The 56680-nt window shown below is 62.3% G+C and carries 50 protein-coding genes and 6 pseudogenes (2 of these 56 running past the window's edge); 26 read left to right on the plus strand and 30 right to left on the minus strand.

The genetic code is table 11. The features are described 5' to 3' along the window. From mmsB to ACQVLG_RS05380, 5 genes and pseudogenes are all read right to left on the minus strand, one after another. Nucleotides 1-175, minus strand: the start of a protein-coding gene (gene mmsB / locus ACQVLG_RS05360) for a 3-hydroxyisobutyrate dehydrogenase (protein ID WP_230539170.1). The gene continues 728 nt to the left of window position 1, outside the view; 175 of the gene's 903 nt are visible here — the first part of the coding sequence; it begins with the start codon at nt 173-175; the stop codon falls past the left edge of the window. A gap of 23 nt (nt 176-198) precedes the next feature. Next, a complete protein-coding gene (locus ACQVLG_RS05365; RefSeq protein WP_474293260.1) occupies nt 199-1332 on the minus strand; it encodes an enoyl-CoA hydratase/isomerase family protein in 1134 nt (377 codons plus the stop codon). Then, nucleotides 1325-2110: an enoyl-CoA hydratase gene (locus tag ACQVLG_RS05370; protein ID WP_230539172.1), complete on the minus strand. Its 786-nt coding sequence runs from the start codon at nt 2108-2110 to the stop codon at nt 1325-1327. Before ACQVLG_RS05370 ends, ACQVLG_RS05365 begins: the two co-directional genes overlap by 8 nt. Further along, nucleotides 2107-3268, minus strand: a pseudogene (locus tag ACQVLG_RS05375) (acyl-CoA dehydrogenase family protein). The gene ACQVLG_RS05370 and the pseudogene ACQVLG_RS05375 overlap by 4 nt, the downstream one beginning before the upstream one ends. Before the next feature lie 11 nt (nt 3269-3279). Beyond that, entirely contained in the window at nt 3280-4788 is a 1509-nt protein-coding gene (locus ACQVLG_RS05380; RefSeq protein ID WP_474293262.1) for a CoA-acylating methylmalonate-semialdehyde dehydrogenase, read from the minus strand. A 157-nt stretch (nt 4789-4945) separates the two neighbouring features. Between ACQVLG_RS05380 and ACQVLG_RS05385 the strand changes: the two genes are divergently transcribed. Both ACQVLG_RS05385 and ACQVLG_RS05390 read left to right on the plus strand, forming a co-directional pair. Then, nucleotides 4946-5611: a helix-turn-helix domain-containing protein gene (locus ACQVLG_RS05385; RefSeq protein ID WP_474293264.1), complete on the plus strand. Its 666-nt coding sequence runs from the start codon at nt 4946-4948 to the stop codon at nt 5609-5611. Further along, entirely contained in the window at nt 5524-6327 is an 804-nt protein-coding gene (locus ACQVLG_RS05390; RefSeq protein ID WP_474293266.1) for a helix-turn-helix domain-containing protein, read from the plus strand. Before ACQVLG_RS05385 ends, ACQVLG_RS05390 begins: the two co-directional genes overlap by 88 nt. A 1-nt stretch (nt 6328) precedes the next feature. Here ACQVLG_RS05390 and ACQVLG_RS05395 read toward each other — a convergent pair whose 3' ends face one another. The 8 genes and pseudogenes from ACQVLG_RS05395 to ACQVLG_RS05430 all read right to left on the minus strand — a co-directional run bounded on the left by ACQVLG_RS05395 (nt 6329) and on the right by ACQVLG_RS05430 (nt 13263). Next, nucleotides 6329-7399, minus strand: coding sequence for an adenosine deaminase family protein (locus tag ACQVLG_RS05395; RefSeq protein ID WP_474293268.1), 1071 nt, complete (start codon nt 7397-7399; stop codon nt 6329-6331). A 28-nt stretch (nt 7400-7427) separates the two neighbouring features. Continuing rightward, nucleotides 7428-7997: a nucleoside hydrolase gene (locus tag ACQVLG_RS05400; protein WP_474293270.1), complete on the minus strand. Its 570-nt coding sequence runs from the start codon at nt 7995-7997 to the stop codon at nt 7428-7430. Next, nucleotides 7979-8371: a nucleoside hydrolase gene (locus tag ACQVLG_RS05405; RefSeq protein WP_474293271.1), complete on the minus strand. Its 393-nt coding sequence runs from the start codon at nt 8369-8371 to the stop codon at nt 7979-7981. Before ACQVLG_RS05405 ends, ACQVLG_RS05400 begins: the two co-directional genes overlap by 19 nt. Nucleotides 8372-8389: 18 nt before the next feature. After that, nucleotides 8390-9421: an ABC transporter ATP-binding protein gene (locus ACQVLG_RS05410; protein ID WP_474293273.1), complete on the minus strand. Its 1032-nt coding sequence runs from the start codon at nt 9419-9421 to the stop codon at nt 8390-8392. A 13-nt stretch (nt 9422-9434) separates the two neighbouring features. Further along, entirely contained in the window at nt 9435-10214 is a 780-nt protein-coding gene (locus ACQVLG_RS05415) for an ABC transporter permease (protein ID WP_474293275.1), read from the minus strand. Further along, nucleotides 10211-11050, minus strand: a complete 840-nt coding sequence (locus ACQVLG_RS05420; protein WP_474293276.1) for an ABC transporter permease — start codon at nt 11048-11050, stop codon at nt 10211-10213. Before ACQVLG_RS05420 ends, ACQVLG_RS05415 begins: the two co-directional genes overlap by 4 nt. A 21-nt stretch (nt 11051-11071) precedes the next feature. Next, the gene (locus ACQVLG_RS05425; RefSeq protein ID WP_474293278.1) at nt 11072-12097 is read right to left on the minus strand and encodes an ABC transporter substrate-binding protein; all 1026 of its coding nucleotides are present in this window, start codon (nt 12095-12097) and stop codon (nt 11072-11074) included. A 57-nt stretch (nt 12098-12154) separates the two neighbouring features. Beyond that, a pseudogene (locus ACQVLG_RS05430) lies at nt 12155-13263 on the minus strand (porin). A 240-nt stretch (nt 13264-13503) separates the two neighbouring features. On the opposite strand from ACQVLG_RS05430, the gene ACQVLG_RS05435 reads away from it, so the two are divergent. Together ACQVLG_RS05435 and ACQVLG_RS05440 are read left to right on the plus strand one after the other, a co-directional pair. Beyond that, a complete protein-coding gene (locus ACQVLG_RS05435) occupies nt 13504-14031 on the plus strand; it encodes a LysR family transcriptional regulator (RefSeq protein ID WP_474293280.1) in 528 nt (175 codons plus the stop codon). Then, nucleotides 14022-14423 (plus strand): LysR family transcriptional regulator substrate-binding protein, encoded by a 402-nt coding sequence (locus ACQVLG_RS05440; protein WP_474293282.1) that lies wholly within the window; start codon nt 14022-14024, stop codon nt 14421-14423. Before ACQVLG_RS05435 ends, ACQVLG_RS05440 begins: the two co-directional genes overlap by 10 nt. 14 nt (nt 14424-14437) lie before the next feature. On the opposite strand, the gene rsmA is transcribed toward ACQVLG_RS05440, so the two are convergent. The 4 genes and pseudogenes from rsmA to ACQVLG_RS05460 form a co-directional block, all read right to left on the minus strand. Beyond that, nucleotides 14438-15217: a 16S rRNA (adenine(1518)-N(6)/adenine(1519)-N(6))-dimethyltransferase RsmA gene (rsmA, locus tag ACQVLG_RS05445; protein WP_152250684.1), complete on the minus strand. Its 780-nt coding sequence runs from the start codon at nt 15215-15217 to the stop codon at nt 14438-14440. A 51-nt stretch (nt 15218-15268) separates the two neighbouring features. Then, the gene (gene pdxA, locus ACQVLG_RS05450; protein WP_474293285.1) at nt 15269-16318 is read right to left on the minus strand and encodes a 4-hydroxythreonine-4-phosphate dehydrogenase PdxA; all 1050 of its coding nucleotides are present in this window, start codon (nt 16316-16318) and stop codon (nt 15269-15271) included. Nucleotides 16319-16337: 19 nt separating this feature from the next. Beyond that, nucleotides 16338-17753, minus strand: a pseudogene (locus ACQVLG_RS05455) (peptidylprolyl isomerase). An 88-nt stretch (nt 17754-17841) separates the two neighbouring features. Then, entirely contained in the window at nt 17842-20091 is a 2250-nt protein-coding gene (locus tag ACQVLG_RS05460) for an LPS-assembly protein LptD (protein ID WP_230539185.1), read from the minus strand. A 1144-nt stretch (nt 20092-21235) separates the two neighbouring features. On the opposite strand from ACQVLG_RS05460, the pseudogene ltrA reads away from it, so the two are divergent. The 6 genes and pseudogenes from ltrA (at nt 21236) to ACQVLG_RS05490 (ending at nt 28456) form a co-directional block, all read left to right on the plus strand. Further along, nucleotides 21236-22938, plus strand: a pseudogene (gene ltrA, locus ACQVLG_RS05465) (group II intron reverse transcriptase/maturase). A gap of 124 nt (nt 22939-23062) precedes the next feature. Beyond that, nucleotides 23063-24131: pseudogene (locus ACQVLG_RS05470) on the plus strand (aminoglycoside phosphotransferase family protein). Nucleotides 24132-24193: 62 nt separating this feature from the next. Then, a complete protein-coding gene (gene murU, locus ACQVLG_RS05475) occupies nt 24194-24913 on the plus strand; it encodes an N-acetylmuramate alpha-1-phosphate uridylyltransferase MurU (RefSeq protein ID WP_474293287.1) in 720 nt (239 codons plus the stop codon). Then, nucleotides 24913-26235 (plus strand): Xaa-Pro aminopeptidase, encoded by a 1323-nt coding sequence (gene pepP / locus ACQVLG_RS05480; RefSeq protein WP_474295547.1) that lies wholly within the window; start codon nt 24913-24915, stop codon nt 26233-26235. Before murU ends, pepP begins: the two co-directional genes overlap by 1 nt. 9 nt (nt 26236-26244) lie before the next feature. Beyond that, nucleotides 26245-27387 (plus strand): UbiH/UbiF/VisC/COQ6 family ubiquinone biosynthesis hydroxylase, encoded by a 1143-nt coding sequence (locus tag ACQVLG_RS05485; RefSeq protein WP_474293289.1) that lies wholly within the window; start codon nt 26245-26247, stop codon nt 27385-27387. Nucleotides 27388-27463: 76 nt separating this feature from the next. After that, nucleotides 27464-28456: a GGDEF domain-containing protein gene (locus tag ACQVLG_RS05490; protein WP_474293291.1), complete on the plus strand. Its 993-nt coding sequence runs from the start codon at nt 27464-27466 to the stop codon at nt 28454-28456. Between the two features lie 48 nt (nt 28457-28504). Here ACQVLG_RS05490 and ACQVLG_RS05495 read toward each other — a convergent pair whose 3' ends face one another. The 3 genes from ACQVLG_RS05495 to ACQVLG_RS05505 are packed head-to-tail and all read right to left on the minus strand — an operon-like array spanning nt 28505 to nt 31419. Then, on the minus strand, nt 28505-29959 hold the full coding sequence (locus tag ACQVLG_RS05495) for an NAD(P)(+) transhydrogenase (Re/Si-specific) subunit beta (RefSeq protein ID WP_474295548.1): 1455 nt from the start codon (nt 29957-29959) through the stop codon (nt 28505-28507). An 8-nt stretch (nt 29960-29967) separates the two neighbouring features. Beyond that, complete coding sequence (locus tag ACQVLG_RS05500) at nt 29968-30282, minus strand: NAD(P) transhydrogenase subunit alpha part 2 (RefSeq protein ID WP_034778841.1); 315 nt, start codon at nt 30280-30282, stop codon at nt 29968-29970. 24 nt (nt 30283-30306) lie between these two features. Beyond that, nucleotides 30307-31419: a Re/Si-specific NAD(P)(+) transhydrogenase subunit alpha gene (locus ACQVLG_RS05505; protein ID WP_474293292.1), complete on the minus strand. Its 1113-nt coding sequence runs from the start codon at nt 31417-31419 to the stop codon at nt 30307-30309. 412 nt (nt 31420-31831) lie between these two features. On the opposite strand from ACQVLG_RS05505, the gene ACQVLG_RS05510 reads away from it, so the two are divergent. Both ACQVLG_RS05510 and mnmA read left to right on the plus strand, forming a co-directional pair. Further along, nucleotides 31832-32311, plus strand: coding sequence for an NUDIX hydrolase (locus ACQVLG_RS05510; RefSeq protein WP_034745637.1), 480 nt, complete (start codon nt 31832-31834; stop codon nt 32309-32311). A gap of 32 nt (nt 32312-32343) precedes the next feature. After that, on the plus strand, nt 32344-33468 hold the full coding sequence (mnmA, locus tag ACQVLG_RS05515) for a tRNA 2-thiouridine(34) synthase MnmA (protein ID WP_474293295.1): 1125 nt from the start codon (nt 32344-32346) through the stop codon (nt 33466-33468). On the opposite strand, the gene ACQVLG_RS05520 is transcribed toward mnmA, so the two are convergent. The 3 genes from ACQVLG_RS05520 to ACQVLG_RS05530 form a co-directional block, all read right to left on the minus strand. Next, nucleotides 33465-33875 carry a response regulator gene (locus ACQVLG_RS05520; protein WP_230539274.1) on the minus strand — a complete coding sequence of 137 codons (411 nt, stop codon included), beginning with the start codon at nt 33873-33875 and terminating at the stop codon, nt 33465-33467. The genes mnmA and ACQVLG_RS05520 overlap by 4 nt on opposite strands. A 50-nt stretch (nt 33876-33925) precedes the next feature. Next, entirely contained in the window at nt 33926-34699 is a 774-nt protein-coding gene (locus ACQVLG_RS05525) for a 5'-3' exonuclease (protein ID WP_230539192.1), read from the minus strand. Between the two features lie 216 nt (nt 34700-34915). After that, entirely contained in the window at nt 34916-35587 is a 672-nt protein-coding gene (locus tag ACQVLG_RS05530; protein WP_474293297.1) for a glutathione S-transferase, read from the minus strand. A gap of 162 nt (nt 35588-35749) precedes the next feature. Here ACQVLG_RS05530 and ACQVLG_RS05535 point away from each other — a divergent pair, with 162 nt between their 5' ends. The 4 genes from ACQVLG_RS05535 to nagZ all read left to right on the plus strand — a co-directional run bounded on the left by ACQVLG_RS05535 (nt 35750) and on the right by nagZ (nt 41260). Next, nucleotides 35750-36802 (plus strand): YjgN family protein, encoded by a 1053-nt coding sequence (locus ACQVLG_RS05535; RefSeq protein WP_474293299.1) that lies wholly within the window; start codon nt 35750-35752, stop codon nt 36800-36802. A 3-nt stretch (nt 36803-36805) separates the two neighbouring features. Continuing rightward, nucleotides 36806-37822 carry a M48 family metallopeptidase gene (locus ACQVLG_RS05540; protein ID WP_474293301.1) on the plus strand — a complete coding sequence of 339 codons (1017 nt, stop codon included), beginning with the start codon at nt 36806-36808 and terminating at the stop codon, nt 37820-37822. A gap of 104 nt (nt 37823-37926) precedes the next feature. Further along, nucleotides 37927-39537, plus strand: a complete 1611-nt coding sequence (locus ACQVLG_RS05545) for an FMN-binding glutamate synthase family protein (RefSeq protein ID WP_474293303.1) — start codon at nt 37927-37929, stop codon at nt 39535-39537. A gap of 181 nt (nt 39538-39718) precedes the next feature. Further along, nucleotides 39719-41260 carry a beta-N-acetylhexosaminidase gene (gene nagZ / locus ACQVLG_RS05550; RefSeq protein WP_474293305.1) on the plus strand — a complete coding sequence of 514 codons (1542 nt, stop codon included), beginning with the start codon at nt 39719-39721 and terminating at the stop codon, nt 41258-41260. A gap of 47 nt (nt 41261-41307) precedes the next feature. Here nagZ and ACQVLG_RS05555 read toward each other — a convergent pair whose 3' ends face one another. The 4 genes from ACQVLG_RS05555 to ACQVLG_RS05570 form a co-directional block, all read right to left on the minus strand. Further along, nucleotides 41308-41478, minus strand: coding sequence for a hypothetical protein (locus ACQVLG_RS05555; protein WP_474293307.1), 171 nt, complete (start codon nt 41476-41478; stop codon nt 41308-41310). Nucleotides 41479-41542: 64 nt separating this feature from the next. Then, nucleotides 41543-41824 carry a hypothetical protein gene (locus ACQVLG_RS05560; protein ID WP_230539199.1) on the minus strand — a complete coding sequence of 94 codons (282 nt, stop codon included), beginning with the start codon at nt 41822-41824 and terminating at the stop codon, nt 41543-41545. A gap of 9 nt (nt 41825-41833) precedes the next feature. Then, a complete protein-coding gene (gene feoB, locus ACQVLG_RS05565; RefSeq protein ID WP_230539200.1) occupies nt 41834-43735 on the minus strand; it encodes a ferrous iron transporter B in 1902 nt (633 codons plus the stop codon). A gap of 2 nt (nt 43736-43737) precedes the next feature. Next, complete coding sequence (locus ACQVLG_RS05570; protein WP_230539201.1) at nt 43738-44022, minus strand: FeoA family protein; 285 nt, start codon at nt 44020-44022, stop codon at nt 43738-43740. A gap of 412 nt (nt 44023-44434) precedes the next feature. Here ACQVLG_RS05570 and ACQVLG_RS05575 point away from each other — a divergent pair, with 412 nt between their 5' ends. Next, a complete protein-coding gene (locus tag ACQVLG_RS05575; RefSeq protein ID WP_086144695.1) occupies nt 44435-44650 on the plus strand; it encodes a (2Fe-2S)-binding protein in 216 nt (71 codons plus the stop codon). A gap of 16 nt (nt 44651-44666) precedes the next feature. Beyond that, nucleotides 44667-45368 carry an energy transducer TonB gene (locus ACQVLG_RS05580; RefSeq protein ID WP_230539202.1) on the plus strand — a complete coding sequence of 234 codons (702 nt, stop codon included), beginning with the start codon at nt 44667-44669 and terminating at the stop codon, nt 45366-45368. A 236-nt stretch (nt 45369-45604) separates the two neighbouring features. Here the strand turns inward: ACQVLG_RS05580 and ACQVLG_RS05585 are convergent, their stop codons facing one another. Next, nucleotides 45605-46285, minus strand: a complete 681-nt coding sequence (locus ACQVLG_RS05585) for a Fe2+-dependent dioxygenase (RefSeq protein WP_474293309.1) — start codon at nt 46283-46285, stop codon at nt 45605-45607. Between the two features lie 420 nt (nt 46286-46705). Between ACQVLG_RS05585 and bfr the strand changes: the two genes are divergently transcribed. Beyond that, nucleotides 46706-47182 (plus strand): bacterioferritin, encoded by a 477-nt coding sequence (gene bfr, locus ACQVLG_RS05590; protein ID WP_034745609.1) that lies wholly within the window; start codon nt 46706-46708, stop codon nt 47180-47182. A gap of 57 nt (nt 47183-47239) precedes the next feature. On the opposite strand, the gene ACQVLG_RS05595 is transcribed toward bfr, so the two are convergent. Then, entirely contained in the window at nt 47240-47854 is a 615-nt protein-coding gene (locus ACQVLG_RS05595; protein ID WP_152254807.1) for a glutathione S-transferase N-terminal domain-containing protein, read from the minus strand. Nucleotides 47855-48131: 277 nt separating this feature from the next. Here ACQVLG_RS05595 and purB point away from each other — a divergent pair. The 6 genes and pseudogenes from purB to ACQVLG_RS05625 all read left to right on the plus strand — a co-directional run bounded on the left by purB (nt 48132) and on the right by ACQVLG_RS05625 (nt 54331). Beyond that, a pseudogene (purB, locus tag ACQVLG_RS05600) lies at nt 48132-49515 on the plus strand (adenylosuccinate lyase). 186 nt (nt 49516-49701) lie between these two features. Then, nucleotides 49702-50226 (plus strand): cytochrome b, encoded by a 525-nt coding sequence (locus tag ACQVLG_RS05605; protein WP_474293311.1) that lies wholly within the window; start codon nt 49702-49704, stop codon nt 50224-50226. Nucleotides 50227-50265: 39 nt separating this feature from the next. After that, nucleotides 50266-50820 carry a YceI family protein gene (locus ACQVLG_RS05610; RefSeq protein WP_230539203.1) on the plus strand — a complete coding sequence of 185 codons (555 nt, stop codon included), beginning with the start codon at nt 50266-50268 and terminating at the stop codon, nt 50818-50820. 33 nt (nt 50821-50853) lie between these two features. Continuing rightward, nucleotides 50854-51429 carry a YceI family protein gene (locus tag ACQVLG_RS05615; protein ID WP_474293313.1) on the plus strand — a complete coding sequence of 192 codons (576 nt, stop codon included), beginning with the start codon at nt 50854-50856 and terminating at the stop codon, nt 51427-51429. A gap of 173 nt (nt 51430-51602) precedes the next feature. Next, the gene (locus tag ACQVLG_RS05620) at nt 51603-51872 is read left to right on the plus strand and encodes a GlsB/YeaQ/YmgE family stress response membrane protein (protein WP_071075198.1); all 270 of its coding nucleotides are present in this window, start codon (nt 51603-51605) and stop codon (nt 51870-51872) included. 305 nt (nt 51873-52177) lie between these two features. Further along, nucleotides 52178-54331, plus strand: coding sequence for a S46 family peptidase (locus tag ACQVLG_RS05625; protein ID WP_474293315.1), 2154 nt, complete (start codon nt 52178-52180; stop codon nt 54329-54331). Nucleotides 54332-54482: 151 nt separating this feature from the next. Here ACQVLG_RS05625 and ACQVLG_RS05630 read toward each other — a convergent pair whose 3' ends face one another. Continuing rightward, complete coding sequence (locus ACQVLG_RS05630; protein ID WP_474293316.1) at nt 54483-54977, minus strand: hypothetical protein; 495 nt, start codon at nt 54975-54977, stop codon at nt 54483-54485. Between the two features lie 152 nt (nt 54978-55129). Here ACQVLG_RS05630 and ACQVLG_RS05635 point away from each other — a divergent pair, with 152 nt between their 5' ends. Then, nucleotides 55130-56680: the 5' portion of a M14 family zinc carboxypeptidase gene (locus tag ACQVLG_RS05635; protein ID WP_474293318.1), read on the plus strand. It continues 138 nt past the right edge of the window; 1551 of the gene's 1689 nt are visible here — the first part of the coding sequence; the start codon lies at nt 55130-55132; the stop codon falls past the right edge of the window.

A 56680-nucleotide genomic window follows, 5' to 3' on the forward strand; every position in this document is an offset into this window, starting at 1 on the left:
CCGCCGTCTGCACGGCCGCACTGGCGGACGCGGCCGCCGTGGCGCCCGCCTCGACCAGCGACGCCACAGCCGCCGGCGCCAGGTCGAACACGGACACGTGGAAGCCGGCGGCCACCAGGTTGCGGGCCATCGGCGCGCCCATGTTGCCCAAGCCGATAAATGCGATATGTTGCATGGTAAATATCTCCTGTTGTTCTTTTAATGCAGATCCGCCAAAGGATGCGTGCTCCACGGCGCATTGAAATATTCATCCAGATACGCTGCGCTGACCTCGGCCAGGCTGGCCGGCTGCCATTGCGGCGCGTTGTCCTTGTCGATCAGCAAGGCGCGCACGCCTTCGCTGAAGTCTGCATGGGCACAACATTGCACGGCGACAATAAGTTCCAGCTGGAACACTTGCGCCAGGCTCAGATGGCGCGTGCGTTCGCGCATGGCCCAGACCAGGGCGGCCGAAGTGGGCGCGCCCTTGTCCAGCGAGTGGGCTGCCTTTTGCAGCCAGGCCGAATCGCCGTCATACGCGGCGATGGCAACCACCACTTCGGCCAAGGTGGGCGCTTGCGTCAGCGCCGCGATGGCGTCGAAGTTGGCGCGCACTTCGGAGACGGGCAGCATGGATGCGGGAGCCGAGAAGCCGCGCAGCAAGCGGTTTAGCTGCTGGTGGTTCGCGGGCGCATCCACTTGCCATTGCGCCAGCGCCAGCGCGTCGAGCACCATGTTCCGCTCTTCCTGGCGCAGGAAATAGTCGCCCAGGCCCGCAAACAGCGCGTCGGCCGCGTTCATCGGTGCGCCCGTCAAGCCGAGGAACAGGCCGCTGCGGCCCGGCATGCGGCCCAGAAACCAGCTGCCGCCCACGTCGGGGAACAGGCCGATGGTGATTTCCGGCATGGCGATGCGCGTGCTTTCCGTCACGACACGGTGGCTGGCACCGGCCATCAGGCCCAGACCGCCGCCCATGACGATGCCGCCGCCCCACACCAGCAGCGGTTTCGCATACGTATGGATGCGGTGGTCGAGCCGGTATTCCTCGGCAAAGAAGGCCAGCGCCTGCGGGTTCGGCACGACACCGGGCTGCTCGACGATGGCCGTGCGCAGGCTGCGCACGTCGCCGCCCGCGCAAAAGGCCTTGTCCGTTGACGATTGCAGCACCACGCAGGCGATGGCAGAGTCACTGGCCCAGCGCACAAGGGCGCCATCGATGGCGCGTATCATGTCCAGGGTCAGCGCATGCAAGGACTTTGGCGCGTCGAGGGTGATGACGCCCAGCTTCATGCCGCCGGGACAGTCGCGTTCCTCGATTTTCACAGTTTCAACAATATTAACGGTCTCAGCCATTCTTCCACTCCGCCGGACGTTTCTCCAGGAACGCCTGCACGCCCTCTTTCTGGTCTTGCGTATCGAACAAGCCCAGGAACAGGGTACGTTCATCGGGCAGGGAATCGACGAGCGGATGGCTGCGCGCGCCCTGGATCAGGGTCTTGCACGCCGTCACGCTGCTGGGGCTCTGGCGCGCCACCTTGGCCGCCAGCGCCAGCGCCGTGGCGGCAGCCTTGCCGGTTGGCACGACTTCCTCGACGAGGCCGATGGCCAGGGCCTTGGCCGCATCGACCCGTTCGCCGCATAAAATCATGCGCTTGGCCCAGCCTTCGCCCACCAGCCACGGCAAATGCTGCGTGCCGCCCGCGCACGGCAGCAAGCCGACGGACGCTTCCGGCAAGGCCATCTGCGCATGTTCCTCGGCGATGCGGATGTCGCAAGCGAGCGCGCATTCGAGCCCGCCGCCCATGGCATAGCCATTGATGGCAGCGATGCTGACGCCGCGGAACGCGGACAGCGCCTCGAAGGCCTCGCCAAAGGCGGCGGCCATGGCGAACGCCGTGTCCTTGTTGCCGTCGGCAAACACGTTCAGGTCGGCGCCGGCCGAAAAGAACTTGGCACCGCCGCCCGTGATCACCAGCGCGTACACGTCGGCGTCCGCATTCAGGTCGGCCACCAGCTCTTTCAGCGCGTTCAGGCTGGCCAGGGTCCAGGTATGGGCGGGCGGGTTGTCGAGGGTCACCAGGGCCGTGTGGCCACGGCGTTCCAGCAATAAATTTGTATACACTTTAGTCATCGTAAGGTCTCCGTGGCGCCATCTTTCAGAATCGCTCGCGCGACGATCAGGCGCATGATTTCATTCGTCCCTTCCAGGATCTGGTGTACCCGCGTGTCGCGCACGTGGCGCTCGAGCGGGTACTCGCGGATGTAGCCATAGCCGCCATGCAATTGCAGCGCATCGTTGGCCACATTAAAACCCACATCCGTGGCGAAACGTTTTGCCATGGCGCAATACGCCGTCGCATCCGGGCTTTCCTGGTCGAGTTTCCAGGCCGCCAGGCGCACCATCTGGCGCGCCGCCACCAGTTCCGTCAGCATGTCGGCCAGCTTGAACTGCAAGGCCTGGAACTGGGCCAGCTCGCGGCCGAACTGCGTGCGCTCCTTCATGTACGCTTGCGCGCGCGTGAGGGCCGCCTGCGCCGTGCCCACCCGAGCACACGGCGATATTGATGCGCCCGCCATCGATGCCCTTCATGGCGATGGCAAAGCCTTCGCCTTCCGCTCCCAGCAAGTTACCGACAGGCACTTTTACCTGGTCGAAACTGATGATGCGCGTGGGCTGGCTGTTCCAGCCCATCTTTTCTTCTTTCTTGCCGTACACGATGCCGGGCAAGTTCGCCGGCACGGCAAAGGCGGAAATACCGGCCGCGCCCTCGCCGCCGGTTCTCGCCATGACGATCAGCATGTCCGTCTGGCCCGCGCCCGAGATGAACGCTTTCGTACCGTCCAGCACATAAAAGTCGCCATCCTTGACGGCTTTCGTGCGCAACGATGCCGCATCCGAACCGGACTGCGGTTCCGTCAGGCAATAGCTGGCCAGCTTCTGGCCGGCGGCCAGGGCTGGCACCCATTCGTCGCACAGGGCTTCCTGTCCCCAGCGCGACAGCATCCAGGTGGCCATGTTGTGGATCGTGATGTAGGCCGTGGTCGAGGTGCAGCCGCCTGCCAGCTCCTCGAAGACGATGGCCGCGTCCTGGCGCGACAGGCCCAGGCCGCCCCAGCGCTGCGGCGTGTACAGGCCGCAAAAGCCCATCTCGCCCGCCTTGGCAATCGTTTCTACTGGGAAAATCGATTCCGCATCCCAATGGGCCGCGTGCGGCGCCAGTTCGCCTTCGGCAAACGCGCGCGCCGCCTGCTGGAACTCGCGCTGTTCGTCGCTCAATTCAAAGTCCATGGTCCGGCTCCTTACTTGAGGCTGATGGTGGTGTTGACCTTGCCCACCGACGCCGCATCCGTAAACCAGCGCTGGGTAATCGTCTGCGTCTGCGTGTAGAACAGCACGACTTGCTTGCCGAACGGACCCAGGTCGCCCAGCTTGGAGCCACGCGAACCCGTAAAGCTGAACAGGGGAACAGGCACGGGAATCGGCACGTTGATGCCGACTTGCCCCACGTCGATTTCTTCCTGGAAATAGCGCGCGGCCGCGCCGCTCTGCGTGAACAGGGCCGTGCCGTTGCCGTTCGGATTCGCATTCACCAGGGCAATCGCTTCATCGAGCGTGTCGACTTCGACGACGATCAGGACGGGGCCAAAGATTTCCTGGTCATATACGACCATGCCGGGTTTCACGCCGGACAAGATCGTCGGGCCGACGAAGTTGCCGTTTGGATAGCCATCGACCTTCACGTCGCGGCCATCGAGGGTCAGCACGGCGCCCTGCTCGATGCCCTTGGCGACGAGGCTGAAGACGCGCTCTTTCGCCGCGCAGGAAATCACGGGACCCAGGTCAGGATTGTCCTTGCCCGCGCCCACCGTCAAGGTTTGCGCCTTGGCGGACAGTTCCGGCAGCCACTCGCGCGCCTCGCCCACCAGCACGGCCACCGATGCAGCCATGCAGCGCTGGCCGGCCGCGCCGAAACCCGCGCCCAGCAACTGGTTCAGGGTCTGTTCTTTATTAGCATCCGGCAAGACGACGGCGTGGTTCTTGGCGCCCATCATGCATTGCGCGCGCTTGCCGTTCAGGCTGGCGCGCTGGTACACATGCGTGCCCACCTTGCTGGAGCCGACAAACGAGATGGCCTTGATGTCCGGATGGTCGCACAGGGCATTGACGACGTCTTCGCCGCCATGAATGACGTTCAGCACGCCGGCCGGGATGCCCGCCTGCAAGGCCAGGCGCACGAGTTTTTCCGTCACGAGCGGGTCTTGCTCCGATGGTTTCAGCACGAAAGTATTGCCACAGGCAATCGCCATCGGGAACATCCACAGCGGAATCATGGCGGGGAAGTTGAACGGGGTAATACCGGCGCACACGCCCAGCGGCTGCATCACGCTGTAAGTGTCGACGCCGCCGGCCACGTTTTGCGCGTATTCGCCCATCTGCAGGGTGCCGATATTGGCGGCATGTTCCACCACTTCCAGGCCGCGGAACACGTCGCCTTCCGCGTCCAGCAGGGTCTTGCCCTGTTCCATCGTCAGAGTGGCGGCCAGGTCGGCCATGTTTTCGCGGATCAACTGCTGCAATTTCAGGAAGATGCGAGCACGGGCGCCGATCGGCGTCTTGCGCCAGGTTTTGAAGGCGCGCTGGGCCGAGGCGATGGCCGCGTTCACTTCCTCCGGCGTGGCGAACGGCACCTTGGCCAGTACTTCCTGCGTGGCGGGGTTGACGACGTCGCGCCAGACGGTGGTTTGGGATTCAACCCATTCGCCATTGATCAACAGTGGAACGGTCGGAATTGTGGTTTGCGTGGTCACTCGGTGTCTCCTCGTTGGGGGTATAGGTCTGTTTGCATTATTCGCACAATCCGCAGCGCAAACAAGGCGTGAAAATGCGAGATAATGCAAAGCTGAATCTGTTAATCTGCAAAGATTGTAAATTTGCAGATTCCACAAACGGGGAAGAGGAAACGCGATGGCAAAGGTTTTCATGGGCGTGCGCCTGCAGCGCCTGCGCGAGGAACGGCGCATGACGCAGGTGGCGCTGGCCAAGGCCCTGGGCATCTCGCCCAGCTACCTGAACCAGATGGAGCGCAACCAGCGCCCGCTGACGGTGCCGATCCTGCTGCGCATCGGCACGGTGCTGGGCGTCGATCCGCAAATCTTTTCCGAGCACGACAGCGCCAGCCTGGTGGCCGACGTGCGCGACGTATTCGGCGAATTGCCCGACGCGCCGCCCACCTCGATGGCCGAACTCAAAATGCTGGTGGAAAACATGCCGGAACTGGCGCGCTCGATCTTGCTCTTGCAGCGGCGCTACCGCGTGATGGCGGAGCGGGCCGATACGCTGGCCGCGCGCCTCGACGACGGCAGCCGCGGCGCCAGCTCGGCGGCGCCGTCCACGGACGAGGAAGTGCGCGAATACCTGAACCGGCGGCAAAACTACATCGATGAGCTGGACCGGGCGGCCGAACTGGTGGCGGGCGAACTCGATCCGTCCCTGCGCACGCTCGACGCGCTGCAAGGGCGCTTGCTGGAGCGCCACGGATCCAGGTGCGCTTGTCCGATGGCGACGCGGGCATGGTGCGCAAGCACCGCTTTGATGCGCAACAACATATCCTGTTTTTGCCCGACACCCTGACGGGCGGCCAGCGCGCCTTCCAGATGGCGGCGCAAATCAGCCTGCTCGAGCACAGCGAGCTGATCGACGCCCTGGTGCTGGCGGCGGGACTCTCGGGCGCGGCCGCGCAAACGGGCGCGCGCCTGGCCTTTTCCAATTATTTCGCCGGCGCCCTCTTGATGCCCTACCAGCGTTTTTTACAGGCGGCGGAAACGCGTGCCTACGATATCGAGCGCCTGGCGCACCAGTTCGGCGTGGGTTTTGAAGCCGTGTGCCACCGTTTGAGCACCATGCAGCGCCCCGAGGCGGCGGGACTGCCGTTTTTCTTCGTGCGCGTCGACCGCGCGGGCAATGTCTCGAAGCGCCAGTCGGCCACGGATTTTCACTTTTCAAGAGTGGGCGGCACGTGTCCGTTGTGGATCGTCTACGACGCCTTCAGCCATCCGGGCCAGGTGCTCACGCAAGTGGCCAGCATGCCCGACGGCTGCACCTACCTGTGGATCGCGCGCCAGGTCAGCACGGCGTCGCCGGGTTTCCGCGCGCCGGGCAAGACCTTTGCCGTGGCGCTGGGCTGCGACATCTCGCAGGCGCACCGGCTGATCTATTCGAAGGGACTCGATTTGCACGACCCATCCAGCGCCACGCCCATCGGCACGGGCTGCAAGGTGTGCGAGCGCCAAAGCTGCCCGCAGCGGGCGTTTCCCTCGCTGCTGGCCCCACCACCGGCGTCGGCCTGATCTACTCGGCGACTCTTGCGCGCAGCGCGTCGAATTCTCGCGCAAATTCCGCGCGCCAGTCGCGCCGCGTGGACTCGTCGATCCAGGCCGCGTCCAGGCCATTCAACATGAAACCGCGCATGTCATCGAGGCCGAAGCCGAATTCGCGCATCATCATCCAGGCGCCCGTCGGCGTCACGTGGTGCAGGGTCGGGTCGTCCGTGTTCGGATGCAGCTTCAGGCCCAGCTTGGCCATGGCGCGGATCGGGTGGTCGAGCGCCCAGCGCTCGGGCGCCAGGGTGCGCAGATAGTACGAATTGGTCGGCACCACGGTAAACACCAGGCCGCGCTCCACGCAGCGCTGCGCCAATTGAGGATTATCAACAATCGTGTAGCCATGGTCGACCCGGTCCACCTGCAATTCGTCTATCGCCGTCGCCACGTTCATCCACGGCATGCCGAACTCTCCCGCGTGCGCCGTGCATTTGAAGCCGGCGGCGCGCGCGGCGCGGTAGGCCTCGATGAAGAGCTCGGGCGGGCGGTCGTTTTCGCGGTAGTCGATGCCGATGCCGATCACTTCCGGCGCGCGGTAGGCCTTCATCCATTCCACCATCTGCACGGCTTCGGCAGGAGCCGCTTCGCGGTCGATGCTGGGGATCAGGCGGCCGATCACGCCGAAGTCGCGCTGCGCGTCGCGGATGGCGGCCACGATGGCGTCCTGCGCCGATTCGTAACGGATGCCCGAGACGCGCACGGTGCCGGTTGGGTTCCAGAAGAACTCCGCATAGCGCACACCGTGGCCATGCACGTCTTCCAGGTATTCGTAGGCGAGGCAATACAGGTCCGTCGGCGAGACGATCAGGTGCGCGTCGAGCGCGCGCAGCACGCGCAGCACGCCGACGGGCTTGTCGCCGCGCGTGTAAAACGCGTCGATTTCCTCGGGAGTGACGACATTGCCCGTCTTGGCGGCCAGCGCGCGGAAAGTAGCCTGGCGCACCGTGCCGAACAGGTGGCAATGCAGTTCCACCTTGGGCATGGCGCGTAAAAACTGTTCGATGCTCAGGGCAGGCAGGGTGTCGGCAGGGTTACTCATGAAGCTCGCTTCGTTAGTGGATAAAAGGTCAGACGAGAATGGCGGCCAGGCGGCGCATCAGGCGCTCGATGGCGGCCGGTCCATCGGCCAGCATCGCCACCTGCGTGTTGATGGCGGCGCGGCGCGGCACGCGGAATTCGCACACCGTCATGCCGCGCGTCAGTTCGCCCGTCAATTCGATGGCCACGTGGGCGCTCTGGAACTGGAACAGCTGCGGCGCTTCCAGGTACAGGGCCACCACCGGGTCGTACATGGGCATGGGCACGGAGCCGTCGCTGCTGCGGATGCGCACGTACGCTTCCAGGTAGCCGGCCAGACGCAGGGCGCGCGGCGTGGCGATGGCGCGCAGGCGTGCCACTTCCGCATTCGTCACCAGGAGCTGGCGGCACAGGTTCAGGCCGAACATGCGCAGCGGGATGCCGGCCTGGAAGACTTGGGCGGCCGCTTCCGGGTCCGCGTAGATATTGAATTCGGCCGCCGCCGTATGGTTGCCCTGGTCGGTGGAGCCGCCCATCAGGATGATTTCGACGATTTTTTCCGCGATATCGGGGGCGCGCGTCAAGGCCGTGGCCAGGTTCGTCATCGGCGCAATCGCCATGATGGTGATCTGGCCCGGGTTGCGCGCACGGCGGCGATCAGCGCGTCGACGGCGTGGCCGAAAGCGTCACTGGCGGCGCCAGGCGGCAGGATGTCGCCCGTCGTCGGCATGCCGCTGTCGCCGAGGATGCGCTGCGCCGTTTCGATGACGCCGGCCAGCGGTTCTTCGCAGCCGCGGTAGATGGGCACCGTCAAACCGTCATGGGCCTTGATGCGCAAGGCATTGTCGTAGGTGATGTCGACGGGCGCATTGCCCGCCACCACGCTCACGCCCAGCCACTCGATGTCGGGATTGCTGCCCAGCAGCAACATCGTCAGCCAGTCGTCGAAACCGGGATCGGTGTCGAGCCAGATCTTTTTCAAGGCTTGGGTCATGGTGGTTTCCAGTCGAGGTTAGGCGGCCAGGCACAGGGCGCTGTCGGACGGCAGCACGAACGACACGGCAGTGCCTTCGCGCCAGGCGGCGCCGCCGGCCGCGCAAATGCCCTTGACCTGGCCCAGCGGGGTTTGCAGCAGGTATTCGACGGTGTCGCCCAGGAAGCCGCGCGCCAGCACGGTGCCCGGGTAGTGAGCCGCCGCGTCATCGGGCGCGCAGACGCGCACCTTGTCCGGACGCCAGCCCAGCACCGTGGTGCCGGCAGCGACGGGAGACGTGTATGGCAAGCTGGCGCCCGCGTGGTGCAGCGCGCCGTCGCGGTAGTCGAACAGGTTTTCAAAACCCATGAAGTTGGCCACAAAACGCGTCGACGGCGTATTGAACACGGCTTCCGGCGCCGCCAGCTGCTCGATGCGCCCGCCGTTCATGACGACGATGCGGTCGGACAGGGCCAGCGCTTCTTCCTGGTCATGCGTCACGTACAGCATGGTGATGCCCAGTTCGCGCTGGATGCGGCGCAGCTCGGCGCGCATCTGCACGCGCAGCTTGGCGTCCAGGTTCGACAGCGGCTCGTCGAGCAGCAGCAGGGCCGGCTCGACGACGATGGCGCGCGCCAGCGCCACGCGCTGCTGCTGGCCACCGGACATCTGCGCCGGCAAGCGCGTTTCAAAACCGGTCAGGCCGACGGCGGCGATCACGGCTTCCACCTTGGTTTTCAGCAAAGCTGGTGCAACCTTGCGCAGGCGCAAGCCGAAAGCGATGTTGTCGTATACATTCAAGTGCGGGAACAGCGCATACGACTGGAACACCATGCCGATATTGCGTTTATTCGGCGCCAGCTTGCCGATTTCGCGGCCATCGAGCACGATGCGGCCCGACTGCAGCGGCATCAGGCCGGCGATGGCGCGCATGGTGGTGGTCTTGCCGCAGCCGCTGGGGCCCAGCAGGGAAATCAGTTCGCCCTGCTCGACGTGCAGGTCCAGGTCTTTCACGGACGTCGTGTTCTTGGCGTAGCCGAGGTTCAGCTTGTGCAGTTCCAGATAACTCATCGTGTATTGCCTCTTACATGTATTTAGAAATGCCCAGCACCTTCTCGGTCACCATCACGAAGGCCATGGTGAACAAGACCAGCAAGGTCGACAGGGCAGCGATCGACGGATCGAAGCTGTTTTCCATATGCCCCAGCATCTCGATGGGCAAGGTGCTGATGCCGGGGCCCGTCAGGAACAGCGAGACGGGCACCTGGTTGAACGAGGTGACGAAGGCGAGGAAGAAGGCGGCGATCACGGCGTTGCGGATATTCGGCAGCACGATCATGAAGAACGCGCGCAAGCGCGACGCGCCCAGGGTGATGGCCGCATCCTCGATATCCACGCGCAGATTCACCAGGCTGGCGTACACGACGCGCACCGAATACGGAATCAAGAGCGCGATGTGGCCGATCAGCAGGCCCACGTAGACGGGCGCATTGATGGTCAGCACGAGGTGGTGCAGCAAGCCCAGGCCGACGAGGATGGCGGGAATGATCAGCGGCGACGTCAGGATTTGCCGGATGGCGCCGATGCCGGGCGGCGGCATGCGCGAAAACGCATACGCGACGGGGATGCCCAGCAACAGCGCGATGACGGTGGCGATCAGGCCGATTTCCCTGGTGGTCTGGAAGGCGCGGCGGAATTCGGGCGCCGACCACACTTCGAGGATCCAGCGCAGCGAATACGACTCGGGCGGGAACGCCAGCGTTTCGCCGCCGCTAAAACCGGCCAGCACGACGATGGCGAAAGGCCCCAGCAGGAACAGGAACACGAGCCACAGGACGGCACGCGAGAAGACACTTTCTTTCATACGGAACTCCGGCTCGAGGAAATACGTTTAAGGCCGGCGTTGACCAGCAAAGTCATGCAGACGAGGATGACGGCGATGACGTTCGCCGCGCCGAAATCGCTTTCCACGCTGACCTTCTGGTACAGCAGCGTTTCCAGCATCAGCACCTTGGTGCCGCCCAAGAGGGCCGGCGTCACGTAGGCCGTCACGCAGCCCGTAAACACCAGCGTGCCACCGACCACCAGGCCTTCCTGCGTCAGCGGCAGGGTGACCTTGCAGAACACTTGCCATGGATTCGCGCCCAAAGTCGCCGCGGCCGGTTCCACGTCGCGCGGCAGGTTTTCCAGCGCGCCCGCCAGCGACATCAGCATCAGCGGCAGCAGCAATTGCAGCAGGCCGACAAATACGGCGAACTCGCTGAACAGCAAACGCAGCGGCTCGTCCGTGAAACCCATGTTGACGAGCGCCGCGTTGACGGCGCCGTTACGGCCCAGCAAGACGATCCAGGCGTAGGTCCGCGCGATCGGCGAGACCATCAGCGGCAGGATCATCATGCCGACCACCAGGCCGCGCCACTTCGGCGACACGCGTGCCACGGCTTGCGCGGCCGGGTAGCCGAGGATGACGGAGGCGAGCGTCACCAGCGCTGCGATGCGCAAGGTGCGCCAGAAGATGGTGCGGTTGAATTCCTGCGAAAAGAATTCAATGAAGCGGTCGACACCCCACTGCATGCCGTCGCCGACGCGGAAGGCGTCGACCAGCAAGGCCAGCACGGGCAGCAGGAAGCAGACGACGATAAAGATCAGCGCCGGCAGGACCAGCAGCAGTCCCAGGCGCTTTTTTGGATCAGCAAACATGGTGTTTTCTCCTCGTCACCACTATTTGCTCATGGCCTTGTTCCACTGCGTCATCCAGTTGCTGCGCTGCTTGATGATGGTTTCCGGTTTGACGAATTTCAGCGAGCTGATCTGGTCGGCGCCATAGGTGTTGAATTGCGCGGCCGCCACGGACAGGCGCACGTCCTTGTTGACGGGCGAGTCGACCAGGTTGGTCGCCAGCTGCGTCTGCACTTCCTTGGACAGCCAGAAATCCATCAGCTGATAGGCCAGATCCGCATTCTTCGAACCGGCAACGATGCCCATCACGTTCATGCCGGCCGCCTGGCCTTCGGCCGGGATGCTCCACTTCAGGGGCAGGCCCGTCTTGAGCATTTGCGACCAGGTAAAACGCGCCACGGGTGCGGCCCAGATTTCATCCTGTGCGAACAATGCCGCCAGCTGCGCGCTGTTTTTCGAGAACGTGACGACGTTGCCCTTCATGCCGACGATCTTGGCAAAACCCGTGGCGTAGTCGTCCGTCTTGCCGCCCCAGGCCGCATCGGCCATGCGCAGCATCAAGGGGCCCTGCGTGGTGCTCACATCGGGGAAGGCCACGCGGCCCTTCAGTTCGGGGCGCCACAGGTCCTTCCAGGACGTCAGCGGGGCGATCTTGTCGCTGCGGTACACCAGGCCGACCGAGTACAGCGTGTAGCCGACGGCGTAGTTGCCGCCGATGGGGTTTTTCGCCACGTCGTACAGGGCCTTGTAATTGCTCAATTTGGAGTAATCCATGGGCTGGATCACGCCCTTCTGCGCCGCTTCCAGCATGCCGGAATCGGACAGCAGCACCAGGTCGATCACCGGGTTCTTGGCGTGCACCACCAGCTTGGCGATGCGGTCCGCGTTATTCCCCGTTTCCACCTTGATATCGCAACCGCATTTGGCCTTGAACGGCTCGTACACATACTTCATGAACAAGGGCTGGGCAATCGGGTAGGCCGAAATGATGACCAGCTCGCGTTTTTCCGCGTGGGCGGCGTTAGCCAGCAAGCCTAGGCTCAACGCCAACATGAGGTGCTTTTTCAAGATGCTTCCTTTCAGGGGGCGGCGCTGCGGGACAGCGCCTGTAAAGATGAATCAGAATCAGAAATAATGTCGCATGCCGACGATCAGGACGCTTTGCGTCTTGCCGCCCGAGGCGCCGAAGCCGAACACGCGGGCGAACGTCGCATCGCCGGCCGCTTTCTGGTAGCTCCAGGTGACGGCGACGTCGGTGCGCTTGGACAGGAAGTAATCGGCCTGGAAGTTGACCTGATGCCATTTCGGCGTCTTGTTGATCACGTCATATTTTCCGGTGGTAAAGAAATACGACGCGCCCAGGTTCAGCGCTTCCGTCAGCTTGTGATTCACGTTCAAGTCCACGTTTTGCAGGGTCAGATTGCTTTGATCCAGGTAGTGGTAGCGCACATTGGTGTACAGCGCGCCAAACTTGGTCTTGCCCACATTATAAAAGCCTCCCGTGCCGGCGATGGCCTGGCTGTCCACGCCCGCGCCCTTGACGGCGCTCTTGTTGAAAATCAACAGGGAACTGGCATAGTCATTGCCGATGGCGCCATTCGGCGCATCGGGGCTGTTCGGACGGTCCATCTTGGTGTAGGCGACGGCCCAGCTGAAGGCATCGACCTTGTAGCCGGCGCCCATGCTGTAGACGCGGTTGCGGTTCGAGTCTTCCGGATTTTCGCTGAAACCATACAAGCCCGTGAACGACAGGTTGCTGATGTTCGGGCTGACGTACTTGACGGCATTTTGCACGCGCAGGTTGTTGTAGCCATTGTCGTTGTCGCCGATGTGCACGCCGTTACTGGCGATGACCACCGGGCCCAGCAAGTCCTTGACGGCTTCGTACTGGCGGCCCAGGGTGAGCGTACCCTTGTCGTTGCTGGACAGGCCCACATACGACTGGCGGCCAAACAGGCGGCCGCTTTGCGATGCCGTGCCCGTCATCACATCACATTAAAACCGTTTTCCAGCACGAAGATGGCCTTGGTGCCGTCGCCCAGGTCTTCCTGGCCGCGGAAACCGATGCGGGGATTCTGGTTCGTGCCGCTCAGCGCATGCGTGCGGCTGCCGTTACCCTCGTCCGACACATAGCCGATACCGGCCGACAGCAAGCCATACACTTGCACGCTGCTTTGCGCCTGCGCCGCGCCCTGCGCCGCCAGCAAGCCCCCCACTACCATCGTTCCCGTCATCCATTTGTTCATCGCCGCCACCCTAAAAAGAAGAAACCCTGAGTTTTTTTGGAATTATTTTATTGCTGCGTCCCTTGCCTGATGCACCGCCCGCCAGGGCCGGCGCCGCATTCCAGGCGCTTCCCCTGAAGATTGTTGCTTTCAAGACAAGTAAAGACCAGTCCAGAATATGGTAAATTGCGGGATAAGAAAATTTGTTTATTTTTATAAATCCATTACTTTTTCTAATAAGCAACGCCCATGCATGAACTGAGCAAGAAAATTTCCTTACGACATTTGCAAGCGTTTGCTACCCTAGCCCGGGTAAACAGCTTCAGCAAGGCTGCACAGGAATTGTGCGTGACCCAGCCGGCCCTCAGCGCATCGATCAAGCTGCTGGAAAATCAACTGGGAAAAAAGTTGTTTAACCGCACAACCCACCAGCTGGAATTGACGCGCGAAGGCAAGCTGGCGCTCGAATACGCCACGCATTTATTGAATACAGCCAGCAATACCTTTGCCGATATCCAGCGCGCCATCGGCAGCGGCCGGCATCGCATCCGCATCGGCGCCATCCCCTCGGCCATGGCGATGACGGCCGTCGTGGTGGCGCGCTACTGCGAGCAGCATGGCGATGAAGTGGAAATCGTCCTGTCGGACATGCCCAACGATGGCTTGCTGCACGCGCTGCATTCGGGCCAGCTGGACTTTTGCGTGGGCATCGAGGTGCCCGGTTCCGTCTCGCTGGAAAGCGTGGGCCTGTTCGAAGACGAGCTGGTGTGCTGGTGACGGCGGGACGCCATGCGCTGGCGCCGCTCAAGGAAGTGCGCTGGGAGCAATTGGCGGGCCAGGAAATCGTCGTGTTTACCAAGGGCAGCATCTGGGAGTTCGCCTCGAGCGCGCTGCGCCAGCATGGCCTGAGCCCCTCAAACCTGTACCAGATGATACACAGCGAGTCGCTGTATGGCGTGGTGCGCGCGGGCATCGCCGTGGGCATCATGCCCAGCCTGTACACGACCTTCCTCAATGACGAGGACTTGCACGTGGCACCGCTGCGCCAGCCCACGTGCAAGCGCAAGATCGCCTTGATGCGGCGCAATGAAATCAGCCGCAACCACCATGTGGACGACTGTTTTTCGGCCCTGCGGCAGGATCTGCAGCAGGTCGACCAGTGGTTTTAAGTTAAACCTGGGGCTTAGGCGGGCGCCTTCAACAGATTTGCCAGCGCCACATACTGCTCCAGCCCCACGGTTTCCGGACGCAGGGTCGGGTCGATGCCGGCCGCCTTGATCTGCTCTTCCGTAAACATCCCGGCCAGGCAGTTGCGGATTACCTTGCGGCGCTGCGAGAAAGCCTTCATGACCACCGCTTCCAGCGTGGCCTGGTCGCAGGCCAGGCGCTCGGCCACGGGAATCATGCGCACGATGGCCGATTCCACTTTCGGCGGCGGGTCGAAGGCCGTCGGCGGCACGATGAACAGCAGCGACATGTCATAGCGCCATTGCAGCATCACGGACAAGCGGCCATACGCCTTGCTGCCCGGTTCGGCCACCATGCGCTCGACCACTTCCTTTTGCAGCATGAAATGCTGGTCTTTCACCAGCGGCGCGAAGTCCGCCAGGTGGAACAGCAGGGGGCTGGATATGTTGTACGGCAAGTTGCCCACGATACGCAGCTTCTGGCCGGCCGGCACGGGGATTTGCGCGAAATCAAACTTCAGCGCATCGCCCGAGTGGATCGTCAGCTTGGCCGGATTGAAGGTCTTTTCCAGGCGCACGATCAGATCGCGGTCCAGCTCGACCACATGCATCTGTTTCAAATGGCGCAGCAGCTGCTCCGTCATGGCGCCCAGGCCGGGGCCGATCTCGACCATTGCATCGTCCGCCTGCGGCGCAATGGCGGCCGTGATGTCGTCGAGGACGAAGCGGTCATGCAGGAAGTTCTGGCCAAAGCGTTTGCGGGCAACGTGTTTCATATTCTGTTTTTCTATTCTAGAGGCGGTGTAGCGGGGTAAGACCGGTGGATATCAGGCGCGGGTGCTGGCGCGCAGCATGTCGAGCGCCGTTTGCAGGGCGTGCTCCATGCTGTGGCAATCGGCCAGCCCCAGCCCTTGCGCGGCCAGGTCCAGCGCCGTGCCGTGGTCGACCGAGGTGCGGATCAGCGGCAAGCCCAGGGTGACATTGATGCCGCGCCCGAAGGTGGCGTATTTCAGCACGGGCAAGCCCTGGTCGTGGTACATGGCCAGCACGCAATCGGCATCCGCCAGGTATTTGTGCTGGAACAAGGTGTCAGCCGGATACGGTCCGCGCGCATCAATGCCGCGCGCTTGCGCCGCGGCAATCGCCGGCGCGATGACATCGATTTCCTCGCGGCCCAGATACCCCCCTTCGCCCGCGTGCGGGTTCAGGCCGGTAACGAGGATGCGCGGCGCGGCGATGCCGAATTTCTGTTGTAGATCAAGCTGAATGATATCGAGCGTGACGGCCAGGCTGTCCATGTTAATGGCAGCGGACACGTCCTTCAAGGGCAGATGCGTGGTGGCCAGCGCCACGCGCAGGGTCGGTTCGCCATGGCCCGGTTCGCCGGCCAGCATCATGACCACCTGCGGCGTGCCGGTTTTTTCTGCCAGGTATTCCGTATGGCCGGAAAAAGCCACGCCCGCGTCGTTGATCGTGCTCTTTTGCAAGGGCGCCGTGACCATGGCGCCAAACCAGCCGGCGGCTATGCCTTCCACGGCCGCGTCCAGGGTGGCGAGCACGGAACGCCCGTTTTCCTTGTCCAGCACGCCAGGGATGACATTATTGACGGTGGGAATATCGATCACGGCCAAGCGGCCGGGGCCGAACTGGGGCAGGCCGCTGTTGCGCACGGCTTGCAGCGACAGCGCCGCCAGGCGGATGTCCGGGTCGATCAGGCTGGCCGTCAGCGCCAGGAAGGCGGCGTCGCCCAGCAGGATGCAGTTGACTTCATTGCGCATGGCCCAGGCCGCGCGTATGGAGATTTCCGGGCCGACACCGGCCGGTTCGCCGCACGTGATGGCGATGGCCGGGCGGCGTGCAAGGGGCAAGTTACTCATGCGCAATGAATCAGCAGCATTACTGGTCGTCCGCGCGGAATTCGACGTAGGCACGGTCGCGCACTTCGCGCGCCCAGTTTTCCGTCGCTTCTTCCAGCTTGCGTTCGCGCAAGGCATTGCGTGCGGCGGCGCGCTGTTTCTCTTTCGAAACGTCGTCGCTCTTGCGTTCCAGCACTTCGATCAGGTGGAAGCCAAAGCTCGATTCGATTCGATCGGCTGGCTCACTTCGCCCGGTTTCAGCGCATTCATCGCCGTTTCGAATTCCGGCACGGTGTCGCCTGGATACAGCCAGCCCAGGTCGCCGCCCTTGGCCGCCGAACCGTCGTTCGAGAACAAGCGGGCCAGGTCTTCGAACTTGGCGGCCTTGTTATCGAGACGCTCTTTCAATTCCAGCAACTTGCGCTTGGCTTCGGCCGCCGACAGGGTCGGCGTTATTTTCAGCAGGATGTGGCGGGCATGCGTCTGCTGCACGGCAGCGACGGCTTGCGCCTCGGCCGCGCTGCGGCGGTCCACCAGCTTCAGGATATGGAAGCCCGTATTGCTCTTGATGATAGGCGTGATCTGGCCCGGCTTCAATTTCAGCAACTGTTCCGTGAACAGGGGCGGCACGCGGTCGCTATGGCGCCAGCCGATATCGCCGCCGCTCAGCGCATCGCTGGCGTCGGAATACGTGGCGGCCATCTTGGCGAAATCGGCGCCCGTGCGCAGCTGGCGGGCTGACTTCTTCGGCGCGCGCGCGGCGCGCGGCGATCTGTTCAGGGCTGGAATTTTCCGGGATGCGCACGAGAATCTGCGCCAGGTTCAGTTCCACCTGTTCGCTGGCGGCCGCTTTTTCCGCTTCCAGAAAGTTATCCACTTCGGAATCGGAAATCTGGATCTTGGCGTCGACTTCATGCTCGCGCAGGCGCTGCATGATGATTTCGTCGCGGATTTCTTCGCGGAAGGTCGCAAACGGCGTGCCTTCTTTTTCCATCTGGTTGCGCAGCTCTTGCACCGTCATTTTTTGCTGTTCAGCAATACGGCCGATCGCGCGGTCCAGGGTCAGGTCATCCACGCGGACGCCCATTTCCTTGGCCAACTGCATTTGTGCGCGCTCAACAATCATGCGTTCCAGCAATTGACGACGCAGGTCGGCAGGATCGGGCAAGGGCACGTTCTGCGCCTTCATGCGCTGCTCCACGCTCTTGATGCGGGCCGCCACTTCATTGCGCGTAATCACATCGTCATTGACGACCACGGCGATGGAGTCGATGGTCTGGCCACTGCTCGAGGCCGGTGGCGTGAACCCCTTGACCGGCGCGGCGGCCGCGGCAGCGGGCTGGGCCGCAGGAGCTGGCGCAGCCTGTTGCGCCCAGACACTACTGGTCGTGGCGCCGGAAATGGCGCACAACAAAACCGTTGCAATTTTGAGTTGGTGCATACTGGCATTACGCATAATGTGTAGAGCGCTCATGAGTTCAGGTGAATAAAAAAACCGGTTTGTGCCAGCGCCGGGAACACCGGCGGCGGCAACGGTGCCTATCTTAACGGAGTGGCTGGCTCAATGTCTGGTAACCAGGGATGGTTTTTGTAAAAGTTTCCAGGCCATTCGCGCCCAGACCCAGGCCATTCGACAAGCCCGTCAATTCCAGCTGGAAGAAGATCGGCGTCGAAACAGTATTGGCCGTCGTCACGAAACGCTGTGCTCCCATGCGGAAGACCCAGCAATCGCCCTTGTATTCCAGGCCAACCAGGCTTTCCAGCATGCGTCGGTCCAGCAAGGAGTAACTGATGCGGCCCACGCCATACAGGCGGTCCGTCAACGGCCATTGCGTCGACACTTCCGCATTGCGCAAACTGCCACGCTGGAAACGATTGCTGAAATTCAATACTTTCTTGGCACCGGGCTGATATTGCAAGCTGTAGTTGTAGCTCATCAAACGGCGATCGCTGGGATTGTACTGCACCAGGCTGTCGACGGTCCAAGTCTCGGACACACGGCCCGTCGCGGCCAGCAGGATATCCGAGCGCGACTGGTTCACGGGCGTGGTCGAATTGAGCTGCACGCGCTGGTCGGCAAAATAGAAACGCTGGCCGAAGGTCAGGCGCATGCGTTCGGTGCCATCCGACTGCAGGAAGCGCGAGACAACAGCCGCCGTGACCTGGTTGGCATCGGCGATGCGGTCGCTGCCGACAAAACGGTTTTCCGTGAAGATCTGCGTCAGGTTGAACGTGCCGTCGGCCGTATCGAAATTCGGAAACTGCGACTGGTCGCGGTACGGCGTGTAGACATAGAACAGGCGCGGCTCCAGGGTCTGCGTACCCCCCTTGGCGCCAAACAGATTCGTGTCGCGTTCAAACACCAGGCCGCTGTCGACCGAGAAGGTCGGCACGGCGCGCGTAAACGAGGTCGATGGGAACAGCGCCTTGGTCCTGGCGTCATTATCGAGCTGATACGCGCTGGCATTGAGCATCAGCTTGGGCGTGACGAAATAGCCAGGGCGCATGATGGGAAAACTCACTTGCGGCACGGCCACCAGGCGCGAACCCTGCACCAGGGTCGGGTGCGAGAAGCGCGTCGCTTCCGCGTCGAAGGTCCAGTCGAAGCCGCCCCAGACATCGTATTTGCCAGCGTGGAAGTTCACCGCTGGCAAGCGGTCATACGGACGCGTGACAGTCAGGCTGGGATTGTTGACCGCGTCGGGATCCTGCAGCACCTGGTAATTCTGCACGCGCGCCGTCAGGCTCCAGTCCTCGGTGCGGTAATCGGTGCGCAATTCGCGCAGCAACTGGCGCTCGGTGGCGGTGGCGACGGTTTTCGAAAAATCGTTCGGATAATTATTGTCGGACGCCTCGCGCAGATCCCAGCTGTAAGTCCAGCCCTTGGCCAGTGCCTGCTCGTGCTTGGACTTGATCATGTAGCGGTTGGTCTTGGTTTGCTTGTCGTTAGGCAAGAACTCAAACGATGTCTCACCGCCGTACAAACCGGCATCCGTTTCGCCCATGTAGCGGCCCGTCGCACCGAGCTGGATGCCGCGCCGCTGAATGTAGCGCGGGTACAGGGTCAGGTCGCGGTTCGGCGCGATGTTCAGGTAATACGGCATCAGCAGCTCGAAACCATTCTTCGAGGCAAAGCCCGGCGTAGGCGCCAGCCAGCCCGAGCGGCGCGCCCCCGACAGCGAAAACGAGATGCCCGGCGTACCCAGGATCGGCACGTCCTTGAAATAGATGATGGTCTTGCTGCCGGTGCCCACGTCGCGGCCCGCATCGAGGTTCAAGGTGCTCGATTTCAGGTACCAGTCCGGATTCGGCCCTTCGCAGGTACTGTACGTGCCATCGATGACGTTGGCTTCGTCAGGGTTGATGAAGTCGATGCGCTCGGCCTTGCCCTGGCCGCCGCCCAATTCGAAGCGGTACGTGGGATTGAGCAGGAAACCCTTGCCGGTCTCCATGTTCAGCTTCAGGACGTCACCCGTGTAGTAATCGCCGAAACGCCACATCTTGATATGGCCTTCGGCATCGAACTGATCTTCAACTTGTTTGTAACAAGCTGTATCGGCCGTCATTTTTGTGGTTTTTCCGCGCTCGATCACGACATTTTTATCGAGATTGAGCTCCCTTTCCGGCCGCCCGCTCATGCTGTTCGCCGTCATGACGGTAGGCGCGTCGGGATCTTCCACATGAACCGGGCGCGGCGCTTTCTGGGCGTGGACAGGCACCGTCGTGGCGGCGACGAGCGCGCTGATGGCGAAAGCCCAGCGCTGCGAAGGGGGGGAGGCCGAAAACCAGCTCATGAATTGGAAGGGGCAAGCACCATTGACAGGCGATTTTTTGATTTGAATCCCTTATTATATGGGAATCTGTGCGACACGCCTTAAAGCTCGGGTAGCTGGCCCCGGTCGCAACGTAGCAGTAACGGCTAGCAGCGCAGGAACTGCGCAGGCAAATCCCTGGTTTACCAGTGATAAAACAGTGAGGGGCTCCCCGGAGTACCCATTCTTAGCAAGACAAGACACGCTACGAGAAGGTGCCTTGTCAGTCTTATACGCCCGCCGAATCACCGGCGAGTCGCTATTCCTTTGCCTGTTTTGTTTACATAAAACATTGAAACTGTAGTTTATTTGCAAAGCTTGTGGATATTTTACATTTGCTTACAATTTTCTATATTTCAACAGTTCTCTGCAAGACTCGGTTTTCTCTCAGCTGAGTCATACCCGAGTGAAACTCTTCGATATCTTGTCATGCTTCAGTGTTGCAACTGCTGCCATGACCGGATGTACGACCATCTGTCACCTACTTGAGTGTGCGTCGCCGGTAACGGCGGGGTGCAAAGCCTCAGGGACAACGTACCCCCATTCTTTTCCGGCAGCCCGGCGTGCGAACGCCTGGCTGGAGACTGCGAGCAGCGATGCGGTCCAGGGGCTAGGTGAGTGCTGCAAGGGCAATGTTATGTGAACCATCGTTTGAACCCTCGTAAATATTAATAGGCCAAAGCTGCTGGCAGGCCTAAACCAAACGGTATGTGGCCGGTTATCTCCGTGGATTCTGGGGATACGTCGTCATTCAGCCACCGGGGGAAAGATGGGCCCTAAACAGCCAGTCGCGATGTAGTTGTCGCGTCGATATCGTTGGGAACGTGGTAAGCCCGATTCCCTGCCGCTCGATCAAAGAACCGAGATAGCGGCAAGCAAACCGCAAGGCACGCCCTTGGGGGAGCGGGTAGAGGAGGATGGAGAAAGCTAATGCCGGGCTGTAATGGTCCGGATAGGGATTCAAGATTTGTCCCGGCCTGAAAGGGTGCCCACTTCCATCTGGTGTAATAGTCGTCATACGACTGTACTGGCTCCAGGCAGTCATCATTTTCAACCACCCCGAAGGGATGCAGCTCACCCTTCGGGGTGCGCTGTGTCTCGTCGGAACAACTACACGAGGCTCAGCATGAAAGTAACCGCTAGCAGTCTTGCCGGTTCTGCGTCCTCGCACGTGCCTACTGAATGGGTCGCCATCAACTGGCGGCTCGTACAACGCAACGTGAGAGCCATGCAGCATCGATTAACGAAGGCTACACAGGAAGGCGACTGGCGCAGGGCGAAAGCGCTGCAAAGGTGGCTAACCCACTCGTTCAGCGCGAAAGCGCTGGCAGTCAAACGAGTGACAGAGAATCAAGGCAAACGAACCGCAGGCGTGGACCAGCAGTTGTGGGATTCAGCAACGCAGAAGTTCGCTGCCATTGCGCAGTTGAAGAAACAAGGCTATCGGCCCCTGCCATTACGGAGGGTCTTTATTCCCAAGTCAAATGGAAAGATGCGCCCACTGGGCATCCCTACCATGCGGGACCGGGCGATGCAGGCACTTCACCTGTTGGCCTTGGATCCGATCTTGGAAACGCTGAGTGATCCCAACTCATACGGGTTTCGCAAAAATCGCTCAACGGCCGACGCGATGTCGCAAATTTTTCTCCAGACCTGCCGGAAAGTCTCGGCAACCTGGGTGTTGGATGCGGATATCGAAGGTTTTTTCGACAATATCAACCATCAATGGCTGGTCGACAATGTCTTCATGGATAAGTTGATCCTGTCTAAATGGCTGAAATCCGGGGTAGTTGACCGGAAGCAATTGATGGCAACCACAGCTGGAACGCCACAGGGCGGCATCATCAGCCCTGCCCTTGCGAATTGGACGTTGAACGGCCTGGAGACTGAACTGATTGCGCACCTCGGTGCGAAATTCGCAAGTCAAAGGCAGGCAAGCTCAAAGTCGGTGTCGTGCGATATGCGGACGATTTTGTCGTTACCAGTGGATCGAAGGAATTGCTGGAGACGGAAATCAAACCTTGGATCGAAGCATTTCTTGCAGTCAGAGGATTGCGACTGTCCAGTGCCAAAACCAAGATCGTGCACATCGATGAGGGCTTCGACTTCCTGGGGTGGAACTTCCGAAAATATTCCGGGACACTGCTCATCAAGCCAAGTAAGAAGAACATGAAAGCGTTCTATGAAAAGCTGAGGAAGACGATCAGCGAAAACATCGGGGCGAAACAGGAGAATCTCATTCGATTGCTGAACCCCATGCTGCGGGGCTGGGCGCAATATCACAGCCCTGTAGTCGCCAAAGAGGCGTTTTCGACGATGGAGTCGCTGCTGTACTGGCGGCTTCGTCGCTGGGCCATGCGCAGGCATCCGAAGAAAACCGACAGTTGGATACGCGACCGATACTGGCGCCCAACCGAGAGTGGAAATCGGATGTTTGCAGCGAACGTTGTCACAAAGAATGGCAATAAGGCCATGAAGGAACTGTACTCGTTACCAGGTACAGCGATTCTGCGTCACACGAAGATCAAGGGCGGCTATCACCCCTACGATCCGCAATGGGAACTGTACGGCGAAACCCTTCGGCAGGAACGCATGTTGAAAAACATGTCTTACCGGCGCGAGTGGGCCAAGCTCTACCTCGACCAACGTGGCTTGTGCGCTTTGTGTGGATACGAGATGAACATGGAAACCGGATGGCATGATCACCACATAGAACACCGTGTGGCAGGTGGTTCCGACGCCCTTGGAAATCGCGTATTATTGCACCCAAATTGCCATATAAATGTGCACGCAAACGATTTACACGTTGCGAAGCCGGTCCCTGCATAGGGACTTTTATTATGCTTGAGCCGTGTGCGGTGAAAGTCGCACGCACGGTTCTTAGGGGGGAGAGCTTCCAGCAATGGGGTTCTCCTACCCTCCGCACCATCAACCCGATTCCACAGGCCGCTTAATGTCATTCTCCCCCAATTCCCCTGCCGCGCCGGCCTCCGCCGACGCTCGCCTGACCCTGTTGAAAGCCTGGTTGGCCCCGCTGAACCTCGTTGCGCCCGATTCCGCCCGCCCCGCCTCCAGCGATGCCAGCTTCCGCCGCTACTATCGTCTCGATGTGCTGCCAGGCAATACAACATTGCCAGGAAGTACACTGATCGCCATGGATGCGCCGCCCGAGCGCGAAAACGCGCCCGCCTTTGTCAAGGTGGCCGGCTTGCTGAAAGGCGCCGGCGTGTCCGCGCCCGAGATCATCGCGCAAGACCTGGAAAATGGCTTCCTGCTGCTCTCCGACCTGGGCACGACCACGTATCTGGACGCCCTGAACCACGACAATGCCAGCGTGCTGTACGCCGAAGCGCTGGAATCCTTGATGAAAATCCAGCTGGCCAGCCAACCCGACGTGCTGCCAGAATTCGACCGCGCCTTCATCCTGCGCGAAATGAATCTGTTCCCGGAATGGTTCATCGGCAAGCACCTGGGCGCCACCTTGACGGATGTGCAACAAGCCCAGCTGGACAAGGTATTCGAAGCCATCACGGCGAATATCTTGTCGCAGCAGCAAGTATTCATGCACCGCGACTACCATTCGCGCAATTTGATGCACATCAACGATGGTTCGATCCCCAATCCCGGCATCCTCGACTTCCAGGACGCCGTCTTCGGCCCCGTCACCTACGACATCGCCTCGCTGCTGCGCGACGCGTACATCCAGTGGGATGAAGAACTGGTGCTGGACTGGGTGATCCGCTACTGGCAGCGCGCCAAGCAGCTGGGCTTGCCGGTGAACCCCGACATCGACGCCTTCTACCGCGATTTCGAATTCACGGCCCTGCAGCGCCACCTGAAAATCCTCGGCCTGTTCTCGCGCCTGAATTACCGCGATGGCAAGGATCTGTACATGGGCGACCTGCCAACCGTGCTCGACTAACGTGCGCAAGACGGCCAACCGCTACACGGAACTCAAGCCGCTGGTGCGCTTGCTCGATGCACTGGAGAATAAAACGCCGCAAGTCGGCTATACGTTCTAGGCACTTTCCTGCTGCGCGGCCTGTCCGCGCAGCCGACTTACCGATACTGAAAACGACTACCCATGAAAGCCATGATCTTTGCCGCAGGCCGCGGTGAACGGATGCGTCCGCTTACCGATACCTGTCCCAAACCGCTGCTGAAAGTGCGCGGCCGCCCGCTGATCGTCTGGCATGTGCTGAACCTGGTGCGCGCCGGCATCACGGACATCGTCATCAACCATTCGCACCTGGGCCATTTGATCGAAGAAACCCTGGGCGACGGCAGCGCGTACGGCGCGCGCATCGCGTACTCGCCAGAAAGCACACCGCTGGAAACGGCAGGCGGCATCGCCCAGGCGCGCCACTTGCTGGGTAATGAACCATTTCTCGCCATTTCCGGCGACATCTATTGCCCCTACTTTGATTTCAAACAAGTACTCGACGTGCTGGCCGACAAAGATGTGCTGGGCACGCCATATCCGGCCGACCAGCGCGACATCGCCTGGACCTACCTGGTGCCCAATCCCGACTTCCATCCCAAGGGCGACTTCGGCCTGACCTTGTTCGCGATCAACAATACGGACGAGACCAAGTGGACTTTCGCCAACATCGGCGTGTACCGTCCCGAGATGTTCGACGGCATCGCGCCCGGCAGCCATGCCAGACTGGGCGATCTGCTGCGCCAGTACGCGGACCAGGGCCGCGTGGGCGGCGAAGTCTATACTGGCGAGTGGACGAATGTGGGCACGCCGCAGCAGCTCGACACGCTCAATGGCGTGACGGCCAAGGCCAGCGCAACATGATGGCCAACTACGCGGCCCGGCGCGCGGCGCTGCTGGCGCAGATGCTGCCGGGCAGCGTGGCCATTCTTGCCACGGCGCCCGCAGTGGCGCGCAACAGCGATTGCGATTATCCGTACCGGCACGACAGCTATTTCTATTACCTCAGCGGTTTCACGGAACCCGACAGCGCCGTGGCCCTGGTGGCCGCCAGCGCCACGGCGCCCGCGCGCGCCATCCTGTTTTGCCGCGCCAAGAATACGGAGCGCGAAATCTGGGACGGTTTCCGCCACGGCCCCGAAGCGGCGCGCGCCAGCTTCGGTTTTGACAGCGCCTTCCCCATCGAGGAACTCGACGCGGAAATGAGCCGCCTGCTGGCCGACGCCCCCGCCATCTACTATGCGCTGGGCGGCAGCCTCGATGCGCAAGTGAAGGTTTGGCTGCACAATGTGCGGCAAAAGGCCCGCAGCGGCGTCACGGCGCCCGCCATGGCGCATGACATCCATGGCATGCTCGACGCCATGCGCCTGCTGAAAGACCCGGAAGAACAGCAGCTGATGCGCCGCGCGGCCGCCATTTCCAGCGCCGCGCACGCGCGCGCCATGCGCGCCACGCGGCCCGGCCTGCACGAATACGCGCTGGAAGCGGAGCTGCTGTACGAATTTCGCCGCAGCGGCGCGCAGTTTCCCGCGTATTCCTCCATCGTGGCCGGCGGCGGCAACGCCTGCATCCTGCATTACAGCGCCAACAACGCGGTATTAAAAGACGGTGAGCTGGTCCTGGTCGACGCCGGCTGCGAACTCGACGGCTACGCCTCCGACATCACGCGCACTTTTCCCGTCAACGGCCGCTTCAGCGGCCCGCAAAAGGCGCTGTATGAACTGGTGCTGGCGGCGCAGCAGGCGGCGCTGGACGTGGTGCGCCCCGGCTTGCCGCACAGCGCCATCCACGAGGCGGCCGTGCAGGTGCTGGCGCAGGGCATGCTGGACCTGGGCTTGCTTGACCGCCAAAAAAGCGGCAGCGTGCAGGACGTGATCGCCAACAAGGCCTATATGCCCTTCTACATGCACGGCACCAGCCACTGGCTGGGCATGGACGTGCACGACGTGGGCGCCTACCGCGACACGGGCGCGCCCGGCAAGCCATGGCGCGCTTTGGCACCGGGCATGGTGCTGACGGTGGAGCCGGGCATCTACGTGCGCCCCGGCGCGGGCGTGCCGGAGCAGTTCTGGCATACCGGCATCCGCATCGAAGACGATGTGCTGGTCACGCCGCAAGGCCATGAAGTCTTCAGCACGGCGCCCAGGAGCGTCGCTGAAATCGAACAACTGATGACACAGGATTAACACCGCCGCATGCATACACCGTCCACTTTCGATCTCGCCATCTGCGGCGCCGGTCCCGTCGGCATGGCGCTGGCCGCCCTGCTGGTGCAGCGCGGCAGCCGCGCCGCCGGCATCGCCCTGCTCGACGCCAAATCCATCGAGCAAGCCCGGCGCGACCCGCGCACCATCGCCCTGTCGCACGGCAGCCGCCAGATACTCGAGGAAGCGGGCGCCTGGCCCGTCGAGGCGACGCCCATCCACCAGATTCACGTCTCGCGCCGCGGCCGGTTCGGGCGCAGCCTGATGGATCGCGGCGAGCATGGCGTCGAGGCGCTCGGCTACGTGGCCCGCTACGGCGCCGTCGTCAGCGCGCTGGCCGACGTGTGCGAGCGCCTGGGCGTGGCCAGCTTGCGCCCGGCCCTGGTCACGGGCAGCGCGGAGGATGGCGACGGCGTGTCCGTGCAGATCGACCAGGCTGGCGCCGCGTCGAGCTTGCGCGCCAGCCTGCTGGTGCAGGCCGAGGGCGGCCTGTTCGGCCAGCAGCAGGAGCGCGCCGTCAGCCGCGATTATGGCCAAAGCGCCATCATTGCCCATGTGCGCGTAAGCAGCCCCATCGCCCACCGCGCGTTTGAACGCTTCACCGATGAAGGCCCGCTGGCCTTGCTGCCGCAGGACGACGGCTACGCGCTGGTGTGGTGCGTGCCGCCCACGCGCGCCGAACAATTGCTGGCGCTGGACGACGCAGCCTTCCTGGCCCGCCTGGGCGCCGCCTTCGGCAGCCGCCTGGGACGCTTTACCCATGCGACGGCGCGCCTGGCCTATCCGCTGGGCCTGAACGCGCAGGCGGGCGGCACGGCGCGCACGGTCGCCATCGGCAATGCGGCGCAAACCCTGCACCCGGTGGCGGGACAGGGCCTGAACCTGGGCTTGCGCGACGCCGCCGTGCTGGCCCGCGTGCTGGCGCAGGACAGCAGCCCCGCAGCGCTGGAACGCTACGCCAGCCTGCGCCAGGCCGACCGGGGCCTGACCGTGCGCGTAACCGACACCATGGCGCGCATCTTCACGGGCAGCGCCCCCACGCAAGGCTTGCTGGGCCTGTCGCTGGGCTTGCTGGATGCGTTCCCGCCCGCGCGCAAGGGGTTGGCGGAACTGATGATGTACGGCCGCCGCTGAAATATTATTAATAAGGAAAGGGCACGGGCGAAAAAGAAACAGGCGGGCGATCCGGCATGGAGTAAACGGCCCGCGGATGCGACAATGGCTGTCACCTGGCTTTTGGCGACCGTTCCATGACAGATGCATTGCCCGCAGCACCGCTGCCGCTCTTCCCGAAGTACTTTTTTCCCGCCTGCTGGAAGACGCCCTCGACGCCGTCATCATCATCGACGAGCAGTGCCGCATCCGCTATATCAATGGCGCCATGCAGGCACTGTCGGGCTATGCCAGCGGAGAATTGCTGGGCCAGACCCTGAACGGCCTGTTGCCCGACACCGTCGCCTCGCAGCACGACAACCTCGTCATCAACTACATCCGCAGCTCGCGCCAGTCCAGCGTCCTGGGGAAAATCCGCGAATTCGCCATCCGCCACCGCAACGCACAGATGATCCCCATCGAAATGAAGGCGCTGGATCTGGGCGTGGTCGACGGCATGCGCTATTTCGGCGCCTTCTTGCTCGACGTGCGCGAACGGCGCGAACTGGCGGCCAAGAACGCCAGCCTGCTGGCGCAGCTGGAACAGCAGGCGCTGCACGATGCGCTGACGTCGCTGCCCAACCGGCGCGCCTATGAAGCGCAAGCCGAGCAGGCGATGGCGCGCGCGGCGCGCAGCGGCGCCGCCCTGACCGTGGGCGTGGCCGACCTCGACCACTTCAAGAAGATCAACGACCGCTATGGCCATGCCGTGGGCGACGCCGTGCTGCGCACGGTGGCGCAGGCGCTGCGCGACACGGGACGCATCACCGACGTGGCGGCCCGTCTCGGCGGCGAGGAATTCGGCCTGCTCTTCCCCGACGCGACCTTGCAGCAGGCACACCAGGTGGCCGAACGCATCCGCGCGGCCGTGGCGGCGGCGGTCACCGTGCTGCCCGACGGCGGCGCGCTGCAGGTGACCATCAGCATCGGCGTGGCCTCCCTGACGGCCGGCGCCAGCCTGGACGCGGCCATGTCGGAAGCGGACAAGGCCCTGTATGCGGCCAAGCACCAGGGACGCAACAAAGTCGTCGCGGCAGCGGCCGCCCAATAAAAACGGCCCGCGCAAGGCGGGCCATCTTCAGTTGCCTAAGGCATTGCCTTACTCAACTGCCTTGAGCATATCCTCGATCACCTTCTTGGCGTCGCCAAACACCATCATCGTGTTCGGCTGGTAGAACAGGTCGTTGTCCAGGCCCGCATAGCCGGAAGCCATCGAGCGCTTGTTGACGATGATGCTCTTGGCCTTATAGGCTTCCAGGATCGGCATGCCGGCGATCGGCGATTTCGGGTCTTTCGCCGCCGGGTTGACCACGTCGTTCGCGCCCAGCACCAGCACCACGTCCGTCTGGCCGAATTCGCCGTTGATGTCTTCCATCTCGAACACCTGGTCGTATGGCACCTCGGCTTCGGCCAGCAGCACGTTCATGTGGCCCGGCATGCGCCCCGCCACGGGGTGGATCGCATATTTGACGGTGACGCCCTTGTGCGTGAGCTTTTCCACCAGTTCTTTCAGCGAGTGCTGCGCGCGCGCCACGGCCAGGCCGTAGCCGGGCACGATGATGACGGTTTCCGCATTGCCCATGATGAAGGCGGCATCGTCGGCCGAGCCCGACTTGACGGGGCGCTGCTCCTGCGCGCCGGCCACGCCGGCCGCCGGCGCATCGCCGCCGAAGCCGCCCAGGATGACGTTGAAGAAGGAGCGGTTCATGGCCTTGCACATGATGTACGACAGGATCGCGCCGGAAGACCCCACGAGCGAACCGGCGATGATCAGCATCGAGTTATTCAGCGAAAAACCGATGCCCGCCGCGGCCCAGCCCGAGTAACTGTTGAGCATCGACACCACCACCGGCATGTCGGCGCCGCCGATGGGGATGATGATCAGCACGCCCAGGGCAAAGGCGATGACGGCCATGACGATGAACGGCGTCCAGGCCGGCTCCACCCCGTCGGCAAAACAGAACACCAGGCCCAGCGCGATCATCACCAGCGCCAGCACCAGGTTGAGCATGTGCTGGCCCTTGAAGCTGACGGGCGCGCCCTGGAACAGGCGGAACTTGTATTTGCCCGACAGCTTGCCGAAGGCGATCACCGAGCCGGAAAACGTGATGGCGCCGACAAAGGTGCCGATGAACAGCTCGAAGCGGTTACCGATCGGCAGCGCCTCGCCGTTTTTGGCGATATTGAAGGCCCACGGTTCCGACACGGCCGCCACGGCGATACAGACGGCCGCCAGGCCGATCAGCGAGTGCATGGCCGCCACCAGTTCCGGCATCTTCGTCATTTCCACGGTTTTTGCCAGGTAGGCGCCGATGGCGCCGCCCGTGACGATGCCGATGATGACCAGGGTCAGGCCCATGCCGCCCGTCTGCTGCTCCTTCAGCTTCAGGATCAGCGCCACGGTGGTGACGGCGGCAATGGCCATGCCGCTCATGCCGAAGGCATTGCCGCGGCGCGCCGTCGAGGGTGACGACAGGCCTTTCAGGGCCTGGATGAAGCACACCGAGGCGATCAGGTACATCATCGTCACCAGGTTCATGGTGACGAAGCTCATGGCGTGACTCATTCTTTTGCTCCTTGCTTGGCCTTCGGTTCTTTTTTACGGAACATCTCGAGCATGCGCTGCGTGACGAGGAAGCCGCCAAACACGTTGACGGCGGCCAGAGCCACGGCCAGGGTGCCGGCCGCCTGCGCCAGCGGGCCTTGCGTCAGGCCGGCCGCCAGCATGGCGCCGACGATGATGATGGCGGAAATGGCATTGGTAACGGCCATCAGCGGCGTATGCAGCGCCGGCGTGACGGTCCAGACGACGTGATAGCCGACATAAATGGCCAGCACGAAGATGATCAGGTTAATGATGGTGTGACTGATTTCCATGATGTTGTTTTCTCCGGCGCCGCGTTATTTTCTGAGGATGTCATTGCCCGCGCAAACCAGGCTGGCCTTGATGATTTCATCCTCGCGGTCGATCAGCAATTGATCGTCCTTGTCGATGATGAGCTTTAAAAAGTCCAGCACGTTGCGCGCATACAGGGCCGAGGCGTCGGCCGCCACCAGGGTCGCCAGATTCGGCTCGCCGACGATATACACGCCGTGCTTGAGCACCGTCTTGCCCAGCTCGGACAGGGGGCAGTTGCCGCCCTGCTCGACGGCCAGGTCGACGATGACGGAGCCCGGTTTCATGGCTTTCACCGTTTCTTCTGAAATCAGCACGGGCGCGGCGCGGCCGGGAATCAGGGCCGTGGTGATGATGATGTCGGCCAGTTTCGCCCGTTCGTGCACCAGTTCGGCCTGGCGCCGCATCCAGTCGGCCGGCATGGCGCGCGCATAGCCGCCCGAACCCTTGGCGATTTCCTTTTCTTCGTCGGTGAGGAAAGGCACGTCGAGGAACTTGGCGCCCAGGGACTCCACTTGTTCCTTGACGGGCGGGCGCACGTCGGACGCTTCGATGACGGCGCCCAGGCGCTTGGCCGTGGCGATCGCCTGCAAACCGGCCACGCCCACGCCCATGATCAGCACGCGGGCCGCCTTGACGGTGCCGGCCGCCGTCATCAGCATGGGCATGAAGCGCTGATAGGTATTTGCGGCCACCAGCACGGCCTTGTAGCCGGCGATGTTCGCCTGCGACGACAGCACGTCCATCGATTGCGCGCGCGTGATGCGCGGCACGGCTTCCAGCGCGAAGGCGGACAGCCCGGCCGTGGCCATGGCGGCGATATTGTCCGCGTCAAACGGGTTCAACATGCCGATCAGCACCGTGCCGCTGGCCATCAGGGCCCGCTCAGCGGCGTCCGGTGCGCGCACCTTGAGCACGATGGCGCAACCGTATGCTTCCTGGGCGGTGCCGATCTGCGCGCCGGCGGCGGCATAGGCTTCATCGGGAATCGACGCTTGCAGGCCCGCTCCCGACTGCACGACGACTTGATGCTTGGCTGCCAGCTTCTTGACTGTCTCGGGCGTTGCTGCCACCCGCGTTTCACCAGGCCGTGTTTCGGCCGGTATGCCTATCCTCATGATGCCTCCGCTAATTGATAAACTGACTAGAATCTAACACGGAAAGCAGCGCGTTAAACGTTTGTGAACCAGCAACTTTTAGTCGTACGACACTAATTTCATCAACATCCCACGATTCGTTTCACCATGCGGCGCAGCGACCATATTGTGGGAAAGGTGTGTCAATCTCACCACAGTCGAGCCTGCGTGCGCGCTTGTTTTGACCACAGGGAAAGCCTATATTAGCGGGCGTTTCCTGCCATCTTGCCGCCTAAGCCCCCATGCTAGTGTGCTCCCCGGGAAAGACGTAAGTACCTCCCACCGCTATTTGCTAAAACGTTGTCATTTATCAATATGTCCGCGCAACAGAAGGCCGGGTTCAAACCGCGCGCGCAGAACAAGATAAAATGTCGGCTCTTTCAAGGATGGAATCATGCCGAGAATCTGGAAACCCTCTGTCACCGTTGCCGCCATCGTCGAGCGCGACGGCCTGTTTTTACTGATTGAAGAAGAGACCAGCGAAGGCATCAAGATCAATCAACCGGCCGGTCACCTCGACCCGTTCGAGTCGCTGGAACAGGCGGTGATCCGCGAAACGCTGGAAGAAGCGGCCTACGATTTCATCCCCACGGCACTGGTCGGCATGTACATGTCGCGCTACCAGTCACTGCGCACGGGCGAGGACGTGACCTATCTGCGCTTCACCTTTTGCGGCACGGCCGGCGCCGAGCATGACCGCCCGCTGGACGAAGGCATCATCCGCACCCTGTGGATGACGCGCGACGAGCTGGCGGCATGCCAGGAACGCCACCGCAGCCCCCTGGTGCTGCAGTGCGTGGACGAATACCTGGCCGGCCGGCGCGCGCCGCTGGCCCTGCTGCACACGCATGCGTCCGTTTTCAATAGCGCATAGCAACATTATCTAAAAAGTAACTGGAAGGCAAGATGAGCAAGAAGAAAGTCGTTATCGGCATGTCGGGCGGGGTCGATTCCTCGGTCGCGGCATGGATGCTGAAGGAACAAGGCTATGAAGTCATCGGCCTGTTCATGAAAAACTGGGAAGATGACGACGATTCGGAATACTGCTCCACGCGCCAGGACTGGATCGACGCGGCCAGCGTGGCCCACGTCATCGGCGTCGATATCGAAGCCGTCAATTTCGCTTCCGAATACAAGGACCGCGTGTTCGCCGATTTCTTGCGCGAATACCAGGCCGGCCGCACGCCGAACCCGGACGTGCTGTGCAACGCCGAAATCAAGTTCAAGGCCTTCCTTGACCACGCCATGACCCTGGGCGCCGACCTGATCGCCACAGGCCACTATGCGCGCGTGCGCCAGGCGCCGACCGATGCGGGCCGCTATGAACTGCTCAAGGCCGTCGACGCCAGCAAGGATCAAAGCTATTTCCTGCACCGTTTGAACCAGGCGCAGCTGTCCAAGACCTTGTTTCCGCTCGGTGAAATCCCGAAGACACAAGTGCGCCAGATCGCCGAAAAATTGGCCCTGCCGAACGCGCAGAAGAAGGATTCCACGGGTATCTGCTTCATTGGCGAACGCCCGTTCCGCGAATTCTTGAACCGCTACCTGTCGTACAAGCCGGGCCCGATGAAAACGGCCGACGACGGCAAGACCGTGGGCGAACACGTGGGACTGAGTTTTTACACGCTGGGCCAGCGCAAGGGCATCGGCATCGGCGGCGTGAAATCGTACCAGAATGCGGACGGCAGCAGCGACGCCTGGTATGTGGCGCGCAAGGATATCGCCAACAACACCCTGTGGGTGGTGCAGGGCCACGACCACCCGTGGCTGCTGTCGCCATCGTTGACGGCCGACCAGGCCAGCTGGGTGGCCGGCACGGCGCCGCAGGCGGGCGCCTTGAGCGCCAAGACGCGCTACCGCCAGGCCGACGTGGCTTGCCAGTTGTTGCCGAATGGAAATGAACTGTTCAGCCTGGCCTTTGATCAGGCGCAATGGGCCGTCACGCCGGGCCAGTCGGCCGTGCTGTACGACGGCGACGTGTGCCTCGGTGGCGGCATCATCGCCAGCGCCACAGGCCTGAGCGGCGTCTAAGTATTGCCTTGCGCAGCGGCAGCCAGGGCCTGCTGCTGCTTGCGCACCATGGCGATCACCGTGTTGCGCACGGTTTTCAGGACCGTGTCGGCCATGAAGGGTTTCACGATGAAGCCCGACACGCCCATGGCATGGGCCGCCTGCAGCGAGGCGGCGTCGATGCCGCCCGAGACCATGAAAATGAGCGTCTTCGGATACTGGGCACGGATGGTTTGCACCACATTCGTCCCGTCTTCCACCTGTTCGCGCGCGATGCAGACGAAATGCGGATGGTGCTTGACCAGCAGCGCCAGCCCCAGCGCGCTGGTATGCGTCTGCCCGCAGACGTCGTAGCCGCCATCGGTCAGGACCGTGTTCAGCAGGCCGCGCGCCACGGCGCTGCTATCGATCAGGACTGTCTTTAACATCATGATTACTTCCCTTGCTTGATTTATTCCGTGTTCTGGCCAGAAGAGCTCTATTTTTCCCAGACGAGCTTGTTCCAGGTCACACCCAGGGTCACGTCGGTCTTGAGTTCTACTAACTTTCTTGAAAGATACAGTATTTCCCGCTCTTTTCGCAGGCTTTCGCCCAGCGTGCCGGGCAAAATGCCCGCGCCGGCCATCACGGCGTCGATATTGCCGTAAGCGCGCAACAGTTTCGCGCCCGTCTTCAGGCCGATCTTCGACACGCCGGGGATGCTGTCGGTGACGTCGCCCATCAGCGCCAGCAGGTCGGGCAGCAGTTCCGGCGGCACGCCGAACTTTTTCTCGACCCAGGCGCGGTCGTGCCAGATACCCTTGAAATGGTCCCACACCAGCGCGCCGTGGGCGATCAGGCCATGCAAATCCTTGTCGGTGGTGGCGATGACGGCCGCGCCGCGTCCCTCGTGCAGCCAGCGCATGACGGCCGTGCCGATCACGTCGTCGGCCTCGACCTCGGGGATGCTGACCACGTGCATGCCGAAGCTGGCCAGCGTGGCGTAAAAGCCGGGCAAGGCGTCGCGCAGCACCTGCGGCATGGGCTGGCGCCCCTCGCGGTAACCCGCATACAGGGCATGGCGCCAGGTCGGGCCGCCAAAGTCGAAGGCCGGCAGGATGTGCGTCGGCTCGTGGTCGTTGATGAGGGTGCGGAACGACGACAGCGCATGGCGCAGCGCGATCTCCGCCTTCAGGTCGGAATCGGGTTCAGGACTGGCTTCGTAGACGCGGCGTACGATATTCAAGCCGTCGATAGCGAGGAGTCTGGCCATGCGGTAAGTAAATACTGGTTGAATCGGGCATTTTACCGTATGGAGCGAGCACTATTCCCCGCGAATTCCGCTTGGCAGGTTTTACGCGGCGTACCAACGCCTAACAAAACCGTAGCGAGCGGAAGTGAATTGTGGCTAAGAAGCGCAACCGTACTCAAGTACGGTGAGCATCGCAGGCCGCAAGTCGCGACGCGCAGTAGGTTTGGTTAGGCGTTCTCATTTGGCGAAATCGTAGGGGCCGCCACGCTCCAGGGCACGCTGATACGCGGGCCGCGCGTGGATGCGCTGCAGGAACGCCGTCAGCTTCGGCAGGCGCTCGTCGAGTCCGCCGCGCATGGCGGCCGCTTCCAGCGGAAAGCTCATCTGGATATCGGCCGCCGTGAATTCATTGCCGGCAAACCATTTGCTTTTCTCCAGTTCCGCTTCCATGAAGGCCAGCTGGCTGGTGATATTGGGCAGGATGAAGCTGCTCTTGACCTTGCTGGCGATGCCGCGCGCGACCGGTTTGACGAAAAACGGCATCGGCGACGATTCGACCTTGTCAAACACCAGCTTCATCAGCAGCGGCGGCATGGCCGAGCCTTCCGCGAAATGCAGCCAGTAGGTCCAGCGCAGCTTGTCCGGCGTGCCGGCCGCCGGTATTAAACGGCCATTGCCGTAGCGCTCGACCAGGTAATCGATGATGGCGCCCGACTCGGCGATGGTATTGGCGCCATCCGTGATCACGGGCGACTTGCCCAAGGGATGGACGGCTTTCAAGGAAGCGGGCGCCAGCATGGTTTTCGGGTCGCGCTGGTAGCGCTTGACCTCATATTCCAGGCCCAGTTCCTCGAGCAGCCAGAGCACGCGCTGCGAGCGCGAATTGTTCAGATGGTGGACGACGATCATGGTTTTCCCAGTAGCGATGGTTGAATTCCAGTATAGCCGGGACGGCCGGATCGGGGCAGCGCAAGCGAATCGACGAAAAAATTGCGAAAAACAGTATTTTCAATTGATAACTTTTCAATAATCCCTTATCTTGTTTTGTTTCCAATAAGTAAGGAAACCCCTGTGGATTTCGACGCAAACAACACTACTCCCAGACAAGAAGCCATCACCTTCAGCGCCACCGGCAGCGAATACTTCCGTATCTGGATCGTCAACCTGCTGCTGAGCATCGTCACCCTGGGCATTTATTCCGCCTGGGCCAAGGTGCGCCGCAACCGCTATTTCTATTCCAGCACCCACCTGGCCGGCAGCAGCTTCGAATACCATGGCAATGCCGTGGCCATCCTGAAAGGCCGCATCGCCGCCGTGGTGCTGATCGCCGGCTACAATATCGCCTTCCAGGTCTCGCCCATCGTCGGCTTGCTGATGTTCGTGCTGCTGGCCGCCATCCTGCCCTGGCTGATATGGAAAAGCCTGCAATTCAAGCTGTACAACACCAGCTACCGTGGTATCCGCTTCGGTTTCAGCGGCAGCTCCAAGGATGCCTACAAGTACTTCCTGTGGCTGCCCATCCTGAATACCTTCACGGGCGGCCTGATGACGCCTTTCCTGCACCAGCGCCTGAAGCGCTTCCAGCACACGCAAAGCCGTTTCGGCGCCACCCATTTCAGCTTTGACGCCACGGTCGGCAGCTTCTACAAGACCTACCTGCTGTTCTTCGCGCTGCTGCTGGGCGGCTTGCTGGTCCTGATTTTCGTCGTCTTCGGCAGCGTGTTCGCCTCGTTTGCGGCCAATGCGAATGACAAGACCAAGGTTGGCAGCCTGCTGTTTGCCATCGGCGCCCTGTACCTGTGGGCGTTTACCGTGCTGCCGCTGTTCCTGACCATGATCCAGAACCTGATCTGGAACAATACGCGCTTGCAGCAGCACCAGTTCCAGTCGCAGCTGACGTGGGGCCGCACCACCTTCGTCATGCTGAGCAACCTGCTCGGTATCGTCGTCACCCTGGGCCTGTTTACGCCATTCGCCCAGGTGCGCTGGCTGAAATACCGCCTGGAGGCGACCTCGATGCTGGTGCATGGCAGCCTGGACGAGTTCGTCGCCGCCACGGGCCAGCAAGTATCGGCCACGGGCGAAGGCATGGTCGACCTGCTGGACTTCGACCTGTCGCTGTAAGCAATGAACGCCGACACGCAAGAAGACCACGCCGCGCTGGCCGCCCGCTATTTCGACGGCCAGAGTTCGCGCCTGTACCACGTCACGCTCACGCTCAGCGTGCGCGATGGCGTGGCCGTGCTGGCGGGCGACATCGAGCGCAGCTGCCCGCTGGGCGAGCTGCACGTGTCCGAACGCAGCCGCCACGCCGTGCGCAAGGTCAGCTTTCCAGACGGCGCCTACCTGGAAATCGCCGACCAGGCGGCCTTCAACGACATGCTGCACGCCACGGGCCACCGCGACGGCTGGGTGGTGCGGCTGCAGCAAAGCTGGCGCGGCGCCCTGCTGGCGACGGTGGCCACGGTGCTGGCCCTCTGGCTCAGCTATCAATACCTGCTGCCGCTGGCGGCCAAGGGCATCGCGTACACCCTGCCGCAGTCGGTCGAACGGCAGCTGGGCCAGGGCGTGCTCGACATGCTGGACCGCCATGTATTCGCGCCCAGCCAGCTCGATGGCGCGCGCCAGCAAGCCTTGCGCGCCCAGTTCGCGCGCCTGGCCACGCCCGGCGACAGCACGCCCGAGCACCGCATCGTGTTTCGCAAGAGCAAGATCGGCCCGAATGCGTTTGCCCTGCCTTCGGGCGACATCGTGCTGACCGACGAAATGATCGAACTGCTGCCGGACGACCTGGCCATCATGGGCGTGCTGGCGCATGAGCTGGGCCATTTGCAGCAGCGCCACCTGACGCGCCGCATCATCCAGACCTCGGCCGTGGGCGCCGGCGCGGCGCTGCTGTTCGGCGACGTGTCGACGGTGGTGGCGACCCTGCCGCCGCTGCTGCTGGACTTGAAGTATTCGCGCGATGTCGAACGCGATGCGGACGACTACGCGATCGCCATGCTGCGCCAGAACGGCATCGCGCTGGAACATCTGGCGCAGGTGTTTGTCGCCTTGGGCAAGCTGGACGAGGGCACGCCGTATCTGTCGAGCCATCCGGCCAGCGCCGAGCGGATCGAGCGCATCCGCGCCGCACAGCGCTAAGCGCCTCACGCGGCGCCTCCGGGCGCCGCGTTCTTTCCCACCAGCACGTTCCGTGAATCGAAGGTAGACTCATCAGTTATCAGTCTGACTTCCCCGGAGTGCCCATGCACCTAGTACCATTTCGCTACCTGACCTTCATTGCGACGGCAGCCATCTTTGTCCTGTCCCTGTTTTACTACGATCACTACTGGCTGCCCGTGCTGGCCGGTGCCCTGACCCTGGTCGGCATCAGCGACCTGCTGCAAACGAAGCGCGCCCTGCGCCGCAACTATCCCATCCTCGCCCATTTCCGCTTCTTTTTTGAAAGCATCCGCCCCGAAATCCGCCAGTATTTCCTGGAAAGCGACAGCGAGGCGACGCCGTTTTCGCGCAGCCAGCGCAGCATCGTCTACCAGCGCGCCAAGGAGCAGACGGACAAGCGCCCGTTCGGCACCCAGCTCGACGTGTACCAGGCCGGCTACGAATGGATCAACCATTCCATCGCCCCCGCCAAGGTCACGGGACACGACTTCCGCATCGAGATCGGCAACCACCCGGACTGCCCGCGCGCAAAGCCGTATTCGGCCAGCGTCTTCAATATCTCGGCGATGAGCTTTGGCGCCCTGTCCGCCAACGCCATCCTGGCCCTGAACGGCGGCGCGCGCAGCGGCGGCTTCATGCACGATACGGGCGAAGGCAGCATCAGCCCCTACCACCGCGAAAACGGCGGCGACCTGGTATGGGAAATCGGCTCCGGCTACTTCGGCTGCCGCAACCAGGACGGCACGTTTTCGGAAGAGCGCTTCATCGCCAACGCCAGCTCGGAGCAAGTGAAAATGATCGAGCTGAAAATGTCGCAGGGTGCCAAGCCGGGCCACGGCGGCGTGCTGCCCGGCCCGAAAGTGACGATCGAGATCGCCACCACGCGCGGCGTGATGGTGGGCGAGGATTGCGTCTCGCCGGCGGCGCACAGCGCCTTTTCCACGCCACTGGAAATGCTGCGCTTTATCGACCGCCTGCGCACGCTCTCCGGCGGCAAGCCGACGGGCTTCAAGCTGGCCATCGGCCACCCGTGGGAATTCTTCGCCATCGTGAAAGCCATGCTGGAAACGGGCATCACGCCCGACTTCATCGTCGTCGACGGCAGCGAAGGCGGCACGGGCGCGGCGCCCCTGGAATTTACGGACCACGTGGGCACGCCGCTGCAGGAAGCGCTGGTGCTCGTGCATAACACCCTGGTGGGCGCCAACCTGCGAGACAGGATCAAGATCGGCTGCTCGGGCAAGATCATCACGGCCTTCGACATCGCCCGCCTGCTGGCGCTGGGCGCCGACTGGTGCAATTCGGCGCGCGGCTTCATGTTCGCGCTGGGCTGCATCCAGTCGCAAAGCTGCCACACGGACCGCTGCCCCACGGGCGTGGCCACGCAAGACCCGCAGCGCCAGCGCGCGCTGGTGGTATCCGACAAGATCGCCCGCGTGGCGCACTTCCACCAGAACACCATGAAGGCGCTAGCCGAACTGATCGCCGCCGCCGGCCTGGCGCACCCGCAGGAGCTGCGCCCGCACCACCTGGTGCGGCGCATCTCGCCGAACCAGGTCAAACTGGCCTCGGCCCTGCTGCCCTTCCTGGAAGCGGGCCAGCTGCTCGACCCGAGCCAGCTGCCGCAGCTGCCGCCCGTGTTCGGCCTGTACTGGCCCAAGGCGCAATCGGCCTCGTTCCAGCGCCTCGATTGATGCGGTGTTTGCGCAAGTGGAGCAATACCACTTAATAACCACTTGCGCAAAAACCCAAATCCAATACAATACCAAAACAAGTACAAAACCAAGGCAGCTTTTCCGGTGACCGCCTCGACGCGCCACCACGGTGCCAGAATACGTATGCCGTCGTCACAATCAATACCGGAGGAGTTGCAGCATGGAGCAGGGTTTGCGCGAGAAAATAGGACAGTTGTTCATGGTGGGCTTCGACGCCCTGCAGGCGGACGAGCATATCAAGACCTTGATACGCAACAAGAAGGTGGGCGGCGTGATCCTGTTCCGCCGCAACGTGCATACGCCCGCGCAAGTGTCGGCCCTGTGCCGCGAACTGCAGGAGATCAACGCGGAAGTGTCCGACATCCCGCTCTTGATCTCGATCGACCAGGAAGGCGGCATGGTGATGCGCATCGAGCAGGGCGTCACGCCGATTCCCGCGGCGATGGCCTTCCAGGCGGCCGGCTCCATCGACGACTGCGAACGCATGAACCAGATCAGCGGCGATGAAATGCGCCAGATCGGCATCAATATGCTGCTCGCGCCCGTGCTGGACGTGAACAACAACCGCAACAACCCCGTCATCGGCGTGCGCGCGTATGGCGAGGATGCCGCCACCGTCATCGACTACGGCATGGCGGCCATGCGCGGCCAGCGCGCCAGCGGCGTGGCCGTCACCGCCAAGCACTTCCCCGGCCACGGCGACACGGCCATCGACACGCATTACGCCATGGCCCTGGTGCCGCACGACAAGGAACGCCTGCGCGCCGTGGAACTGGCGCCCTTCCGCGCGGCGATTGCCGGCGGCGTGGACGCCATCATGACGGCGCACGTGGTCTTTCCCGCCTTCGAGGCCGACACCAGCGTGCCGGCGACGCTATCGAAAGGCGTGCTGACGGACCTGCTGCGCGGTGAAATGCAATACAAGGGCGTCGTCATCACGGATTGCCTGGAAATGGCGGCCATCGCCGACGGCATCGGCATCGCCCAGGGTGCCATCGCCACCTTGCAGGCGGGCGCCGACATCGTCCTCATCTCGCACCGCGAAGCGCAGCAGACGGCGGCCATCGACGCCGTCCTCGCCGCCGTGGAGCGCGGCGACATCGCGCTCTCCCGCATCGACGCGGCGCTTGCCCGCGTGGCGGAACTCAAGCGCAACCGCGCCGTGCGCGACTGGCGCGAACGTCCCGTCGCCCCGCCGGCGCTGATGCAGCCGGCCGCCATGGCCCTGTCGCAGCTGCTGCAAAAGGCCGCCTTGCGCGTGCAGGGCGACTACCGCCCGCTCGACGCCAGCCTGCCCGTGACCCTGCTGACGGTGGAAGTGCGCTCGCGCAGCGAAATCGACGAAGTGGCGCTGGGCCGCAACAAGGAAGCGCGCAGCTCGATGCTGCCGGCGCTGCTCGAAGCGGGCCTGGACGTGCGCGAATACGCCCTGTCGGCCGAAGCGCTGGACGAGGAAGTGGCTGCCGCCATTGATTTTGCGCAAGGCGCGCAACAGATCGTGCTGCAAACGTATAACGCCATGTTCGTCGACGGCCAGCGCCGCCTGGTCGAGGCCCTGCCGCACGATAAACTGTGGCTGGTGGCGGGCCGTTTGCCCTACGACCTGGATCTGGCGCCCAAGGCGAAAGGCCGCCTGGCCGCCTTCGGCTGCCGCCCGGCCGCGCTGGTGCCGGTCGTCGACAAGCTGGCCGGCAAGGCGTAGGCGCAGTACCGGCGAAAAAAAACCCGCAGCAGCGGGTTTTTTTTCGTTCAGGGCCGCTGAACTGCTGGCACGGGCGGCAGGGCCGCCACCGCCAGCAAGGCAAACGGCCCGAAAAACAGGCCGATGCCGAACCAGAGTCCCCCGTGGCGGCCGCGCCGGCTGGCCAGCAGCCAGGTGGCGACGGCAAACAGAAACATGAAGATCAACAGTATCGCCATTGCCACTCCTTGCCATGCGGAAAGCCCAGTGTAGCCCACGGGTGCGCCCGTGACCAGACGTACATCAATCCTGGCGCTGTACCTGCATCAGGATCACGCGCTTGCTGCTGCCGTCGGCCGGCGGCGTGGCGGACGGCGGCGGCGGGCTGTCGCAGGAACCGCAGGAACCGCAGCCGCTGCCGCAACCGGGCGCCACCTTGAACAGCACCGACATCTTCGCCTCGTCGAGGCCGCAGCGCACCAGGCCGCGCACGATGGCGCGGCGCACGCCCGCCGGCAGGTACTTGGTCGAAAAATGCAGCAGCGCGGCAGCGACGATCAGGGCGACGATAAGGGTTTGCCACATGGTTTTCTCCTAAGCGCCCAGCATCAGGGCGAGACGGTACGTGATGAACGAGGCGGCATACGCCAGCGCGAACATATAGCCGGCCATCAGCAGCGGATAGCGCCAGCCGCCCGTCTCGCGTTTCACCACGGAGAGGGTCGACAGGCACTGCGGCGCGAACACGTACCAGGCCAGCAGCGACAACGCAGTGGCCAGCGACCACGAATGGGCGATCAGCGGTTCCAGCGTGGACGCCAGCGCGTCGCCCGTTTGCGACAGCGCATACACGGTGCCCAGGGCGCCGACGGCCACTTCACGCGCCGCCATGCCCGGCACCAGCGCGATGCAGATCTGCCAGTTGAAACCGATGGGCGCGAAGATCACTTCCAGGCCGCGGCCCAGGATGCCGGCCAGGCTGTAGTAGATGGGCGGGTGAATCGCGTTGTCCGGCGCGCCGGGGAAGGTGCTGAGGAACCACAGGATGATCATCAGGCTCAGGATGATGGTGCCGACGCGCGTCAGGAAGATCTTCGCGCGCTCCCACAGGCTGACGGCCAGGTTGCGCAAATGCGGCCAGTGGTAGGCCGGCAATTCCAGCAGCAGCGGCTGGTTGCCGCGCACACCCATGCTGCGCTTCATGACCCAGGCCACGGCCATGGCCGAGATGATGCCGGCGAAGTACAGTACGAACAGCACCAGGCCTTGCAGGCTCAGGTAGCCCCATACCTGGCGCTCGGGAATGAAGGCGGCGATGATCAGCGCGTACACGGGCAGGCGCGCCGAACACGTCATCAGCGGCGCAATCATGATGGTGACGAGGCGGTCGCGCGGGTTCTGGATGGTGCGCGCCGCCATCACGCCGGGAATGGCGCAGGCAAAGCTCGACAGCAGCGGGATGAAGGCGCGGCCGGACAGGCCCACGCCGCCCATCAGGCGGTCCAGCAAAAAGGCCGCGCGCGGCAGGTAGCCGCAGTCTTCCAGGCTCAGGATGAAGAAGAACAAAATCAGGATTTGCGGCAGGAACACCAGCACGCTGCCGACGCCGCCGATGATGCCTTCCACCAGCAGGCTTTTCAGGTGGCCGTCGGGCATGTTCGCCGTCAGCAGGGCGCCCAGGTGGCCCACGCCATCGGTGATCATTTCCATCGGCGTGGCGGCCCAGGCAAACACGGCCTGGAAGATCAGGAACATCAGCACGGCCAGGATGATGGGGCCGAAGACGGGGTGCAGCACCACGTCATCGATCTTTTCCGTCAGGTTGCCGCTGTCGCCCGTGTCGTTGCTGACGGCAGCGAGGATGCGGCGCACTTCGCGCTGCGTTTCTTCGACGCTGACGGCATCGATGGCCGCCAGCGGTTTCGCTTCCACGGCCGGCAGCGGCAGCATGGCGTCGATGGCGTTCAGCAAGGCTTTTTCGCCGTCGTGCTGCACCGCCACGGTTTCCACCACGGGCATGCCCAGTTCCTGCGACAGCTTGCCCGTGTCGATCAGCATGCCGCGCTTGCGCGCCACGTCCGTCATGTTCAGCGCCAGCAGCATGGGCAGGCCCAGGCGCTGGACTTCCAGCACCAGGCGCAGATTCAGGCGCAAATTGGTGGCGTCGACGACGCAGATGATGGCGTCCGGACGCGGGTCGCCGCGGCGCAGGCCGCCCACCACGTCGCGCGTGATGGCTTCATCGGGCGTGGTGGCCGACAGGCTGTAGGCGCCCGGCAGGTCGAGCACGCGCACGGGTTTGCCGGCGGGCGAAGTGAAATGGCCTTCCTTGCGCTCGATGGTCACGCCGGCGTAGTTCGCCACTTTCTGGCGCGCGCCCGTCAACCGGTTAAACAGGGCGGTCTTGCCGCAGTTCGGATTGCCCAGCAAGGCAATTTGTGGCTGATGCGGCGGCTTGTGCACACCCGCATCGACAATAGTTTCGACAGCACCCATGGTTATTCCGGTTGAAGCAGCGGTTGAATCGTGATCAGCGCCGCTTCGAAGCGGCGCAGTGCGAACGTGGCATTGCCGACCTTGATGGCCAGCGGATCGCCGCCGGGCATGCCGCGCTTGAGCATGCGGATATGTTCACCAGGAACGAAGCCCAGCTCCATCAGGCGGCGGGCCAGGTCGACGCCGTCCTCCGTCTGTCCGGCCGCGTGGGGCGTGATATGCAACACCGTGCCGCTCTGGCCGACTGCCAGCGCATCGAGCGTCATCAGGGGTGGAACTAGAGTCATGAGCAAATTCCGTTCAAATTAAGAACACCTGATACAGGCTACGGCGCGCGGCGCCTTGCACTGGTCCCAGGTTTGTGAGGTAAAACGCAACTGTTGCGCATTACCGACAAGCGGCCTTTCAATGTGTCCAGACGGCGGCCGTCCGAGACAATACCAGCATTATAAACATGAATGCGAATAGTTTTTATTTAGCCCGGAGAGCCGCCCCCATCAAGGGCTGCGTCATGCGGGAACACGGCCGGTCAAGCTGCGGCGCCAGGCCGCCAACTGCCACACACTTGATCAAAATCGCTTGCATTGTCCCCCGCTTTGCGCGACAATGAAACGTAATGATAATGATTCTCATTAAAACACTAGCAACAATGCTTTCCAGCACTAGTGTCTGTTCATCCTCCAGCCAGAAGGTGTATCAATGATTGTATGTGTCTGCAACAACATATCTGATCGTGAAATCCGTCAAGCCGTCGATCTTGGCCTGTCCAGCATGGCCGAACTGCGCCGCGACCTGGGCGTGGCCACCTGCTGCGGCAAATGCCACACCTGCGCGCGGGAAGTGCTGAACGATCACCTGAACGCCACGGCAGTGCTGCAAGAAACCGTATTGATGCGAGCTGTACTGACAAACTAAAGAAAGCGATAACGCCATGACGATGATGCCCCCGCCCGTAACGGTGCAGGCCGTGCCGCAATTTGCCGACTTCGACAAGAAGCGCAACAAATTCGCGCCGCTGATGGCCATCGTCGTCCTGCACATCGCCGGCTTTTACGCCATCCAGAGCGGCCTGCTGAGCCGCGTGGTCACGGCGGCCATGCCGACCATCACCACCATCAGCATCATCGCCCCGCCCGCGCCACCGAAACCGCCGGCGCCGTCCGTACCGAAAACCGTGGAATTGAGCGCCCCCGTGCCGCGCGCCGTCATCCCGCCGCTGCCGCTGATCGCCGTGGCGCCGAGCGAACCGACGATCACGCCGCCGCAGCCGACGCGCGCCGAAGCGGCCCCCGTGGCCACCGCCGCGCCGACGGCGCCAGCGGCACCGTCGCCGACGCCACCGGCCCCGTCCGCGCCGCGCACCGTCAGCAGCGTCGAATACATCAAGGCGCCGCAGCTGATCTACCCGAACCTGTCGCGCCGCCTGGGCGAAAGCGGCACCGTGGTGCTGCGCATCCTGATCAATGAAAAGGGCTTGCCGGAGCAAATCCTGATCCACAAATCCACCGGCTACGGCAACCTCGACGAAGCGGGCCGCCAGGCCGCGCAGCGCGCGCTGTTCAAGCCGATGATCGAAAACGGCAAGCCCGTCCCGGTCTACGTGCTCGTCCCCCTGACCTTCCAACTGAGCTAGCCTTCCGGCGGCCACGGCGCCGCTGCCAGCCCGCAAGCACCGCACACCGTGCCCTGCTTGCTTTTTTGCGCCCTGTTTTCTGTACCAGTCAAGCAACTGCTTGTTTCAGTCTGCCAGCCTACATCCCCGGGCCAGGCAGACTTTTTTTTGCCCGCGCTTTTGCGCGACTGCACCGCGAAGCGCACAGGGCAAGGCGCGACGGCGAGCCTAAGCAACGCCGCCATGCGCGTTTCGCGTTACATCTCCGCCCACATCCGCAGCAGATTGTGATAATGCCCCGTCAAGCCCACGGTGGCCGACGAATCGCCGTGCTCGCCGCGCACGCTCTGGATGTTTTGATCGAGCTCAAACAGCATGCTGCGCTTCCAGTCCTCGCGCACCATGCTTTGCGTCCACAGGAAGGAGCAGATGCGCTCGCCGCTGGTGACGGGCAGAACTTGATGCACGCTGCTCGACGGATACACGATCACGTCGCCAGCCGGCAGTTTCACTTCATGCGTGCCATACGCGTCGACCACCACCAGTTCGCCGCCCTCGTATTCGTCCGGCTCGCTCAAGAAGACGGTCGAGGAGACGTCGGCGCGCATCGACTGCATGCCGTTCTTCGGCGTGCGGATGGCGCCGTCAATGTGCAGGCCATAGTGCTCGCCGCCCGCATAGCTGTTGAAGAAGGGCGGCAGGATGCGCAGCGGCAGCACGGCGGCAAAGAACAGCGGGTTGGCCATCAGCGCGCGGCTGACGATTTCGCCCAGCTCCAGCGCCAGCGGCGAACCTTCGGCCAGCTGGCGGTTGCGCTTGACTTGCGCCCCTTGCGCGCCGACGCTGGCGCGCCCGTCGACCCAGTCCGTCTGCGCCAGGCGCTGGCGAAACTGCGTCACCTGTTCCGGCGTCAGCACGCCGGGTATATGCAGCATCATCTTGCTATCCTTTGTAGTGAATTTCCCGGTGATTATCGCATCGCCATCAGCGGCAAAGAATACGTAAAAGCAAGAATGGCGCAAACATTTTGCGCCGTTTCCACGCGACACCCCAAGTCCGCTGAACCTGCATGAAAGACCGCATGAACGCGAATGAGAATGGCCTTCATTTTCCTTAACAAATAAAAAACGGAAAAATAGGGCAATCCAGTTGAGAATGGGTTTTATTCGCACGATATTTACGTTAAAAAGACGGAAAAATGCCGTTTAGCACCGGAAACCGCCCCTATTTTGCGCTATCATGCGGGCATAGCGAAACCGGCCACCTGCGCGCCACCAGGCAGCCCTGCGCCACCCGGCAGTGAACGCCAGCAGCCTGCGGTTTCATCATCGAACGCGACACAGAACAAAGGAATTCCCATGAAGGGCGATAAAGAAGTCATCCGCATGCTCAACGCACAGCTCACCAACGAACTGTCGGCCATCAACCAGTACTTCCTGCATGCGCGCATGTACAAGCACTGGGGCCTGGAAAAGCTGGGCAAGAAGGAATACGAAGAATCGATCGGCGAAATGAAACACGCCGACAAGCTGATCGACCGCATCCTGATGCTCGACGGCCTGCCGAACCTGCAAGCGCTGCACAAGCTGCTGATCGGCGAAAACACGCCGGAAATGCTGGAATGCGACTTGAAGCTGGAACGCGCCGCGCACGCCACCGTCAAGGAAGGCATCGCCATCAGCGAAAAAGCGGGCGACTACGTCTCGCGCGACCTGTTCCTGATGATCCTGGAAGACACGGAAGAGCATATCGACTGGCTGGAAACGCAGATCGACCTGATCGCCAAGGTCGGCATCCAGAACTACCTGCAAAGCCAGATGGCGATTGAGGAGTAATTTCCTTCGTCAGGCGCAAAAAAACCGGCAACAGCCGGTTTTTTTTCGTCCGGGCCTTTATTGCGGCACGGTGTCCTTGAACGATTGCCGCTCGGACAGCTTGTCGAACAGGCGCGCCAGCGCCGGGTGATCGGCGCGCCAGTCGATTTCCGGGAAGCGGAAGCTGAGCCAGCCCAGGGTGCAGCCCACGGCCACGTCGGCCAGCGTGTAATTCTTGCCGGCGCAATACGCGCTCTCGCCCAGGCGCGCTTCCAGCGCCGCCAGGCCAAGCGTGATTTTGTCGAGCTGGCGCGCGATCCAGGCCGCGCTTTGCTGCTCGGGCGGACGCTGCGTGCGCTCCAGGCGCACCAGCACGCCCGCATCGAGGATGCCGTCGGCCAGCGCTTCCCAGTTCTTGATATCGGCCCGCTCGCGGCCATTGCCGCCGGCTGGCAGCAGCTTGCACACGGGCGTGAGCGTGTCGAGGTATTCGACGATGACTTTCGAGTCGATCAAGGTGCTGCCATCCTCCATCACCAGGCAAGGCACCTTGCCCAGCGGATTGGCCTGGGCGATGCGGGTTTCCGGCACCCACACGTTTTCCAGCTCGAAGACATAGTCGAGCTTTTTTTCCGCCAGCACGATACGGGCTTTGCGGACATACGGGCTGGCGAGGGAACCGATCAGTTTCATAGGTACTTTAAGGTAAGGGAGCAGCAAGCAGTATAGCATCGGCGGCAGCGCTGTTTGGCAGCACGCGCCCGGCGGCCCCTCGTGTGTGGCAGGCACGCCGCATCGGGGCCGGATTCGGCCAAATTGCGCTGCGCCGGCGGCCAACGGACGGCTGGCCAGCGGCCAGCGGTGGTAAAATCGCCCTTTACTGTGGCGCCGTCAGTGTTGCTGTATTGCAATAGCCCTGCCCTCCCCGCGCGCCACACGCCAACCGTTTCTTTAACTTGCGTCCGCTCTCATGACTTCTACTACTCCGTATTCCACGCTGTCGGCCCTGTCTCCGCTCGATGGCCGCTACGCCAGCAAGACCGATCTGCTGCGCCCGATCCTGTCCGAAGCCGGTTTCATGCACCACCGCGTGAAAGTGGAAATCTCCTGGCTGCAAGCGCTGTCGCAAGCCGGTTTCGCCGAAATCAAGCCGTTCTCGGCAGAAGCGACCGCCCTGCTCGACAAGATGGCAGCGGACTTCTCGGAAGCCGACGCGGCCCGCATCAAGGCCATCGAAGCGGTCACCAACCATGACGTCAAGGCCGTCGAGTACTGGCTGAAGGAACAAGTGGCGGACGTGCCGGAACTGGTGGCGGCGTCGGAATTCATCCATTTCGCCTGCACCTCGGAAGATATCAACAACACACACTTCGCACGGCATGATGCTGAAAGCGGCCCGCGACGGCGTGATGCTGCCGGCATTGAACGGCCTGGTGGCCAAGCTGACGCAGATCGCGCACGACAATGCGGACGTGCCGATGCTGTCGCGCACGCACGGCCAGACGGCCAGCCCGACCACCCTGGGCAAGGAATTCGCCAACGTCGTGGCCCGTTTGCAGCGCGCCGTGAAGCGTATCGAACAAGTGGAAATCCTCGGCAAGATGAATGGCGCCGTCGGCAATTACAACGCCCACCTGTCGGCCTACCCCGGCTTCGACTGGCCCGCATTCTCCAAGGACGTCATCGAACAGCGCCTGGGCCTGGTCTTCAACCCGTACACCATCCAGATCGAACCGCACGACTACATGGCCGAGCTGTTCGACGCCTTCGCGCGCGCCAACACGATCTTGCTGGACCTGAACCGCGACATCTGGACGTATGTCTCGCTGGGCTACTTCAAGCAAAAACTGAAAGCGGGCGAAATCGGCTCGTCGACCATGCCGCACAAGGTCAACCCGATCGACTTCGAAAACTCGGAAGGCAACCTGGGCCTGGCCAATGCCGTACTGAAACATCTGTCGGAAAAACTGCCCGTCTCGCGCATGCAGCGCGACTTGACGGATTCGACCGTGCTGCGCAACATCGGCGTGGGCCTCGGCTACACCCTGCTGGCCTATGACAGCTGCCTGCGCGGCCTGAACAAGCTGGAAGTGAACCATGCGCGCCTGGCGCAAGACCTGGATGCGACCTGGGAAGTGCTGGCCGAGCCCGTACAAACGGTGATGCGCCGCTATGGCATCGAAAACCCGTACGAGCAGCTGAAAGAATTGACGCGCGGCAAGGGCATCTCGAAAGAGGCGCTGCAAACCTTCGTCAACGGCCTGGCCATCCCGCAGGATGCCAAAGACGTGCTGTTGACCATGACGCCGGGCAACTACATCGGTATCGCGGCGCAGCTGGCCAAAGCCATCTAAGCCACAATCTGTACCTGGATCAAGCAGATCCACTCCCGCGGGGCGGCCAGCACACAAATGCTGGCCGCCCCGCAGTTTTTCCGGCACTCTTTCTTGTAGAATCTGCAGCACGCAGCGCAATTTGCTTTTCTTTGGTATATTAGGCCGAATTAGTCCTAATGCGTACTACATTCAAGAAAGCCGCCGATGCAACGCTACACCACCACCGCCATCATCCTGCACTGGCTGACCGCCCTGCTGATCATCAGCGCCTTTGTCATGGGCCTGGTCATGACGGACATTCCCGGCCTGACGCCCACCAAGCTCAAATATTTCTCCTGGCACAAATGGCTGGGCGTGACCGTGCTGGCCATCGCCGCCATCCGCCTGCTGTGGCGCAAGGCCAACGTGCCGCCGCCGCACCCGGCCAGCATGGTTGCCTGGCAAAACAAGGCGGCCGACGCCATGCATGTGCTGCTGTACATCCTGATCTTCGCCGTGCCCATCTCCGGCTACCTGTACACCCTGGCCGCCGGCGTGCCCGTGGTGTACCTTGGATTATTCCAGTTGCCCGTGATCATGGCGCCGAACCCGGAACTTAAGCCGCTCTTAAAAGAAATTCATTATGTTCTGAACATGACGATGGCCGCCGCCGTGGCCGCCCATGTGCTGGCGGCGCTGAAACACCAGTTCATCGACCGTGACGGCGTGCTGAAACGCATGCTGCCATAACGTCCTCCCCTTGCTCACTGAAACACAGGAAAAAACAAGATGAAAACCACCCAACGCATCGTCCTCGCTTCCCTGCTGGGCCTGTCCGTGGCCGCCACCGCCGCCACCCTGCTGAAAGTCGATCCCGCCAAGACCAGCGTGTCGGCCGTGTTCAAGCAAATGAACGTGCCCGTGGAAGCGAAATTCAAGAAATTCAATATCGCCATCGATTACAACCCGGCCACGCCGGACGCCTCGAAGGCGTCGGTGGAAATCGAAACGGCCAGCATCGATATCGGCGATCCGGAATACAACAAGGAAGTGGCCAAGAAAGAATGGTTCAACTCGGCCCAGTTTCCGAAAGCCACCTTTGTCTCGAGCAGCATCAAGGCCGCCGGCGCGGGCAAGCTGACGGTCAGCGGCAAGCTGAGCATCAAAGGCAAGACCACGGACGTGACCTTCCCCCTGACGGTGAAGGCCGATGGCGGAAAATACGCGTTTGACGGCGCCCTGCCGATCAAGCGCCTGACCTACAACATCGGCGAAGGCGAGTGGAAAGACACGAGCATGGTTGCCGACGAGGTCACGATTAAGTTTCATGTTTCTGCTCAGTAATCGCCACACCCCTTGTTCAACCTTAGGATATTCATGACATTCAAGCATTTGATGATCGCCGTGCTGGCAGCCGCCGGCGCGGGTTCGGCCATGGCCGCTACCGACACCTACAACCTCGACCCGACGCACACCTTCCCCAGCTTCGAAGCCGATCACATGGGCATGTCCGTGTGGCGCGGCAAGTTCAACAAGACCAAGGGTACCGTCACCCTGGACCGTGCCGCCAAGACGGGCAGCCTGGACCTGGTGATCGATGCCGATTCGATCGATTTCGGTCTGGACGCCATGAACACGCACGCGAAAAAAGCGGACATGTTCAACGTCGAGAAATTCCCGGCAATCACCTACAAGAGCAAGTCGTTCAAGTTCAACGGCGATCAATTGGTGGAAGTCGATGGCGAACTGACCCTGCTGGGCGTGACCAAGCCCGTCAAATTGAACGTGAGCAAGTTCAAGTGCATCATGCACCCGCGCTACAAGCGTGAAGTGTGCGGCGCCGATGCCACGGCGGAATTCAAGCGCAGCGACTTTGGCCTGAACTACGGCATGCCGGCGTTCTCGCCGGAAGTCAAGCTGGCCATCCAGGTGGAAGCGATCAAGGCCGACTAAACACGACCTTGCCGCATGACAAGCCCGCCTCGCTGCCCGCAGCCAGGCGGGCTTTTGCATGCGCCATGCGAATCCGCTGGACTTTTCTATCGTGCGGCATCAGTATCAATTTGCCATGACGTGCAAGCCGCACCGCTCTGGCACAACCACTCACCCAACGTGCGGAGGACTACATGAATTTCATAATCTGGATCGTTATTGGCGGCGTCATCGGCTGGCTGGCCAGCATGGTCATGAAAACCGATGCGCAACAGGGCATCTTCCTCAATATCGTCGTCGGCATCGTCGGCGCCTTCCTGGGCGGCTGGCTGCTGGCGCCGCTGTTCGGCACGGGCACCATCAATAGCGACAATTTCAGCCTGTCTTCGCTGCTCGTTTCGTTCCTGGGCGCCGTGATCCTGCTCGGCATCGTCAATCTTTTGCGCCGCGGCAAAATACGCTAGACCAGCAACACACGGTCCATCACGAGGAGGCCGGGCCGCGCAAGCGTCCGGCCTTTTTTTATTGCCGCCAGGACATGTATGGACAATACCACAGCCGCAGCACGGAAAAATGCGTCCTGGCAGCCAGTTTCTGCCCCTGCAGCGCCGAGAATAGTGCCATTTAAGCAATCGACTACAAACATGCTCCCCGGAAAATGTGATTGACTAGTGCCGGTTCGATACGGATACTCTATGTCGCCCGCTGCACAATCAGCGGGTACTCCGCTGATTCCGACTTCCCTACAATGTAAAAGAACAGAACTCGAATGAAAAAATCTCTAATCGCGCTCGCCATCCTGAGCAACTTCGCACACGCCGATGAAGGCATGTGGATGCCCCAACAGCTGCCACAAGTAGCCAAGGAACTGAAAGCCGCCGGACTGAAACTCGATCCGGCTACCCTGACCAAGCTGACCGAGTTCCCCATGGGCGCCATCGTCAGCCTGGGCGGTTGCTCGGCCTCGTTCGTTTCGCCGCAAGGCCTGGTTGCCACCAACCACCATTGCGTCTACAACAGCGTGGCGGTCAATTCGACCAAAGAGCGCGATTTGCTGGCCAACGGTTTCCTGGCCAAGACGTTCGCTGAAGAACTGCCGGCCGCCCCAGGCAGCCGCATCTTCGTCACCTCGGCCGTGACCAATGTCAGCGACAAGATCATCAGCGCCGACGTGGCCAAGCTGCAAGGCAAGGCGCGCATCGATGCGATCGAGAAAAACCAGAAGAAACTGGTCGCCGAATGCGAAAAAGAAGCGGGCTTCCGCTGCACCGTGTCGAGCTACTACGGCGGCCTGGAGTTCTACCTGATCAAGCAACTGGAAATCCGCGACGTGCGCCTGGTGCACGCGCCTCCGGCCGGCGTGGGCAAATTCGGCGGCGACACGGACAACTGGATGTGGCCGCGCCACACGGGCGACTACGGTTTCTACCGCGCCTATGTCAGCAAAGACGGCAAAGCTGCCGACTTCAGCAAGGACAACGTGCCTTACCAGCCAAAACACGTGCTGAAACTGGCCAAGGATGGCTTGAAAGAAGGCGATTTCGTCATGGCGCTGGGCTATCCTGGCCGCACCAACCGTCACCGCCTGCCATCGGAAGTGGCGTTTACGTTTGACTGGAACTATCCGGCCTTCGTAAAAGCGTCGGGCGAAACCCTGGCCATCATCGCGCGCGAAACCAAGGACAACAAAGATGTGGCCCTGAAATACGCAGGTCAAGTTGCCGGCGTGAACAATTACTACAAGAACCGCCAAGGCATGCTCGATTCCTACGCCGGCAGCGACTTCCTGGCGCGCAAGACGACGGAACACGAAGCCCTGAAAACCTGGGTCAACGCCAATCCTGCCCGCAAGGCGGAATTTGCCGGCGACATCGAGCAAGTGGAAAAGCTGATCGCCGAGCGCGATGCCGACACCAAGCGCGATTTCTTCCTCAGCTACGCACAGCCGCGCCTGCTGAACACGGCACGCAGCCTGTACCGCCTGTCCAACGAAGGCACCAAGGCCGATACGGAACGCAAGTCCGGCTACCAGACGCGCGATTTGCCGCGCCTGACCTCGAGCGTCACGTCGGTCGAGCGCACCTACGATGAAAAAGTCGACAAGGCGCTGGTACTGAACAGCCTGACCAAGTACGCCGCGCAACCGGCAGCACAGCGCCGCGCCAGCTTCGACGCCGCCATCGGCATCAAGGATGGCATGTCGCCAGCCGAGCTGTCCGCCGCCCTGGACAAACTGTATGCGGGCAGCAAGCTGGCCGACAAGGAAGAACGCGCAGCCTGGCTGAAACGCACGCCTGCCGAATTCCAGGCCAGCAAGGACAGCTTCATCCAGGCAGCCGTCGCCATGTATCCGGATTCGCTGAAAAACGAAGCGGAAGACGAAGAACTGGCAGGCAAGATCCAGCAAGCCTACGCCAACTACATGAAAGCCAAGATCGCCTTCATGAAGAGCAAGGGCCAAGCCGTCTATCCTGACGCCAACAGCACCCTGCGCGTAACGTTCGGCAAAGTTGCCGGCCGTGACCATGGCGCCGACGGCACCACCTGGACCGCCTTCACCACCGTCAATGGCGTCGTTGCCAAAGCCACGGGCGAAGGCGAGTTCAATGCACCAGCGAAACAACTGGCCGCGATCAAAGCCAAGGACTTCGGCAAATTTGTCGATCCGAAGCTGAAAACCGTGCCGGTCGACTACCTGGCGACCCTGGACATCACCGGCGGCAACTCCGGTTCGGCAGCCCTGAATTCGAAAGGCGAATTCATCGGCCTGGCCTTCGACGGCACCTTGGACTCGATCATTTCCGACTGGGACTACAACAAGGCCAACACCCGTTCGATCCAGGTCGACCTGCGCTACATGCTGTGGAACATGAAACACATCGACCACGCAGATAACCTGCTGAAAGAAATGGGCGCTGAATAACAAAAAGCAATAACCCGGCAACGGGCGCTTTAGCCTGAGCCACTCCTGCGGGAGTGGCTTTTTTTTGCCTAGCGTTTTACCTTGGCAAAGCGGTAAGGCACGGCTTGCTCCTCGCCAAACACTGGCGCGCGGCCACTTCCCAGCGGCAACATCACCCTCCGGCCATCCTGCAGCAGCAAGGCCAGGTCGGCGCCGGGAAGCGCTGCGCCAGTAACGGATAGGCTTGCCGTTCGATAGGGGCGGCGGGAATCACGATGCGGTAATCGGCCTCGCCAAAATCCAGCAGCAGCGCGGGCATCTCATCCGGCCCCGGCAGCGCCGTGATGCGCAGGCGCGTGCTGCCCTTGATCAACTCGAAGGCCGCCCATACTGGCAAGGCACGCTGCAGCGTGCCGACCCGCAACTGCGGCGCCTGGCCCGCCTCCGCCGACGTCAGCAAGACGTCAGGCATCTGCTCGGACGCCGCTCCATCAACGGCCAGCAGCCAGCCCCGGTAGCGTATCAGCGCCCCCTGTGCGGCGGCCGTCACGGAGCCGCCCTGCGCCACGGGCTCCTTGCCCGCCGGCAAGCGCAACGGCGCCGCCTGTGCCGCCAGGCCTATCCCCCACACCAGCGCCGCCATCGCTGCCATCGCCGTCTTGCCCATGCCGCCTCCATCCTTGCGCCTGAAACGTATTCATAACACAAGGCCGGTGATCGCCTCCTGTTGCGCATCAAGGCAAGAGCGCCGGTGCTACAATTGGCCCCTAGCGGGCGTACTTACCCAGCGCGCCTTCCCCCTCCCAGACTCAGACCGCTATGCCACCAGACTTGCGCACGACCTACGAACTCGGTAACCACAACCAGACCACGACCTGGCTGGAATGCATCACCTTCTATCAAGATCTCGCCGCACGCTATCCGCAGGTGCTGCACTTCGAACAGATCGGCCTGTCCGATTCGGGCGTGCCCATCCACGCTGGCGTCGTCAGCGCGGACGGCGTGTTTGACCGCGAGCAAATCAAGCGCGCGGGCCGCACCGTGTTCTTCAACAATAACGGCATCCACCCGGGCGAACCGGAAGGCATCGACGCCTGCATGGCCATCGTGCGCGACCTCTGCACGCAGCCGGAGCGCCTGGAGGCGCTGGGCAGCACCGTGCTGCTGTTCATTCCGATCTACAACGTCGATGGCAGCCTGAACCGCGCAAATACCTCGCGCGTGAACCAGGATGGCCCGGAGCAATTCGGTTTCCGCGGCAACAGCCGCCACCTGGACTTGAACCGCGATTTCATCAAGTGCGACAGCCTGAACGCGCAAGTGTTCAACCGCCTGCTGGCCAGCTGGGATCCGGACGTGATGGTCGACACGCACACGTCGAACGGCGCCGACTACCCGTACACGATGACCCTGATTCACACGCAGACGGATAAGCTGGGCAATGGCCTCGGTCCCTTCCTGCAAGACACCATGCTGCCGCACATCTTTGCGCACATGGAACAGGCCGGCTGGCCCACGTGCCCGTACGTGAATCCCGTCAAGGACAGCCCGGACCACGGCATCGCCGAGTTCCTCGAAGTGCCCCGTTTCTCGACCGGTTTTGCGGCCTTGCATCACGTCATCGGTTTCATGCCGGAAACGCACATGCTCAAGCCCTTTGCCGACCGCTACGCGTCCATGCGCGCCCTGCTCGACATCACCATGGCGTTCACGGTCAAACACGGCGAACAGATCAAGCAACTGCGCGCGCAAGCCAAGGCAGCGGGACGCACGCAAGCCGAGTGGCCGATCCACTGGAGCATGAACGAGGAACAACCGTCGACCTTCCCCTTCAAGGGCTACGCGGCCAAATACACGGCTAGCGTGCTGGGCGACTACCAGCGCCTGTCCTACGACCGCTCGCAGCCGTGGGAACGCGACATCGTTTACTACAACCGCTTCGATGCGGACGTCACCGTGGCCGCGCCGAAAGCCTATGTCGTGCCGCAAGCCTGGCGCGAAGTGATCGAGCGCCTGCGCTGGAACGGCGTCGAAATGAGCCGCATCACCGCCGAACAGACGCTAACGGCGCGCTACTACCACATTACCAACGTCGGCACGCGGGCCACGGCCTACGAAGGCCACATGTTCCACGATACGGTGGAAGTGGAAGCGCGCACGGGCCAGTTCACCGTGCAGGCGGGCGACTATGTGATCAGCCTGGACCAGGATAACGCGCGCTACGCCGTGGAAACCCTGGAACCGCAGGCGCACGACAGCTTCTTCCGCTGGGGCTTCTTCAACAGCGTGCTGGAGAAGAAAGAAGCGTTTTCCAATTACGTCTTCGAAGACATGGCATCCGAACTGCTGCGCGACGAGCCGGCGCTGGCG

Source organism: Janthinobacterium sp. TPC_1, from assembly GCF_056037845.1.

Coding starts and splice junctions, on each gene's coding strand:
- ACQVLG_RS05365 (WP_474293260.1), bottom strand. CDS start 1,332: ATGGCTGAGACCGTTAATATTGTTGAAACTGTGAAAATCGAGGAACGC.
- ACQVLG_RS05370 (WP_230539172.1), bottom strand. CDS start 2,110: ATGACTAAAGTGTATACAAATTTATTGCTGGAACGCCGTGGCCACACG.
- ACQVLG_RS05385 (WP_474293264.1), top strand. CDS start 4,946: ATGGCAAAGGTTTTCATGGGCGTGCGCCTGCAGCGCCTGCGCGAGGAA.
- ACQVLG_RS05395 (WP_474293268.1), bottom strand. CDS start 7,399: ATGAGTAACCCTGCCGACACCCTGCCTGCCCTGAGCATCGAACAGTTT.
- ACQVLG_RS05400 (WP_474293270.1), bottom strand. CDS start 7,997: ATGGCGATTGCGCCGATGACGAACCTGGCCACGGCCTTGACGCGCGCC.
- ACQVLG_RS05405 (WP_474293271.1), bottom strand. CDS start 8,371: ATGACCCAAGCCTTGAAAAAGATCTGGCTCGACACCGATCCCGGTTTC.
- ACQVLG_RS05410 (WP_474293273.1), bottom strand. CDS start 9,421: ATGAGTTATCTGGAACTGCACAAGCTGAACCTCGGCTACGCCAAGAAC.
- ACQVLG_RS05415 (WP_474293275.1), bottom strand. CDS start 10,214: ATGAAAGAAAGTGTCTTCTCGCGTGCCGTCCTGTGGCTCGTGTTCCTG.
- ACQVLG_RS05420 (WP_474293276.1), bottom strand. CDS start 11,050: ATGTTTGCTGATCCAAAAAAGCGCCTGGGACTGCTGCTGGTCCTGCCG.
- ACQVLG_RS05435 (WP_474293280.1), top strand. CDS start 13,504: ATGCATGAACTGAGCAAGAAAATTTCCTTACGACATTTGCAAGCGTTT.
- rsmA (WP_152250684.1), bottom strand. CDS start 15,217: ATGAAACACGTTGCCCGCAAACGCTTTGGCCAGAACTTCCTGCATGAC.
- pdxA (WP_474293285.1), bottom strand. CDS start 16,318: ATGAGTAACTTGCCCCTTGCACGCCGCCCGGCCATCGCCATCACGTGC.
- ACQVLG_RS05460 (WP_230539185.1), bottom strand. CDS start 20,091: ATGAGCTGGTTTTCGGCCTCCCCCCCTTCGCAGCGCTGGGCTTTCGCC.
- murU (WP_474293287.1), top strand. CDS start 24,194: ATGAAAGCCATGATCTTTGCCGCAGGCCGCGGTGAACGGATGCGTCCG.
- pepP (WP_474295547.1), top strand. CDS start 24,913: ATGGCCAACTACGCGGCCCGGCGCGCGGCGCTGCTGGCGCAGATGCTG.
- ACQVLG_RS05485 (WP_474293289.1), top strand. CDS start 26,245: ATGCATACACCGTCCACTTTCGATCTCGCCATCTGCGGCGCCGGTCCC.
- ACQVLG_RS05490 (WP_474293291.1), top strand. CDS start 27,464: ATGCGACAATGGCTGTCACCTGGCTTTTGGCGACCGTTCCATGACAGA.
- ACQVLG_RS05495 (WP_474295548.1), bottom strand. CDS start 29,959: ATGAGCTTCGTCACCATGAACCTGGTGACGATGATGTACCTGATCGCC.
- ACQVLG_RS05500 (WP_034778841.1), bottom strand. CDS start 30,282: ATGGAAATCAGTCACACCATCATTAACCTGATCATCTTCGTGCTGGCC.
- ACQVLG_RS05505 (WP_474293292.1), bottom strand. CDS start 31,419: ATGAGGATAGGCATACCGGCCGAAACACGGCCTGGTGAAACGCGGGTG.
- ACQVLG_RS05510 (WP_034745637.1), top strand. CDS start 31,832: ATGCCGAGAATCTGGAAACCCTCTGTCACCGTTGCCGCCATCGTCGAG.
- mnmA (WP_474293295.1), top strand. CDS start 32,344: ATGAGCAAGAAGAAAGTCGTTATCGGCATGTCGGGCGGGGTCGATTCC.
- ACQVLG_RS05520 (WP_230539274.1), bottom strand. CDS start 33,875: ATGTTAAAGACAGTCCTGATCGATAGCAGCGCCGTGGCGCGCGGCCTG.
- ACQVLG_RS05525 (WP_230539192.1), bottom strand. CDS start 34,699: ATGGCCAGACTCCTCGCTATCGACGGCTTGAATATCGTACGCCGCGTC.
- ACQVLG_RS05530 (WP_474293297.1), bottom strand. CDS start 35,587: ATGATCGTCGTCCACCATCTGAACAATTCGCGCTCGCAGCGCGTGCTC.
- ACQVLG_RS05540 (WP_474293301.1), top strand. CDS start 36,806: ATGAACGCCGACACGCAAGAAGACCACGCCGCGCTGGCCGCCCGCTAT.
- ACQVLG_RS05545 (WP_474293303.1), top strand. CDS start 37,927: ATGCACCTAGTACCATTTCGCTACCTGACCTTCATTGCGACGGCAGCC.
- nagZ (WP_474293305.1), top strand. CDS start 39,719: ATGGAGCAGGGTTTGCGCGAGAAAATAGGACAGTTGTTCATGGTGGGC.
- ACQVLG_RS05555 (WP_474293307.1), bottom strand. CDS start 41,478: ATGGCGATACTGTTGATCTTCATGTTTCTGTTTGCCGTCGCCACCTGG.
- ACQVLG_RS05560 (WP_230539199.1), bottom strand. CDS start 41,824: ATGTGGCAAACCCTTATCGTCGCCCTGATCGTCGCTGCCGCGCTGCTG.
- feoB (WP_230539200.1), bottom strand. CDS start 43,735: ATGGGTGCTGTCGAAACTATTGTCGATGCGGGTGTGCACAAGCCGCCG.
- ACQVLG_RS05570 (WP_230539201.1), bottom strand. CDS start 44,022: ATGACTCTAGTTCCACCCCTGATGACGCTCGATGCGCTGGCAGTCGGC.
- ACQVLG_RS05575 (WP_086144695.1), top strand. CDS start 44,435: ATGATTGTATGTGTCTGCAACAACATATCTGATCGTGAAATCCGTCAA.
- ACQVLG_RS05580 (WP_230539202.1), top strand. CDS start 44,667: ATGACGATGATGCCCCCGCCCGTAACGGTGCAGGCCGTGCCGCAATTT.
- ACQVLG_RS05585 (WP_474293309.1), bottom strand. CDS start 46,285: ATGATGCTGCATATACCCGGCGTGCTGACGCCGGAACAGGTGACGCAG.
- bfr (WP_034745609.1), top strand. CDS start 46,706: ATGAAGGGCGATAAAGAAGTCATCCGCATGCTCAACGCACAGCTCACC.
- ACQVLG_RS05595 (WP_152254807.1), bottom strand. CDS start 47,854: ATGAAACTGATCGGTTCCCTCGCCAGCCCGTATGTCCGCAAAGCCCGT.
- ACQVLG_RS05605 (WP_474293311.1), top strand. CDS start 49,702: ATGCAACGCTACACCACCACCGCCATCATCCTGCACTGGCTGACCGCC.
- ACQVLG_RS05610 (WP_230539203.1), top strand. CDS start 50,266: ATGAAAACCACCCAACGCATCGTCCTCGCTTCCCTGCTGGGCCTGTCC.
- ACQVLG_RS05615 (WP_474293313.1), top strand. CDS start 50,854: ATGACATTCAAGCATTTGATGATCGCCGTGCTGGCAGCCGCCGGCGCG.
- ACQVLG_RS05620 (WP_071075198.1), top strand. CDS start 51,603: ATGAATTTCATAATCTGGATCGTTATTGGCGGCGTCATCGGCTGGCTG.
- ACQVLG_RS05625 (WP_474293315.1), top strand. CDS start 52,178: ATGAAAAAATCTCTAATCGCGCTCGCCATCCTGAGCAACTTCGCACAC.
- ACQVLG_RS05630 (WP_474293316.1), bottom strand. CDS start 54,977: ATGGGCAAGACGGCGATGGCAGCGATGGCGGCGCTGGTGTGGGGGATA.